This window comes from Candidatus Melainabacteria bacterium (assembly GCA_003963305.1).
GTDB lineage: Bacteria > Cyanobacteriota > Vampirovibrionia > Obscuribacterales > Obscuribacteraceae > PALSA-1081.
Genome location: RXJR01000008.1, coordinates 173,015 through 230,685 on the forward strand (window position 1 = coordinate 173,015; position 57,671 = coordinate 230,685).

Genomic DNA, 57,671 nt, shown 5'->3' on the forward strand with positions numbered 1-57,671 from the left:
GTCGACTGACAGTTCAGAAGCAACTGGCATTTGGCGGGCTGAGCGCTATTTATCTTGTTCAACGTAACGAAAATGAATTGTTTGTTCTCAAGGAAGCGGTCGTCCCTGCTGATGCTGACCCGGAAATGCGACGGTTGGCTGAAAAGCATTTGTCGCGTGAGGCTAAAATTCTGGCTTCGGTTTCGCATCCGAACATCGCCAGAGTTGTTGATTATTTTGTCGAGGAGGGACGCAATTATTTGTTGCTTGAATACGTCAATGGTCAAGATTTACGCCAGTTCGTTCGACAAAATGGATTGCAGCCGCCCTCAAAGGTAATCGACTGGGCGTTACAGTTGGCGGATTCATTGCGGTATTTGCATGGGCAAGATCCGCCTGTTGTGCATCGGGATGTTAGTCCCGACAACATAGTCTTGAATAACAATGGGTCCTTGATTCTCATTGATTTTGGCGCTTCTAACGAGTTCATTGGCACCGCTACCGGTACCTTGATTGGCAAGCAGGCTTATATGGCACCAGAGCAATTACGTGGTAAAGCCACCACCAGCAGTGATGTTTATGCGTTTGGTGCCTGCCTTTTCTTCCTCTTGACGGGGCGGGATCCGATGCCGCTTTCCGCCTGCCATCCCAGAACTGTGGTGCCTGACCTGCCCGAAGATTTGGACGAGTTGATCGCGGCAATGACAGAGCCCGAGCAAAGCGATCGAATCAGTGATTTCTCGCAAGTAATTGTTCGTTTGCAATCTCTAAGTTCTTCGCTTACTGTCGCGCGTGAGGCATAGACTTGGACAAACGGATTGATGAGCTTGAAGAGATCAATTTGAAAGTAGTTGATGACGTCGATGGTGCGGTCAGCGTGCCTGATTCTGCAACTCCCGACGCCGCTGAACTCGACGTCACCGTGCCTTCACCTGTCCCTGATCTTCAGGCGAATTTGCAGAACATCTCCGAAGGAACTGATCCGACGGGAGGCGGGGAAGGGCTCGAGAGTAAGAGCAGGTCTGCTCGCTTTTCAAAAACGACAATTCGGAAAACGTTTCTGGTTGTGGTTCTAGGGGCTCTTGCCGTATGCGCAAATAATGGGCTTAAGTCCTTCTGGAGTTCCCCGATTAGCTCGCAGTCAATTGTATTCTTAGGACCATCGATATTTTCTGCCTGGTGTGGAGAACTCGATTCAGCCAATGCTTTGCAGGCTTTGCCAACCATGGCAGTTGAAGTCAGTTCCACCGGAGCCGCTTTGCCGCCACAGCGTCGAGCTGCTGTGGTAGCCAGTTTGGAGCGTTTTGTAGGAAGTGCGCCGGTTGAGAAGCGCCTCATGTCTACTCTCGTAGATGCAGTTATGCTGGCGGTAAACGGAAAATCAGATCGGGCAGCAGTGCTCCTTCGAGAGCTAGACTCGAACAGCCCGCTTGTTAGCGGATTTCACGCTGCGGTGCAGACGATGATCGGTCAGTATCCCGCCGCCCTGGAAACCTGTGATCGCGGGATTCGCGTGCTTGAAACCAGTAGTGGTTCATTTGCGCCGTCCACCTACGATGCACTTTGGTCTGTCAAAGCGGAAATCTTGATTGCAATGGGGCGGCCTGAAGATGCTCTCAGGGTTCTCGAGTTGCCTGGATTCCCAGAGAAATACAAGGAAGATGCGCTTAAGCGTGACAACATTCTTGAGGCTAAAGCAGCAGCCTATTTGCGTTCCAATCAACCTGATCAGGCAATTAAAGTTGCCTGTCAAATGCGTCAATTGAATCACATGATTCTTTCAACCGCTTATCTCATGGAAGGCGATATCGCTGAAGCCGAGCAACATGCGGGAAAATCATATCTGGCATTATCCAAAATCTACAGCAAGACGGGGCGTCTCGAGGAAGCTCTAAAATACGCAAAATTGGCTGACCAGGCTAATCTTGGCGTTGCCGGACGCGAGCAGCATGTGTTCGTATTGAATCAGATGGGGCGTTTTCGTGAGGCGATCGCTCTTTCCACCGACTTGGCTGCTTTACCGAAAGTGCCATTTCTGCTCGAGTCTATGCATAATATGCCGGAATTGCATGCGGACCTGGCCTGGGCTTACGCCAAACTTGGAGAAATCAGACAGGCTCGTGAGCATGCTAATTGGGCCCTTAATGTGGACCCTAACTGTCGTCAGGCGCTGGAAGCGGAGCGGCTGGTAAGCCAAATTACTGGTGATAATGAGAAGTACGAGGCGTATGATTCCCGCTTGAAAAATTTGCAGGCAGACCTCTACGATCGACCGGTATTGTTCACGAATAAAAACACTAGATATTAGAGGAAGACTCTGCCTGTGGAATTGAAATCTAAACAAGACGAAATTCACCTCAAGGCGGCGCAATCTTCGTCTGATCAAAAGCACTCCATATTGATACCGCATCCGGTTGCAAAGCCCGATTCTAAAGTGAATGAGTCCGGTAAGAATTCACTTAAGCCCTATCGTCCAAGCTGGTCTCTGTGCTTGATTCAAAGTTTCGCTGATCTGGTAATTGTCAGTGGTATTGGCGGACTGATCACGTTTTTGATGATTTTTACAGCACTTGGCTGTGTCGCCGGTTCGACTGTAAACATAATCGCCGTTGCCGAAACCAGCATGTTCATCGGTATGGTGGCATCTGGTATGTGGTTGATGTGTTGTGCGTTTCCAGTCTGGTTGGGTTTTAGCCTGCTGACCCTGCAGGCGGCGGCTGGTGGTTTTGTGGGCGCATTCGTTTTCGACGCAGCGTGCACGGCGCTGCAGCTCGATCCGCTTGCTGCTGGTGCCCTCGGCAGTGTATTTTCGGTGGCATTGACCTTGATGCTTACTGTTATTCCCGCTCTCGCCATGCCGTTTTACCTGGCAATTTGCAACAGCTCTCCGCTTCGCAAGACTTTAGGTGCCGGTTTTGCCGATTTCTATACTGCCGATCTGCGAGGCAATCGTCTCACGTTCAGGCAGGCCTGGAAGCGCGGCATTCTGTTTGCCCTTGAGTCTTTCTTGTATCCACTGTCGGTGGCGACCGGCAAAAATTATCCGGACCGTCGAACCTGGCTTGAGCAGGCGAGCGGCACGATGTACGTAAAGCATCCGGATAAGCTCGAAGAAGAGGTCAATAAGTCTAAGGAAACAGTGGCGGTTCGCTATCGCGCTTTTCAGGAAATCGAAAGTGTTCTTGGTCAAGAACAAGATACCGTGCCCCGTGTCATGCGCAAGGTTGATCAGCCGTTCAGGCGGGCGCTGTACGGTGTGGCCGCACTTGCTATGGTGACGGTGGCGGTGGCATTGCCTGCCGGGATGCGGGCCCCAATGGTTCTGATGCGCAATATTCTCTTTGCCGGGGGGGAATTTGGATCCGGTCCCGGCAGTCATCTCTTGTACGGACTGCAAACGCTGGTCAACAATGGACTGAGTGTCTTCTTCGCTATGGTGGCGATCTTGGTGCTTTATTTTGCTGTGGCTATGTGCAGGCCGACCCATATTCAGTTATCGCGCAAGGGCATAAGGTTTACCTTTCAGATGATGCCCAGTTTCATGTGGGATGCGATTTGTCCCTGGGAAAAGGTCGAGCAGTTGAGACTCGAGCAGACTCCCGGAAAGGCTTCCATCGCCGATCATCGCCTGGTTTTCAAATTGAAAGACGGGAAAAAGATGCGCATGCGTCTGGGCAGCATCAGCTCGGTGGCCGGAAAAGAGGAAATATTGAGAGCCGTCGAACGTTGGGCGCCTGAGTTGCCTCGTTCAGCAGAAGTGATTTCAGCTTTGCAGCCGCCCTGTGATTTCAGCTACACGGAGCTCTGGATGGAGGCACTGACAGCGCCTCCGAAACGCGAGAAGCTGAAGCCGTTGATTGACGGTGCTGCATTGCGTGAGAACCAGTACACAGTGGCGAAGATGCTTGGTGTGGGAGGGCAGGGCACTGCATATCTGGCTGACGATGCTCTATCTGGACAGTCTGTCGTGCTGAAAGAGTTTCTTTTGCCGGTTTATGTTGATGTGAGCGCAAGACGTCGCGCCCTTGAAACTTTTGAGCACGAAGCTCGGCTTTTGAAAGAATTGAGTCACTCAAATGTCGTTAAACTTGTTGATTATTTTGTCGAGGACCATCGGGCTTATCTTGTTCTCGAGCACATTGACGGCAAATCGCTGCGCCAGATCGTGCAGCAGGAAGGCCGGCTGGACGAGGAGCAGGTTCGCAATCTGGCCAGGCAAATGTGCGAAATTCTCGCTTACTTGCATGCTCAGTCACCGCCTGTAGTGCATCGAGATTTTACTCCAGATAATTTGATTCTTCGTAAAGATGGCACGTTGAAGTTGATCGACTTCAACGTGGCAAGGCAAAGCGATGACGCAAGCGCTCTCAGCTCAGTAGTCGGTAAGCCCAATTACTTGTCGCCTGAACAGTTCCGCGGTGCGCCGGTGCCTGAAAGTGACCTCTATGCGTTTGGCGCCTGTCTTTACTTCTTGCTGACTGGCGAAGACCCAGTGGCGATAATCAGTTCCAACCCAGCTTCTGTGCGTGACGATGTCTCGGAGCAACTTTCCGCCATAGTGCAGAAAGCAACGCAGCCGGAGTTGAAGAATCGGTTTGCTAGCGCTGCAGAGATTTTGCTTCAGTTAGAGCAATAATCAGTTTGGCAATTTCGGTTGTATCTGCAACCTGAAACTGCGAGCAAGTGTTGCTGCTGCCCGAGCCCACTTTTACAGTCACTCCGCCGCGTTTATTCACCCAGTCGAAGGCTGGTTCGTCAGGCGGAGAATCACCGATGAAGACGTAAGCCCGTTCGCTTTCGGCAGGCACCATCTGGTCTAGTTGTGCCAGAGCGCGACCTTTGTCCCAATCTATTTTGGGAAGGAATTCGTAGCTAGTTGGTTGTGCGCGCAAGAGCAGGTCTTTGAACTGGTTGGAAATGCGCTCAATGTGATGGTGCAGAATTTCGCGTGCTTCCACTGCTACTGTGTGCCAGTGTACACACACCGAGTAGCCGTGGTCTTCCACTATGGCGTTGATCTCCGGTCTCGCCAGCGAGGCGAGCTTGTCGCGTACCTCTTTCATTGATTGTCCGACCGCTGCTGCCAGGTCGTTTACCACTGGTTCTTGCTTTGGCAGCGCTGTCTCGAGTCCGTAATTACCAGCCAGAAACAGTCTTTGATAATCAAACTCGCCACGCAATAGCGCCATGCTGCGGGCGCTGACAATGCCAGCCAGTACTCCCGGTTTGATGGACAGCTCGCGCAGACTTTCGTGAACATGCGGATCGAGCAAGGCATTTTCTGGACGGTCTGCATAAGGCACGATTGTTCCGTCTCTATCGAAGCCTATGAGAAGCTCTTTTCCTGCGGAAATTCTTTCGATTGCGTATGCTATTTCAGCACTGCTGGCAGCCTTTTTGTTTGTACAATTCTCGGTTTTCATACTAGCTCTCTATCACTACGCGTACTTTTCCTGACTTGTTCAGGACCTGACAGGCTCCCCTGCCGTTGTGATTTGTAAAACTCAGCCCGACTACTGCCGAACCTACTCTCAACCCTTGCACCGTGAATTTGTCGAGCCAGTCGGGCAGGCTTGGTTCGACGACGCGCAATAAATTGTGGCAAGCATCCGGATGAAAGTTGACGCATGTTTTGAGCAATTGAAAAATGGCTCCAGCTGCCCATGCCTGCGGTGAGCAAGAGACAGGATAATCGATTGGTCTGTATGCGCCGTCGCGTTCGAATCCGCAAAATAACTCAGGCAATCGGAAGTCTGGCTGGAACTGCGCCGCTTCGAGCAGACCCAGCATAATTTTGTGAGCATCGGCTACGCGTCCTATCTTGCGCATACCTTCTGCAATAATGGCGTTGTCGTGCGGCCATATAGATCCATTGTGGTAACTCATCGGGTTGTAAGCGATGGTGCTTCTGGAAAGAGTTCTGATGCCCCAGCCTGACTGCAGTTCGTTGGACATCAGTCTGTCTGCTACGTGATTAGCCTTTTCTTCATCGAGAATGTCCGTAAACAGTAAGTGACCGGGGTTTGATGAGATAACGCCGACTTGCTTGTTGTCAGCGTCAAGAGCGAGCGCAACGTAATTTTCGTCTTCCATCCAGAAATCGCGCTGAAATCTAGCCTTTAGCTGTGCAGCTTTGGTTGTTAGCGACTCGGATATCTCTTTGTGACCAAGCAGGCTTGCTGTGCGAGCCATCGTCGTCCAGGCTGCGTAAAGATAGCCCTGCACCTCGCACAAGGCGATCGGTGGATTCGCCAACTGACCGCTTGTGTGCATGACTGAATCGCCGGAATCTTTCCAGCCCTGGTTTTCCAGTCCTTTTTCACTTTCACGTTTATAGACTAGATAGCCTGTCTCGGTAAGAGTGTCATCGATCCATTGCAGCGCCGCTTTAGCTGATGTCCACATTTTAGTGGCGAAATCCAGATCTCCCGACCATTCCACATATTCACCGAGTACGAACAGCCATAACTGCGTCGCGTCGACTGTTCCGAAATACGGGCTGTGTGGAATCTGATTAGTGCGTGCCATTTCACCGATGCGCAGCTCATGCATGATGCGCCCAGGTGCTTCCGCTCTGTACTCGTCGACTACGGTTCCTTGATAGGCGCCTAGAACTTCGATGCACTCTCGAGCCAGATCCGGCAAAAATGGCAGCACCTGCCAGGCCGTTATGGCGCTGTCTCGGCCAAACAAGGCGCAGTACCAGGGCACTCCAGCCGAAAGACCGTTGCCTTTGGGTGTTGGCTGTCTGAGTATGTAGAGGTCGCGGAAGGCTCTGTCTACAGCCATGTCGAAGAGTTGATGTCCGGTGCGAATAATAGTTGAACGGTTGCACCACTCGCGGTATCGTTCGTCTGCGGCACGGCGGGCATCGCCATAGCCCGTCTTGCGCACATTGGGAGCTGAAGACTGCCCACCCCAGCGGGTTGAGACACAAATTTGAATTTCCTTGACTTGGTGAACCGGCAGTGTCAATTTGAAAGTTACTTCGCCTTCACCGTTTATTTCGTCTGGTTGAATGCCGTAAAATTCGATCACTGTCTCGAGCAGCTCGTTATCCAGCCCCCTGTAAGCAAGAAAGAGAGTGCGCCCGTTTTTCCCGGGGACGGGCATCATGCGTTGCCCGCGTTTTTCTACGTTCAAACCTCGCACTTCGAACATGTCGGCGAAGTCTGAACTGAACGCCATCTTGAGCTCAACGTCAAGAGGCGTGGCGTGAAAATTTTGCAGGGTCAAACGCTCCCACAGTAAGTCCCCCAATACGACCTCGCGTTGAATGGTGATTTTTTGCTGCGGAGTTTGTTCGGTGTGCGGATTGGTGTAGAGAAATTGTCCCGCGTAGCCTTCGTTGACTGAGCTGGAAAGCAGCGACAGAGGAGCGCCGTTCATTGTCAGTTCCCACTGGCTGATGTGGCGGGTATCGTACCGGTAGTAACCGTAACCAAGTGTGTTGCAACCAGGAATTAGCGCGCTTTGATCCATGACCAGAAAGTGACTGCCGTGCTTGAGTACGAAGCGCGGATGAGCTGCATCAGTGAGCACAAATGGCATGCCCTGGCACAAGGGGCGTGAGTCGAGTGTGTACTCTGGAAATGTTGTTGAGCTGGCACTATCGTCAGCAACGTCAGAAGAAATCGGCGTGTGGGTCATTTGTTTTTCCGAGGTGGCGGCTCAACTGACGGGATCTAATGAGTTCCAGGAGTTCTCGTTTGGACTTTATGAATTCTCCGCGGACCTTCTATTGATGAGACATGCTTTCACTTAGTTCCAATAGAATGTCGTTGTTGCGGGTTCTTACATTTTAAATTGAAACAAAGCGCCTTTTCATTGTAGCCAGAGATACTACATCTTGATGCTCAGTGTAAATCAAACTGAAAAGCGCCGTCTTAAACTGACACTCTTTCTAAAATCGGATGATTATCTCTTGAACTGTGTAGCTATTTCTTGAACTGCATAGCGTTGTAGACACAAAATCGACAGCATTCGCGCGATGTCAGCTAAGGTGAGTGCTCAATATTTTCTCTGGCGCGCTTGATTCGTGCTTTGCGATAACCTCACGCGAGCGAGTTGTCAGGCGGGTTTGTTGATGCGCCATTCTGATAAAGATCCAATATCCAAGTGCTCAGAAGTGGTTGAGTTGAGCATAGTGAAATCAATAGAGTTGAGTGTCTCCTTTTCCTTCTTCTTTCCATAAGCCCAATCCCCCGCAAAGCTCTGACCGTTTACATCTGCGTGTTTTTTCTTCCTGTTTAGCCGGGAAGAGCAGTGTGATGGTTTCGCATGTGTCGGTTTTGAGCCTGGAAAGAAGTTCCCTATGTCAACGCGTTTGCTACTTCAGCATCCGCCAACTACTGAGGACAAGACCATGAAGAACTCCGAAACCGCCCCCACCAACCCCGCCGCCGTCACCGAGTGCCTCGCTGCCGCCACCAAGTCCGCCACGACCGCTCTGGGCGCCGCCGACAACCGCAGCGTCACCGCCGCCGCCACCCTGAGCGTCGCGGTCACCGAAGCGGGCGTCACCAAGACCAACAAGGCGAACGCCAGCGTCACCGTCGGCTCCGAGACCTCCGAGGAAGCCGCCGCCTCCAAGTAACGCGTCGGCGCCGGCAAGCATGAACGAATGAAGGCATTTTTCGTTCTTGCTCAACCTGAATTCGCGAATCGAGCCTTCACGGTTCGCGAATTCACTTTCTTTCGCAATTAATTACCTCGGAGTAAGGCGCTGAGAAGGCACCGAGCCGTAAGAATGCCGCAGAGCAAGGCTTCGTGGTTCTGGGGCTGATCTTGTTTTAATCGTGGACGTGGTTGTGGCGCATGAACATTGGATTTTGGGAATCGAATCGATTGAATCGATTATGGGGATTACCTTTTAGGATTTTCGGACATTTAAAATTTACCCTAAAATACTATCGGCTGTAGCAGGTTCTGCGAAATGAGAAATGAGAGATCGATGGAGATCGACACGCATACGTAACTGCTATCCACTCTTGTTTGCTTTCACGGCTCAGGTCGTGCGATACACACGCTCAGGTTCATTCTGAGAGTTGCTTTGTCTCAGGCATGAACCAGAGAAAGAATGCCATGGCCGCGATGGAAATGCCTGCTAGGGTCAGGAAACCGGCGTTGTATCCCGCGAATTTGACGATAAAGCCAATCAGCAGATTGCTCAATCCTGCGCCGATGCCCAGTCCGGTAGCGATGATTCCCTGGACAACATTGAATCGTCCAGTGCCGCGTGTCAGATCGGCTGCTACGACGACGCCGAGAACGCCATAAATGCCCGCACCGATTCCATCAAGAATCTGAGCCGCGATCAGGGCGTAAGGGTTGCTGGTGGAAGCGAAGATAAGGGCGCGCAGAGGCAGTGATGCAAACGCAATCAGAAAAACAGGCTTGCGACCCCAGCTTGCCGCATATTTGCTGGCCAGTAGTGCTGCCGGGACCATACAAAATTGGGCTACGATGATGCAGGCTGACATGCAGACACCGGCATCCATGATCTTCGTCTCCGCCACCTTTTGCCCGGCTTGCGGCAGCATGGCAGCATTTGCGAAGTGAAACAGAATCGCACTCAAAGCAAATATGGCAATGCGTTTGTCTCGCAATGTATGCATGAGTCCTTCGGGGCGGTGATTCTCATTATCGGCAGTATGCTGGCTTCCTCGAGCAAGAGCATGGTCGATATCGCTTCTTTTGATAAACAACACGCTCAAGACGCTGCTTAGACCGAGCAGGGCTACGACGTTGAATATCGCCCCAATTGAGAATGCTTTGCTGACAGCTCCTGATAGCACTGCTGCTGTGACATTGCCGCTATGATTGAAAGCTTCGTTTCGTCCGATTCGCCGATCGAATCCATGTGGGCCGACAAGCCCCAGGCTTATTGCTGCCACTGCCGGCGGCAGAAAGGCGCTGGCCGAACCAATTAAGGCTTGTGCGGTAATGACACAGGCAAAGCATGGGAAAGCAACGAGGAGAAGGCACCCGGCTGCGATTATCAGTGCTGAAATTATAATCACAGCACGTTTGTGTTCGACTCGGTCGACAATCGCTCCAGCTGGAGTCTGGAACAGTACCGCGCAGACGCTCGCAGTTGCCATAGCCATTCCGATTGCTCCAGCGTCCCACCTCAACGTAGATTTCAGGTAAACAGCCAGATATGGACCAACTCCGCCCACGACATCGGCGAGAAAGAAGTTCAGTGCATCCAGGGCGATCAGGCTTCTCTTCGAAGTCGGGTTCTGTTCTCGTGATTGTAATACCGAATGTGATACCATGAAAAGACCGTGCGCTTTTTCGTTGACACGCTGATTGGTAAGTCCTGGCCTGAACTCGGACTGGATTGGTTTTTGTCTGTTGAAGCGCTACCCGTACGATTCTTTCTCAGAAACCTGACCGGTGAGTTACTGCTCTGACCGAACCGCTGCCCGGTAAGTTCCCGTTCTTGATTTGAACTAATGTTGCACTTCTCCGTTGTCAAAGTTCGATCTTATTTGAAAAGCTTCGAAAAGCTCGCTAGATTGTGTATCTGACCTCGCCTCGAAGGATTTGAAGTGGCACCAAAGACCGAAATTACTACAGTTTTTTGTGATGTAGGCGGCGTTTTACTGACAGATGGCTGGGGCCATGAATCCCGAAAGCTGGCTGCCAGGCACTTCAATTTTGATTATGAAGAGTTCGAAAAGCGACATCAGCCTCTCGCTGAAGACCTCGACTGCGGTTTTATCAATGTCCTGGATTATTTGAATCAGACTCTCTTTTATCGTCCTCGCGCCTTCAATCAATCGGAATTTATGGAATTCATGAGAGCGCAGTCCGAGCCATTCTCTGACCGCATCGAAGTGATCGCGGAAATCGCCTCGTCGAAGAAATTCTTGATGGCGACCATCAACAATGAGTCCCTGGAACTGAATTCTTACCGCATAGGTAAGTTCGAGCTATACAAATACTTCTCGCTTTTCTTTTCGTCCTGCTATATGCGTTCGAGCAAGCCGAAGGCGCCAATTTTCGACAATGCTCTTTGTATTACCCAGAAGTCCGCTCGGGAGTGCGTGTTCATCGACGATCGCGAGACCAATCTCGTCGTTCCAAAGCAGTTAGGAATGCGCACCATACTTTGCAAGGAAGCAGGTCAGTTGCGCAAAGAATTGATGGATCTCGGTGTATTCACGCAACGCCCACCACATCTGGTTTAGTTCGAGCTATTGCTTTAGTTCACTGAGGTTTTACTTGTCTCCGTCGCCAGGCGTTGAATCTGTTCTTCGTGGCGCTGAGCGAGTGAATTCGCTACGAATACCATGACCGTGCAGGTCGCAAGCAACGCTGCCACCAGTCCGTAAGCGACAAAAATACTGGAGCGGTCAGCAATGAATCCCAGTACCAGAGGCGCCACTAAAATCGACGAACCCGTGCCCAGTGACATGCGCGACGTGGCACTGGCGGCTCTGTCTGAGGCTACGGCAATTGCTGCCGAAAGAGTCATTGGATAGAAATTTGCGATGCCCAGTCCGGTGATAAACAGGCCAATCACACTGAGAATGGCGTTGTTGCCCAGCCAGTAGAGAGCAAATCCACTTAAGGCTGTGACAGCCGCTATCGGTAAGAGTGTGTGAATATCGAAATTGCGGGTCAGTCGACTGCCGCAGATTCTACCCAGCAACATCGCGGCCATAAACACTGATACGCAGGCTGAAGCATCGATTCTGGGCAGTTTTACCACCTTCTCCAGAAAATCGGCACTCCAGAAAATCAGCGACCATTCGCATCCTACGTTTAACAAAATGACGATCCAGTATGCCCAGTAAGCCTGAGGTAAGGCTGCTGCCGCTTTTGACTTTGTTTTTGGTTCCGAGCCCGGTACTTGTCTTTTTCTGAAAGTCAGGAACAAGATGCTCAGCGTCAGGAGCGGAACCGCTAACGCGAGGCGCCAATTTATGCCGTACCGCATTGACGTGCTGACGGCTAACGGCGCGAGAAAGCAACTGATGCTGCCAATAATATTGGCTTCAGTGATGGCGATTGCTCTTTGTGAGCCGAATCTGTCAGAGAGAATGGTATTGATCGTTTGACCCATCGTGCTGCCCGAGAATCCACCCAGCAGCGCACCGAATATGGTGAATATGGGATTTCTGCTCACAATAATCAAAAGAATACCAAGGCAGATTCCCGCACTGCCTGACCAGATTACCTTTTGGCGGCCGAATCTTTGCATGCTCTTGTCGCCGCTCAACCCGGCTAGAAGCACACCGATCGCCCAGGCGCTGAAGTGCAGCGCCCCGACCGTATAAGTCAGATGCAATTCTGAGCGTAAAAATGGCATAAATGGACCGAAACACGAAATCGTGTAGGTCGAGCTGCCAATCAACAAATAACCCAGCCAGGTGAAACCGTCCCTGACGAAGTTTTGTGTCGTGTCTTGATTTGGCACTTTATCGGGCAACCTTAGTGAACCCTATTCAACTCCTTTTCTTTGTATTCAGCAAGTGCCTGCTAAGACAAGTGAACCATTACATGGAATACTTGTAGGAAGATCCTTTTCGATTTTAGCCAGTGGAAGACTCTAATCAAATCAGTAGTGACGGACCCTCTTTCGGTCAGCTCTCCAATACGTATCGTTTCTTCGGAAAGATTGGTGCCGGAGGTATGGGCGCTATTTACAAAGCGCACCATACGATGCTCAAGAAAGATGTAGCAATCAAGATTCTGCATCAGGTTAATGAGTTTACGGTGCAGCGATTCCAGCGTGAGGCGCAAGCTGCTTACAACTTGCATCACGAAAATGTAGTCGCTGTGCATGAGTTCGGTGTCACAGAAGATGGGCAGCCGTACATGGTGATGGAATTTATCGAAGGCAAAACGCTCTCTGCCGTCATCGATGAGCGTGGTGCCTTACCACTCGATCTGTGCGTCAAGATATTCAAGCAGGTTTGCAGCGGCGTTGCGCATGCGCACTCCAGGGGAGTCTTGCATCGAGATTTGAAGCCCAGCAACATCATGTTGACTGAGCCTGACAGCTGGAATCCGCAGGTGCGAATTGTTGATTTCGGCATAGCAAAAGTTCTTGATTTGCCTGAAGACGATACCAGTACAGGAAAGCTGACGCGCACAGGTGATTTCGTTGGCAGCCCCCTCTACATGAGCCCAGAGCAATGCCTGGGGAAGAACATTGATTTGCGTTCAGATATCTATTCGATCGGTTGCATCATGTACGAGGCTCTGACGGGGAATTCTCCTTTTGCGGGCGGGACATCGATGGAAATTATGCTTCGCCAGATGAGCGATAAGGCTCCCACGCTCAGAGAAGGAGCTAATGGAATCACTTACCCGGCCTGGATAGAGAGGCTGGTAGCTCGTGCTCTGGCCAAGGATCCTGATCAGCGTTTCCAGAGTATCGAAGAGGTAAGAAAAGCTCTGGACGAGCGTCTGGTCGCAGAAGTAAGGACAAATAGGCGTGATGGTGGCTCGGCTTTCAGCGTTAATAAGGTGGTCATCGCCAGTGCCGCTGCTGCATCACTTGTGGTGGCAGCCGGCGGGTTCTATTTTTTCAATCAAAAGTCTGAGAAAGTTCATGAGAAGATGCCATCGGAGCTACTCGCCGATCAGTTTCCCGATTTGAAAATTGAAAAGAACAATAAATCCGGAACGAACGAATCGTATGACGATATCAGTAAAGATCCGACAGCTCTGACGGCGCCCATGCACGATGAGATCGTTGAAAGAAGTGTGGCAGACCGTTCGCAGACAGAGATCTCCTGTCAGGGACAGACTTTGTCAGACAGTGCTCTTAATGGGTTGAAAGACCGATTTGATATCAAAGGTCTGCTGCTCGCTGACTCCGGCATATCAGACAAAGCTTTGCAATATGCGCGCCATCTGCCGCTTGTTAAAGTCGATCTTGGCAATAATCCAAAAATTACAGATCGGGTGCTTGCTTACCTGAACCCCGGCACGTTAGAGGAACTGTATCTTTCCAGGACTGGTTTTAGAAGTTCCGGATTGGCTGCTCTTAGTAAGTTCAAGAATTTGCGCATGCTGGCGCTCGATTCAGACAGCATCTATGAAAAGGATTTGCCGGCGCTGCTTAATTGCAGCAATTTGATCAATCTCAGTCTCTCAGGCAATCTGGAGATTTATCAAACGGCGTGCCCGGTCATCTCGCGCTTGTCTCATCTGCGTTATTTGAATATTGGTCACACGCGCGTTGACGGTCGGGGAATGTCTCACTTGCGCGCTTTGAAGGAATTGAATGTACTGATATTGAACGGCACAAGGGTTGATGACGCAGGTGTGGCCGCTCTTCAAGGGTTGCCGCTCAGTACGCTTGAGTTGCAGTGGACTGCCATTACAGATGGTGCTACAAGGACTATCTCCAAAATGAAAACACTGCGCGAACTCGCTTTTCAGCATCTGCCTATGTCGCACGATGCGATTAAGTTGATAGCCGCCTTGCCCCTCAATAAGCTCGTTCTCTACAACTGCGATATAGACGATGTAGATCTGGAAATTCTCTCGCATTGCAAAACTTTGCGAGAGTTGCATCTAAGTGGCAACAGAAAAATTACCGCCGCCGGGTTGAAGTTGTTGTCCGGCCTGCCCCTTCAGGTTTTGGTTCTGGAAAAGGTAGATGTGAACAATCTTGATTTGCCCATTTTTGCAAGCTGGAAAAACCTGAGAACTATCGATTTGAGGAACTGCCCGGGCGTCACAACAGTCGGAGCCGATCGCCTCAAAAAGGCTATCGGACATGACCTCTCGGTTCTGCCTTTCGACGAACCAAGCATCAAAAATATCAACTTCGGGTCGCCTTTCTAAATTCGAAGAGCTACTTCTGTTCGCTCATAACGAAGTCCAGCGTTGCGCGAGCGCCTTTGTCGTAGAGCATGTTGACGAGTAACTCCAGCTCTTTGACGAAGCGATCGTCTTTGCCCAGGTCTCCGAAGATATCGGTCAGCTCGAGCAATGCTTTTGGATCGCGGGTCTTCTTGGTTACGCCGGTGAGCCGGTCGGCTTGTGGATCCTGTATTGGAATGTCGGCTCCCTGCTCGTCTTTCCCGTTCAAGAAGCGCATCCAGCTTGCCACACACAGCGTCAGTTTGCGAATCGGTCCCTTTCTTTCAAGCTGTTCGACAATTGAAGGAAGGATGAACTTGGGCAATTTAGAAGAACCGTCAAGACAGATTCTCAAAGCCTGGTCTTTGATTGTTTCGTTGGCAAAGCGCTCCATCAGGCTCTTTTTGTACTCGCTGAGGTTGACGCCAGGAATCTCGCCGACCAGGGGGGTCACTTCTTCGTTCATCATGCCCTGGATGTAAGGAATGAATTCCTGCGCCTGAGCGATTTCGTAGATGTAGCGATAGCCGCAAAGATAGCCAAGATAGCCCATCGCAGAGTGAGAAGCGTTCAAAAGTCTGATCTTCATCTTCTCGTAAGGGGCCACGTCTGAGGTGAATTGAACACCGACTTTTTCCAGTGGTGGTCGTCCGTTGCAGAAAGAATCTTCGATTACCCACTGCTTGAACGGCTCGGCGACTACTGGAAATGCATCTTCCAGTCCATAAGTGTCACGCACGAACTCCCGCTCTGCATCAGTTGTTGCAGGCGTAATGCGATCAACCATGCAATTGGGGAAGCTGACATTTTTGTCGATCCACTTTGCTAATTCCGGGTCGCGTTTCTGGCAGAAGGCGAGCAGCGTTGATTTGGCGACGTGTCCATTGCCTTGCAGGTTGTCGCACGATAGTACCGTAAATGGTGTCACTCCCGCTTTGCGTCTGCGGTCCAACCCTTCCGCCAGATAACCGAAGATAGTCTGAGGCTTGCCTGGATTCTTCAAGTCGTTCTGGATGCCTTTGTTGTCGAAATCAAGTTCGCCAGTGCCCTGGTTGAAACAGTAACCACCTTCAGTCGCAGTCAGAGAGACGATTTTGATGCTTGGGTGAGCCATTTTTTCAAATACTTGTTCAGGATTTTCGTGTCCGAAGATATAGCTCTTCAATGCCCCGATCACACGCGCATTGCTTTTCTTGCCGCTGCGCTCCACCAGCGTATAGAGGCAGTCTTGCTCGTTTAGAGCTTTGTTCATCGCGGCATCTTGAGGCATAATGCCTACGCCGCAGATCGCCCAATCTTTGAGCCCGTGTGACTGAAACAGCTCGTCCAGGTAAAGCGCCTGGTGAGAGCGATGGAATCCACCAACACCGATGTGCACAATGCCCTCGGTCACGTTTTCGCGATCGTATGTGGGGCAAACCACATCTTTGGGCGCATTTTTGAGCAGATCTTTGGACACTGGCGTAGATGTTTTATTCGTCATAATTTAACTGCTTTGTTTGAGGTTGCGTAATGAGGAGTTGCCAACTGCCTGCTCCCAATGCTTAAAGTTGCCGAGCAACTTTCGGCATCTCGCCTTTTTCGTTCCTGTCAGGTTCGAAAAAGCCGAATTTGTCTGGCATTGCGAATACTCAGTTGTCGAGCGTGCTTGTTATAATATCAAAACAGTCGCACCCGGTACAATTCATGACTAGCAATTCGAATCCCTCCCCCGATGAGCAGCAAGCCGACATCGACCGCCAGATAGCAGAGTTGTTGGCAAAAGGCTATAAACGCGAAGATCTGTGGATTTCAGGATCTGGCCGAGTCATGGTCGATCCTGACGCCAAAGACCTCGAATCTCACAACAAAGTTTTTCATCCGGACAAGAAATAATTAGCCAACCTGGCTGTTAGCGCGCCGTCGCTTGTTGTCCAGTTAGTGATTTTCGAATCCCGGTTCCCAGGGTTTGGGCATCTCAGGATGGCTGGCACGAACGACGGGGAATTTTTCGCCTTTCGGTACCTCGCCGTTGTAGTGCATATACTGGTCCAGATAACCGGATCTTCCGATCAGTTCTTCAAAGACCTTCGCAACATTGTCGTTGACGCGGCGCAATGCCCACTCAGGGTCGATTACCTGTCTGACACCTTTCTCGTTCGGCTCTGCCATAGAGCGCGAGTAGACCCGCTGTGCAGAGGTTTCAGGTGGTACTTCAACATAGTGCACCGCGATTTTTGTGTAGCCCGCTTGTCTGGCATCGCTGATGATCTGCTCCATCAACTGCAGTTTTTGTCCCAGGAACGGCAGCACGACGTTGTCTTTGCGGTCGAATGCTCGCTTGAGATTCATTGCTCTGATTTCGCCAGAAACTCCACCTACTGCCACTTGTCCCAGACCGTTCTCGTATCCGGGAATGTGCGGATTGATCTCGTCTCCATCAATTACTGTGGCACCGCGTTTCTCGGCCAGCGGCTCAACTACGTTTGTGGTTTTGCCCGCTCCGGGCGGACCAACGACAATATCGAGAACGCCTCCCTGCACTTTTGCCGGCACGAATGTTTTGTCGGAAATGGCCTGTTTCTCTGCTTCAGTGATAACAGGTTGTCTTCCTGCCACCTCTTGATGGAGGGCCTGAATTTTGTTGATGTTTGCGATCTGCTCCGCTGTGAAAACATCACTGAGCGGATGCAAAACCGTTACGTCTGCTCGCGGCTTTCCATCAGCCGTGTAGAAACCATCAGGCTTGAGGATTTTGTCTGTTTGATTGACATACTCAATGGTGCCTTTGCTCTGCGGTGAAATCGTCAAAGTGGGCTCACCGCCTTTGTAGACGACACGTAGAGTCTGACCTTCGGGAACTTCGAAGCTGAAGATGCCGTTGCCCTTTACGTCAACTGTGCCCGAGCCACGCACCAGTTCTGCTCCATCTCTAAGCACCGGACGCTCGCTCAGCTTCTCAGTCGGTACAACCGAGCGCACCGTGATGTTTTCAAGGAAATTCGCTCGTTTGCCACCGTCTGCCGCCACATGTTGCTCTGCAACGATGTGAGTGTTAGCCGTTTCGACCGGTGAAGTCATACGGGCGCTGGTGTTCGGTTCGATTGCAGTTAAGCCGATCGCCGCCGCCAGTGTGGCTTTTTTCGTCAGGTCGTCTGCCGATTCCACTGCCTCTGAGATTGTTTCTTTGATTTCAGCCTTCTTATCGGCAATCGCCTCTTTCAGACTGCTGCCGTTGCCGTTTGGTTTGGCTTCTGCAAGTGGCGTGTTTCTGGCGCCATAAAACGCACCCGGTGCCGATGCGATTCCATCAACGATTCCCTGATAGGCTCCGCGTTTCAGTATTTCCCCCCAATCATATGGGCCGCCGCGCTGAGATTGGGCCATAAGCTCGCCAGTGGCGCCGCCTGTCACACCAAATGTGGTGCCCATGGCGATGTTGCGCAGCGCCTGGCTTCGATCGAGAAGCCCGCCCGATAACTTATTCAGTCCCGAGGTGGCACCGTGAGCGGCACCGAAAATGGCCACATCCAGAGCCAGCGATTTGGGATCGAAGGCTGTTGAAAGTGTGCGTCCAAGAGCTTGTGAGGCATCGAAGTTGCCCTGCGGGTTGAGCCAGTTCTGCGGAGTCAAGCCGACGTCGATTGCTCTACCGGAGACGCCAAGGACAACGCCTTTAGCCGGTACGCTCCACAATCCACTGCTCATCACATTAGAATTGCCGACCCGGTCGAAAAGCGCTTTCGTTGCTGCCCCTTTGGCTGCACCCATACCAAATTCGGTCAGTTGCATCTCCAGGCTGTCGCCGACGCGTACTTCATTTGCGGCGCCCAGCGCCATACTCGCTGCGAAGGCATATTTGCCTGGTGTGAAAAGTGCGGCTGTCTGGAGGAAACTTGGTGCGTAGCGGCTGATTTCTTTGCCGACGCTGCTGTTTGAGCCAATCGTGGCATCAAGTACCGAGTCGACCCCAGTCTGCAAGTAGCTTTTGTGCTGCGGCTGTTGTACTTCCTTCAGCATCGCGTGCGATGAATCTGGAAGTTGACCGTTGGGTATCAGCGCTGATTCGGGTCTGTCTGGCATGGATCTTTTGTACAGGACAAATGTTGCTTAAAAATTACTAACCGCTGAACACACATAATAACTATTCCCAATAGGACCTTTTTTGGACACTGTTCGGCTAATTTTTTGGCTTAAATGCAAACCGCCAGGAGAGAGGTTCTTCAGTGTGAAATGAGTGAGTCGCGTTTTCACTGTTGTACTGTATGATTTAGTAGTAAAAAATAAAAGAAAATGCCCTCAGGTTGCCCGAGGACATCTTCTTCCGTTGCTGTGGTTCAGTAGTCGCCGCGCGCGGCGTTACGGGCTTGCTGACGAGCGCTGCGCCGGTCGGCACGGTTCTCGCCCTTCTTGCCCTTCCAGTGCGCGCCGGTGCCGACGGGACGCAGAACGCCGCTGGCGATGCGGTCGGCGCGTTCGCCGGCCTTTCGCATGCGACGCTGGTCTTCGGCGGTGATGGTGCCGCAGTGGAAGGGGTCGACCTTCTTCTTCTGCTGCACCGGTTGCGAGCCTTTGCGTGACATTTTCGTTCTCCTGTGAATGTGATGATGAACAAACAGTTGCTGGCGAAGTGGCTTATTCAGCCACTCCGCGCAACGACGAAAAACGAAAAGCGGTCAGCCCTGGCTAACCCGCCTTCCGTCGATTTCCTACTTGTGCTGCGTGGCCGCGTAGAGCTGCAGCAGGTGCAGGAAGAAGTTGAGGAAGTCGAGGTAGATCGACATCGTCAACTGGATCGCCTTCTCCCACGTGTTCTCGGTGTGGCCGAGGCGGAAGAAGTCGAAGATGAAGTAGCCCGAGAAGATGAGCATCCCGAGCAGGTGGTAGACGATGTTCGTCGTCCGCGACATGCGCACGAAGATGCCGATCACGCCGAAGATGATCAGCCCGAAGAGCGCGAAGAGCAGGTAGGTGCCCATGCCCGAGAAGTCGATGCCCGAGAAGAGCCCGATCATGCCGCAGATGGCCATCGCGCCCGCTGTCGAAGCGAAGATGCCGCCGACGGTCTTCCAGCCGAACTCTTCCGAGAACTGCCCGACCACCGGTCCGATGAACAGCCCGGAGATGAAGGTCCAGACGCCCAGAGCGACGATGCCGATGCCGGCGCTGGCGTGCGCCGCCATGAAGACGCCGATGGTGCCGAGGATGAAGACGATGCCGAGACCGATGCAGGCACCGACCGACTGGATCTTGCGACCGCACCAGGTGCCGGCCGCGCCGAGCAGCATGCTCATCGAGAGCAGCAGCGCCACTTTGACGAAGATAGATTCCATGTGTTTCTCCAATTGAGGCGTGTATAGGCCTCGGTTTTCGAAGGCCCATCCTGCAGCGAAGCAGGCGGGCGGGAGTTGGAACGAGCTTGCGCTCGCCCCGGGATGAGGGAGCGGACCACGAAGAGTCCGCTCCCTCGAAAGTCAGCTCTCAGCTGTTGCGACGGTCAGACCGAGGCGCCGAAGCGCTTCACGGCCAGACGCGTCACGGCAGCCTCGAACTGGCTCCAGTCGGTGATGAACACCTTGACGCCGATGGCGCGCATGGCCTTGCGGATGTGCGCCTGCTCGTGCTTCGGGTAGGCACCGAGGTAGCCGAGCACGGTGATGCCCGCCGAGATGGCCGCCTGGGCACCGGTCTTGGAGTCCTCGATGGCCAGGCAGTTGTGGGCTTCGAGACCCATTCCCGCCAGCGCCTCGAGGTAGACCCGCGGCTCGGGCTTGCTCGACTTGTAGTTCGCCGCCGAGTAGATGCGGTCGGTCTGGAAGTAGCCCTCCTGACCGGCGCCCTTCAGGCAGGCGCGAACGCGGCGCTCGGCGCTGCTCGACACAACCGACTTCTCGAGGTCGGTGATGCGAGCGAGCAGGTCGAGCACGCCGTCGGTGGCCTCGATGTCGGTCGCCAGCTTGGCGATGACAGCCACTTCCTCCTTCTTGACGAGGATCTCGAGCTCGGGGCGGTAGTCTTCGCCCTCGATGTGCTCGACCTTGCCGGCGTCGAAGGTGAAGCCGTGCTCGGCCGAGAGCTCGACGATCATCTTGCGGAACGAGTAGCCGACGAAGCGCTTCATCAGCGACTCGGGCGTGAACAGGTGCTGTTCGGCCACACCCTTCTCGGTCAGGGTGGCGTTGATGACGCCGCAGCACGCCTCGAAAGCCGGCTTCTCCGTCTTGCCCAGCGTGTTGTCGTAGTCGAACATGAAGTGGAACTTCCGCATCAGCTCACGCTTCTGTTCGGCGGTGAGGCGCTTGCGGCGAGCGTTGTTGTTGTTGGTCGTCATAGTCATATCTTCCTTTCGAAGTTGATCCTGGCCTCTTTGAGGCAGGCTTGTGGTTAAAAAACCTGCTTGGGTTACCCCTTGCAGAGGTCCAGGACAATCCTGGAAAAAACGAGCTCGCAAGACCGATGATGAGCCGGTCTTGCGAGCATTCGAGTGAAGAGTCACCTTGGCCAATCGCCAGGCACGCAGACGAATCTGTTTGCCCGACGACTGGCGGTATGCCTCAGCTCTCGACCCGCTTGCGCAGGTTGTTGATGGCCGACTTGGTGTTGCCCGACGTGAGCTCGTTGAGAGCCCAGGCGAGTTCCGCGAGGAAGCCCGACTTGCCCGCCATCGTGACGAACCGGTCATCGCGAACGATTTCACCGATTTGACGCAGATGGTGAGCCAGACCGTGCAGGTCGCGGTTCTCCGAGCGGGTCCAGGCGAGCACTTCCTGATGGACCCCGACCAGCTTGGGCTGCTCGACGTCCGACTGGCTGAAGGTGTTGCCGAGCTCGTCCGTGTTGCCGAGGTTGAGCAGCCAGCATGCGAAGACGAACGTCGGCGCCTTGAGCACCTTCTCGCCTTCGGTGATGGTGAGAGCCCGCTCGACCGCGTACGCGATGCGCTCGGACGCCTTGCTCGTGCCCCGCGCGCCGACACGGAGAATCGTGTCCATCGGCGCGCTGTCCTTGAACCGCTTCTGGATCTTGGGCCCGTAGACGCTCATCAGGTCGTCTCCGAGAATCACGCCCAGTTCGCGGTGGAACTCCTCGAGCAGCCAGCCCAGCTCGGGGATGAGAACAGCCTCGTGAATGTACGTCGCGCCCAGACGCGGACCGACCATGGCCGGCACCTGGTGCGCCGCGTTCAGTCCGAGGAACTTCAGCTCCCAGTAGGAACCGATGTTCTCGACCACCTCGACCCCGACCGACTCCCAGGCAGGCATCTGGAAGCGACCGCGTTCCACCACGAGCTGGCGGAACTTCTCCGTGCCGATCACGACGCCGGCGTCGAAGCCGAGGTACTCCGCCATGTCCTTGCGGAACTGGGCGTTGACCTCGGGGGTGATGCGGTCGACGAGCGTGGTGAGGAAGTCCACGTTCTCGTCGATCCACTGCACCAGGGCATCGCTGTCGTCAGACGACGCCTCGACGTAGTGGATGAACGCCGCCTTGAGCGAACGGCTGTTCTGCGGGACGTTGTCCAGCGACAGCACCGTCAGCGGGCGGGCGACACCGCTTGCCAGGGCTTCCTGCATGCGCTTCTCGATACCCGCCTTCAGGTACCAGTGAACGGTGCGGGGCGCATCGCCATCGGCGCCGCCCTCGACGGTGAAGTCGAGGTCGTGCACGATGTCGTGGTGCGAGGCGTCCAGCGTGCCGTAGGCATCGGTGCAGTAGTAGCCCTTGTTGGTGATCGTCATGGAGACGATCTTGATGTCGCCGTCAGCGATGGCATCGACCAGCGCCATCGGGTTCTCCGGGGCGAAGATCGACTCCACGACCGGGGCGATGACGCTGGCCTGGCGTTCCTGTTCCTCGCGCTCGACGAGCACGAAGCGATGACCCGAAGCGCGCAGGGCGTTGATGGTGCCCGGCGAGCGCAGGCTGGCCACGACGAAGCCCCAGCTCAGGTCGCCGGACTTGGCCATGTAGTCGTGGACGTAGGCGGCCATGTGGGCAGACCAGAAGCCGCCCGGACCGACGTGGACGATGCCACGCTTGACCTTCGCACGGTCGTAGCCGGCGGCGGCGACGTGCGACGGAAGGTTGTCGTACCCGAGGGTGCCGACGAGGTTTTGACTTGCGTTCATATAAGAGTTCCCTTTCTTTTAGGCCGTAGCCCGGTGATAAAAAAACGGGGACCCCAAGTGGTCCCGCGCGAAGACAGCCAGCTCAATTGCCCTGCAGAGCGCATGAAGCTGGTGGCGGCACTCACGGGTGAGTGCCGACCGGATGGTGGTCAGTCGATCCGCGACTGACCTGGTTGTGGTTGTGGTGGTGAGCTAGTTGCCGCCGATCCGTTGCTGGAACGAGTGCATCCGGCTCGCGTCACCGAAGTTGCTGAGGACGAGGCAGGCGTCGCGTTCGGGGCTGTCGGCTCCGGACGAACGGCACAGACTGGCGAGAGGACCTTCGCCGTAAGCGAAGATGACGCCGCCGCTCTTAGCCACTTGCGCGGCCAGTGCGACGTCGCAGTGCGAATCACCGGCGAAGCCGACGAATTCGTTGCCGTCAGCGACTGCGGCGCGGATGGCGGCGGAATCACTGAACTGGCTGGCGGGGACGACGACGACGCCACAGCTCCGAATGGTCTCGAAGAACTGAGCGGCGCCGGGGAGGTGGGTCGGGTTGGACCCCAAGTCAACTACCAACAGTTTGCTCATGGGCAATCTCCTGGATGATGGTTCACAGACTCTGTTGTCGAACGAACTGACTTCTCCTCCAGTCCGAAACACAGAACTAACCACCACAAGCGTCAAAAACTGCCAGGCAAAACCACATTCCTCCGCGGGTGCGGAAAGGAGATTTGTCGTGGTTCGGCACTGGCAGAGATTTCTGGGTGCGGTGGTTGGTGCTCTATGCTTTTTAGAACTGAAAAGATAATTTGAACGTACAGATCAGGTTCTAACTAAAGCAAGACGATATATTCATGTGGCGCGGCTTGTGCCGCATGCGTCTTGGGCGCTTGGCAGCCTCGCGCAGTTAAGTTATATTGCCCACTGTGCCCGCCCGGGCACATGGTTCGTACTAACCTGTCACAACCCTGACAGGGTCAGCGATTTGATTAAATCTGTCTCGCTTGACATCTAGCGAGGTTGTGAGAGCGGGCTTATTTTTCATTTATAACTTATAGTAGTACATTTAAAGACAAAAAATTCAGAAAAAGCGCATGAGCACTATCTTTCAGAGCAAAACGTATGAAATTGTCCGGTGCTGGTAAGAGATGCTCGCTTTTTTCCGGACCTGGCTATCTGAATTTTTGGTTTTTAGCCCAGAGGCATATCGATCAGATAACTTGTTACTAATTACTAAAAGCCTGAATCAGTCACAGCAGGCTTATACTTAGCAGAGCCGGCAAGCCTTAAGCAAATTTCGCTTGCCTGCACTTGAAAAATGTGCCCGCCAATTATTGCGTCTGGAAAATTCGACGCTTGGCAATTTCATTGTTCGTTCTTTCGCATTGGCTAAAAGTCGGTCTGGTTGGGTAAAAAACCACTTCGTTACAATTAGGCGAGGCCTCCTAGCGGGCAAAGATTAGAGACTCTGGCAGGCGTGCTAGCCGTCAAGTGTTTTATTTGAAACAGGCAAGTTTCGGGCGAATGACGCATTTACCAACTGCCTTTTCTTTGACAATCACTGCTCCGACACTCGCGCTCCTTACAGAGCACATGTCAATTACGTCATAAGTAACTCTTTAAAAGCTTGTGTTAGGAAGTCCAATAACAGTACGTTGATCTTACATTCCCCTCCAGTTCGTTATTTTCAGGCAAAAGCTCCCCAACAGTAGTGCCGCCAGCCTTTCAGCCAAACATCACAACTTCCGGTTGTGCGGTTGAGATTCGCGGTTCTGCTTAGAAGGGCGTAAATCACCTGAGGATTTCGGATCTGCGGCTTGGAATGCTTGGTTAGTTGCTTGCTCTTCGGTTCGGCTCCGGCTTGACTGAATGGCAGGCGACGTCGTTTGAGAGGGTGTTTCGACGCCTTCCCTTTCTCGCGGCATGACACCACTTGTGGTGGCGTGTTTTCGAGTACGACGCGCTGCCGCAATGCTCACGCGTTGTGTCAGCTCGTGTTTCGCCAGCACGCATTGTCCAGTTCGTCCATCACATTCCGTGGTGAGGCGCTCATTTACCAACAGTTCGCCGCGAGGGCTTTGCATCGCGACGGACGCTACCGGTCCGCCAGGACCAAGAAGGAGTCTCTGTTATGAAGAAGAACCAGAAGAACATCACCGGCATCAACGCGCCCAAGTGGACGTCTCTGACGCCCAAGCAGGTCGCTCGCCTCAACGCCGTCAACGCCGAGTACAACCGGGAGCTGGCCGAGAACCTGCCCCAGTACCCGGACACCGACGAGTCGACCCTGACCGACATCCTCCTCGGCGCCACCAGCCCGCTCGCCGCCCTCGGCGGTCACGAGGCGATCAAGGCGCTGGGCTGGTCCGACCACCAGCTCGACATCACCCTCGACGACCTCGAGGACTACCGCGGCGGCCGCCGGCGCAACCGTGGCAACCGTGGCGGCAACCAGCAGCGCAGCCGTGGCGGCAACCGTGGCGGTGGCAACAAGGGTGGCGGTCGTCCCGGCGGCGGCACGCTGCTCAACCCGGCTCTCGTCCTGGCCTCGGTCAAGGCGAAGGTCGCCTCGCTCGGTCTCAAGCCGGTCGGCATGACCGGTAAGGTCATCCACGGCGCCCAGAACTTCGAGATGCTGACCCTGAACAAGGCGAAGTGGTTCATGGACTCCTACAAGGAGTACATCCCCCTCGCCCACGCCTGGATCTGCGTCGAGATCGGCAAGGACGGGCTCGAGGAGGTCGCGCGCCAGACCGGCTACACCGCCTACTGCTCGTCTGACAACAGCCGTGGCAACCAGGCGGTCGGCATCCTCGTGCACCCGCGTCTGAAGGTGCTCGGCACGCGCACCATCGATGAGGTGGCGAACGTGCAGGGCGTCAACGACCTGCGCCCGGTGCTCGTCGTCGATGTCGAGGACACCTCCCCCGACGCCGACCCCAACGACAAGCGCTTCTCCATCGCGGCCGTGCACCTCAAGTCGATGCGCGGTGGCGTGCAGACGACGGCTGCGGTGCGGTATCAGCAGTGCCAGATCATCGCCAACAAGCTGACCGGCAAGGTCATCATCGGCGGCGACTGGAACATGATCCTGCCCAACGTCAACGACTACGCGCCGCTCAAGCAGGCCGGCTACCTGCTGGTCGACCCGGGCGACAGCCGCAACACCCACATCATGGGCTCGCGGCTGGACGCCTTCTTCACGCTGGCGTTCGCGTCGGTGCTGAAGGGGGTCAAGCTCATGGACTGGTTCTCGGACCCGGCCATCGGGCGCGGTCTCACCGACCACGCGGCCATCGCCGTCTGACCGTCCGAGAGCTCAGGCTCTCGCTCCGGTCATCACCCGGCGACTCAGGCTGAGTTGCCGGAACACTGTTCGGCACTCTGGCGCCACGCAAGTGGCGTCAGAGTCTGCCGGGCAGTTTTTCCCTCGAGGAAAGCTAAGACCTTTCCCGTTTTGTTTGACCAATTTCAAAAACAGTTCAGCCAAGGCTGAGCTACTGGAGAAAATTACTATGTCTGCAGATCGCATTACCTACGACAAGAAGGGCAAGTTCTTCGTTTTCAACGGGCAGTACGGTTACGACGGCTCGGTCGTCGTCGACCGCGGAGTGGCCTTCGTTCAGGAGCCCTTCGATTCCAAGGCCAAGTACCACCGGCTCACGGCCAGGGTGGTCGGGCAGGTCATCGCCGCTGCCCTCATGGGTGGCACGACCAGGGTGCAGTTCGACAGCGTCACGCTCAGCGTCAATTACCTGACGCAGATGCTCGGCTTCGTCGGCAAGCACGGCTGGTTCAGCGACCTGCTCTCGTCGACCGAAGACCACGCCTTCGACCCGAACCACCCCACCCCGGGAGGGTTCGTCGGCGAAGCCCAGCGCCTCCAGAAGGAAGCCGCTTCGCTCGAGCAGTACGCTCGTCAGGCACGCATCGCTCATCGCGACGACGAGGCTAAGCAAGCCGAGTCGCAGGCGGCTGAGCTCCGTGCCACGGCGCGTCGTCTGCTCACCCAGCAGTAAAAGCGGGCGGCTTTCGAACCGCCAGCACCACCGCTAACGTGAACCGTTCAGCGGCGTCTCCGGACGGAGAGTCAGGCTTGCTTAGCAAACAAGCCTGGCTGTCCGCCTTTCTCTTCTCTGAGCGGCGATGGTCGTCGCTCTAACACAAGGGCTTCAGGTTGGCGTTTCGCCTGCCTGATTTTCAGCGGTAAGACCGCAGGAAAAGGACTTTATGACAGCTCAATTTCGTGCCGTTCTGGTTGGTGATCTGAAGAATCTTCGTGCCATGGTCGAGCCCCAGTTCGGTGCCGACGACATCAGGCTCATTCACGTGCTTCGTCCCCTGGCGGCGCTGCTCGTGCAAGACAACGCCCTCGACGAGGCCGTGGTTTTGCAGCGGCGCATCTACAACCTCTGCCTCAAGTTCAAGGGCAACCCCAACTTGCCCAGCCTGAGCGAAGCCAGGAAGTCTCTCGCGGCCTCGCTTCAGTCGCTCGGGCGGTACGACGAGGCGCTGCCTCTGTTGCAGTTGTGCATCGCTGAAGATGGTGACGAGAGTGCGACCAGCACACTCGTGGACTGCCTGCAGGGTCTCGGTCGCTTCCAGGAAGCGATTTCCCTCTGCGAGCAGAAGGTGTCGCAAGCCGCACAGCTGGACGCAAGCAAGTCCGGCACGGCTCAGCTCAGCTGGCTGCTCAATCTGAGCCGCTGCTACAGCCGCCAGGATGACTACGCCAGGGCAGCCGAGGTGATCGAGCGCACGATTCCGCTCATGGCCGCGCGCGCTGAGGTGTTGTGCATTCCGCAACTGGACATGCTTGCCGAGCTGTATCGCAAGGCGGGCAATCTGGCCGAACACGACCGCGTGCGCGCCAAGCGTCGCGAGATCGCCGATCGCTGCAACTACTAACGACCGACCGTTCCTAGCACCGTGAATGGTGCGGCAGGGCTAGCGCCCTGCTTTTTTAGACTGTAAATACTATAACGTATCATAAAAAGAAAACGGCTAAAGTTTAGGATGCAGACCATATTGCTACAACCGAAATCACGTCGAGCAGCTATGATCATAATGGCGCTCGATTATTGCTTTCTTTGCCCGAAGGCATCGGCAGGTGATCATGACCAAACAGGATTTGGAATCCCGAGGCCCAGGGCCAGTGCCTTCGCACGCTAATCAGTTCGACAATCTGCGCAAAATCATCCACCACCACTTCGAGCTCTATTCGAGAGAGGGTAAACTTTGCGACGAAGAACTGCTGTCGGTGTTGAACGTGAAAGCAGCCGAGATGATGGCCAGCCGTGAAGTTTTGTCCACTGAACAATATGCAGATATGCTCTACAGCCTGGCTTTGCTCAACTACGAATCTGCTAACTACGAACACGCAGCTCGGCTGGCAGATGGCGCCTTGAAAATTCGCGAGGAAGCACGCGGTCCCAACTCCGATTTGCTCCTCGACTTCGAACTGCTGGTTCTTTCTTACAATAATCGCGGTCGCTTCGGTGAAGCAGAAAGCGCGGCCGATAGCTGGCTGCGCCTGGCAGAAGATGAGTTTGGCGTAGATAACCCCTATATCGGAAAAGTGACTTTCTGCCTGGCGCAGATTTATCGCAAACAGGGACGTAAGCTCGAAGCTGAACAAATGTTCCTGCGCTCCCTGGCAATTTATGCAAAGACAAACACGCTGGACAGTGCCGATGCATCAGTGACTCGCACTGCTTACGGCGACTTTCTCCGGCTGACAGGCCGAGCAGAAGAAGCAAAGCAGATCGAAAAAAATTACTGAGTTGAGACCAATCGTTGTCAAATCGCCCACTGCCAATTCCAGTGGGTTACTATTTGATCTGCCCTTAACGATGGATGTTTTTATGCGGAAAACCCAGGTGCTGTTGAGCACTCTTCTGACCATGTCTGTGACCTGTGCAGCTTCTTACTCGAAGGTAGAGGCAACACAACCGCCTGTGGCCGTCAAACTTTTCGATAATCTCAGTCGCACTGATTTCGGCACAGATATGCATGGCGAGAAAATTGATCTGTTTACCCTGACCAACGCCAACGGCATGGTCGCTAAAGTTATGACTTATGGTGCCACGTTGACTGAGCTGCGCGTTCCCGATAAACGCCGCAAATCAGTCGACATAGTTCTCGGCTTTGACTCACTGCGCCCGTACGAAGAACAATCATCCTATTTCGGCGCCACAATAGGACGTTATGCAAACCGTATTTCTGGAGCGAAATTCGCTATCGACGGCAAAGACTATTTTCTTGCTCCTAATAGTTCACATAATACCTTACATGGTGGCATTCGCGGATTCGACAAACGCCTGTGGCAGGCTGAGCCTTTGCACGAAAATGGCATCGCTGCTGTTAAATTCACGTATGTGAGCAAAGATATGGAAGAGGGTTTTCCAGGAAACTTAACTGCAACAGTTACTTATTCGCTTAATAACGAGAATGAATTGAAGATTGTTTATACAGCTTCTACGGACAAGCCCACACCGATTAATCTCACTAATCATGCTTATTTTGACCTGGCCGGCGCCGGTTTTGAATCGGTGTTGAAACATCAGTTGCGCATAAATGCCGACTCGTACACACCCGTGAACAAAGAACTTATCCCTACAGGCACCATTGAACCTGTAAAAGGCACACCGTTTGATTTTACAGAGCCCAGAGAAATCGGCAAAGACATAGAAAAAGTTTCCGGCGGCTACGACCACAACTTTGTCTTGCGGGGGCAGAAAGGAGAGCTGAGAGAAGCGGCAGTCGTCGTCGAGCCCATTAGCGGACGCACCTTAACGATGCTCACGACAGAACCGGGAGTGCAGTTCTATTCTGGAAATTTTTTGGATGGCACCATACGCGGTATAGGTGGTGTTTATTCAAAACACTGGGGCTTTACTCTGGAAGCCCAACACTACCCTGATTCAGTACATCACAGCGATTGGCCAAACACAATTTTGCAACCTGGTCAGTCGTACACTCAAACCACTGTCTACAGATTTAGCCAGGGTGTCAGCCACGCAAATTGGCTTCATAATTGAACCGGATAATTCACCCAAATTGGCTTCACAACTAACGGATCGCCCCGCATTGATTGCACTAAACTGAACGGGAATTCGGGCCCGAGACTGGGGTGTACCTCTCTCAAATTCATTTACTCATTTCATGTTAAGCAAAAAACGCAGACTTCGCATGTTCTGGAAAGCCTTTGTTGATGCGTGTTTCCAGTGATCGGTAAGTCTGGAAAGGCTGATGTAATAGAACTTTACTTAACATTAGGTCTGGGCGTTGGTAGCTTTACCCTCGCCGGCAGTTTTGGCGCAGATCTCTTGAAGTTCGCATCAGCACACGCTAGCCAATAATAATTTCTTCGTTTTTTTGGCCATCGCGGCCACTCTCCAGCATCATGCGCGATACCACTCAGCGATCAGGGCGAAGAAATTTAGTACCGTTTTGCGCCAGACCATTGAATCAATAGGCCTGGCGCAACTCTGCTCAGGTCCGCTAGGAATCAGGGTTTCCTCAATGTTTCCTTTATTATTCCAGTCAAAGATCGGCGGCGTATATTCCTTGTGTATATAAGAACGTTGAGTAGCGCGAGCCGCGCCAGAAAATGATTTGAGGCTGTGGTCGGGGTTTGGGCCAAATGTCATTAGTTATTAGAGAGTAGATCACTATTGGCTCTTGAGTTTCGTGCTTGAGAACCAATAGCTTTTTCATGTTCTCTGTTTTCCAGTTCCAAGCAAACCTCCCTTATTGCTCTAATCAGTAGTTTTTCAACGTTCCACACCCCACCGCACATCGGTGAGAGTGAGCACGTCTTCTGCCTTTGTGCGCTTGTTGTGCTGCCGCATGAACACTGGCTCACATGAAGAGCAACTTTTTTCCGGACTGCGCTGCACAGTCTCGCAGTCTCTGCCAGGAGTTACAAAATGACACGGACAAAAACGATTCGCAACAATCGTGGACGGAAGAAGTTGCGCATCGGACTCTCGATGGGCACCTTCAATCCCATTCATCTCTGGCACATGCAGGTCGCGCAATGTGCCTGGGATCAGTTTGACCTCGACTTCGTTTACTTCATCCCCAACGGTGACCCGCCGCATAAAAGCGACGTCGCTCCCAAGGAGATTCGCTTCCGCATGGTTCGGGCTGCATGCCAGGGCGTCAAGCACTTCGTGCCCAGTCGCATCGAGATCGACCGGCCCGGCAAGTCTTATACGGTCGACACGCTGCGTGCGCTTCGGGCGCTGCATGGCGATGACGTCGAATTCTTCCTGATCATCGGGCTCGACAACGTCGAACCGATTAATCACTGGATGGAAGTCGACGAAATCTTCAAGCTCTGCCAGCTTCTCGTGGCGCCGCGCGACGCTGCCATTGCAGACCGCGACATCGTCGCTCGGGTGCTGCCTGCCGGGGCTCGCTTCGGCATTATTGACTGCCCGGGCGGCGGCATCTCAAGCACGATCATCCGCAACTGGATCAAGGCTGGTCGCGCTCGTTCAGCCGACTACCTTTTCCCCAACGTCAAAGTCCGCAACATCGCCGTGCGGCACAGGCTCTATCGCTGACCCTGACTGCGCACCACCAGTGGTGTGCAAGAAAGATGAGGACCAATCTATGACACAGCCAAAGAAAAGTGGTGTCGCTGCATCTCAGATGAGAAAGCGCCGCCGCAAGCTCTCTTCCGCTCCGCGCTCCATCCTCGACAACGACCTCTACAAGTTCTCGATGGGCAATGCGGTGCTGCAACGTTATCCGAACATTCGGGTGGCCTACAAGTTCACCGACCGACGCTGCAAGGGCAACTGGACGCCCGAAGCCCTCGCGGTGCTGCAGCGCCGCATCAACGAAATGGCCAGGCTGAAGCTGACCGCCGAAGAGCGTGCTTACTGCGTGGTGGCGCTGCCCTGGATCAACCGCGCCTTCTGGGATTTCCTCGCCAACTACCGCTACGATCCATCCGAGGTGTCGGTTTCGCTCGATGCGAGCAACAACCTCAAGCTCGACATTCGCGGGCTCTGGTGCCGCACCATTTTCTGGGAAGTGCCTCTCCTGGCGCTGATCTCAGAGGTCTACTACGAATACATCGACACGAACTGGAGCGAGGACGGCCAGGTCGAGAAGATGGAAGGCAAGGCGCAACGCCTCTTCGACGCCGGCGTCGCCTGGGGCGACTTCGGCACCCGCCGCCGCCGTCACTTCGCTGCGCAGGAGCGCGTCGTCGCTATCGGCAAGAAGTACGCCAACTTCACGGGCACAAGCAACGTCTACCTGGCCATGAAGCACGGCGTCAAGGCGCTGGGCACCATGGCTCATGAGTGGGTGATGGGTCACGCTGCCCTGGTTTCGCTCAAGCACGCCAATCGGGCTGCACTCGTTGCCTGGAAAGAGGTCTACGGAGGCAACCTGGGCACCGCGCTGCCCGATACTTACGGCACCGACGCCTTCCTGCGTGACTTCGACGGCGAGCTGGCCAGGCTCTATGACTCGGTGCGCCATGACTCGGGCGACCCCTACGCCTGGTACGAGAAGCTCGTCGCTCACTACATTTCGCTCAGCGTCGACTGGAGAACCAAGCCGGCCGGATTCACCGACGGCAACACCGATACCAGCGCCATCGAGATCAACGGCTACGTCAGGGGCCGCGGCGGCAAATGCTGGTTCGGTATCGGCACGTCGATGAGCAACGACTACGGTGATGAGAGCCCGGCTGTCGCGATCGTGATCAAGCTCTACGAGGTGATCGACCAGCACGGCATCGTCACGAAGGTCGTGAAGATCTCCGACAACCCCGAGAAGGCAGGTGGCGACCACGATGCCTTGCGTGTTGCCAAATACACGCATCTGGGCATTCCGCTCGACGCCGCAGCCTGAGCGCACTTCTCGACCATGTTGCCTGAGGCACAGCGTCTCAGGCAGCTAACACGAAGCCCGGAGCAACGCCAGTTACTCCAGGCAACCGATTCGCAGCCTCTGTTCTGAACTTCTCAGGACAGACTTGTTCTAACGCCAACTTACCTTGGCACGGGAGACCTTGATATGCAAAAAGTGATCATCTTGACCTCGGGCGGCTCTGTCGCAGTCGCTGCCCGACTTCTGGCCAAAGCCGGCACCGTCAGTGGTGAGGTGAAGGCGGAAGCGTTTCCCGATGGAGAAATCCATCATCAACTCGAAACCGCAGTCGACAACAGCGAAGTCGTCGTCTGCGGCAACTTCGATTTCACCGAGCCTGACCAGACCATGGAGCTCTTCGATGTCGGCTCCCTGGCGGCAGATGAAGGCGCCATCGGGCTGACTTTGATTACGCCCGAAGACCGCCGCAACGACAAGCACACGCGCTTCTTCAGGCGGGTGCAGGCGCGCATGCTCTCCGCAATCCCCGAGACACCACTCGGGAACCGAGTCTTGCCTGTCGACGAGCAGACCATGTCCATGCCCGTCTATCGCAAGCCGGCTCTGCGCCGCCGCCCCAACAAGCGCGCTGCTTCCGGGGCCGCCATCGACCTCTTCGAGTATCGTGGCGCCCCCGTACTCTTCGCCACGAAGAGCTACGGCTATATGCTCGCCGATTTCCTCAAGTTGCACGATTTCCAGCCTGGCGACTGCCATCGCGAGGCTGGAACCGGTCTCGTTACAGGCGTCAGCGGCGTCGCCGGTCGTGATGTCGTCATCGTGGGCGGTACCATCGATCACGCCGAAACGATCGAACTCTACTTGCTGGCCAATGCCGTCTACGAGGCGGGCGCCGTCAGCATGACCATCGTCATTCCCTACTTCGGTTATTCGACGATGGAGCGCGGCAAGCCCGAGCTGCACGAGGCCGTCAAGGCCGCTTACCGGGCGCGCCTGATTTCCTCAATTCCCGCCTGCCCGCTCGGCAATCGGGTGGTCATGACCGACCTGCACTCCGAGGGCATCCCGCACTACTTCCATGGCGTGCGCACCACTCACGTCTACGCCATCAAGCGCATCATCATGGAGGCGCTGGGTGAACGACTGGGCGGACGCATCTGCACCACCGATGCCGGGCGCGGCAAGTGGGCTGAGTCGCTCGTCAAGGACATCAACAGGCTCCTCAAGGGGCGCGGCATCGCAGTCGACCAGTTCTGGCAGGCCGCCTTCGCTCTCAAGGACCGCAAGAGCGGCTCCGACACCGAATTGCTCGGTGTGCTCGGCGATGTCGCCGGGCTCGACATCGACCTCTTCGACGACATGATCCGCCGCGGCTCTACCGCCATCGAAGCCGGGGTCGGTTACCGCAGCGGCATTCCCGGCAAGGAAGGTACGGGCTGCCGCAAGATTCGCTTCTTTTCCTCGCACGGCGTGCTCCCCGGCAACGCCCTCGACCGTTTGCGCGGCGCAGTTGACCTGCAAGGCGAGCCTCTCTTCGACGAGGTGATCGTCACCGACAGCCATCCCAGCGCCGTGCGCCAGGCTGGTGATTTCCTCAAGGTGAAGTCCATCTCGTACATCCTTGTCGAGGAGGTGCTTCGCCTGCTTCGTCCCGGCGCCTGATCGCTGTTGCGACAGGTGCGTGTGATAAACCGGGCTCATCTGCCGTCACCGCATCTGGTGGCGGCAGGGGGCTCCTTCTCTGCTTCAGGAGAGTCATATGAAACTAATAAAGATGGCTGGGGCTGCCCTCAACCAGATTCCATTCGGCTGGGCAAACAACCAGCTCAATATCGAAAATGCCCTGGCCGACGCCAGAGCCGTGGGCGTCACCATTCTCGGTCTGCCCGAGCTGTGCATCACAGGCTACGGCTGTGAAGACGATTTCTTCCGCCCCGACTTGCGTGAGCGCGCCTGGCAGATGCTGCAAGCGCTCCTGCCGCTGACGCGGGGTATGGTCGTCTCGTTCGGGCTGCCCATCCTCCACAAGAACAAGATCTACAACTGCGTCGCTGTCGTGGTCGACGGCGCGATCGCCGGTTTCGTGGCCAAGAAAGCTCTGGCCAACGACGGCATCCATTACGAGGCGCGTCAGTTCGAAGCCTGGCCGGCCAACCTCGTCGAGCAGTTCGAGAAGGACGGCAAGGTCTACCAGATAGGCGACCTCTACTTCCGCATCGGCGACGTCGTGCTCGGCTTCGAGATCTGCGAAGGCGCCTGGACCGGCAAGCGTGACGGCGTCAACCTGGTCGGCAAGGCGGTCGATATCATCATCAACCCTTCGGCCAGTCACTTCAGCTTCGGCAAGGTGAAGACGCGTCAGCGCCTGGTTCTGGAAGGCTCCCGAGCCTTCGGCTGCACCTATCTTTTCGTCAACCTGCTCGGCAACGAGGCCGGTCGCGCCATCTATGACGGTGACGTGATTATCGCTCAGGCCGGTCAGCTTACCGCCTCCGGACCACGCTTCTCTTATCGAAACCATGTGCTCACCACGTCGGTTGTCGATATCGAGCACACGCGCATGATGCAGTCGCGCACCTGCAGCTTCAAGCCCGAAATCACGGGCGCTCAGGACAACCGCTGCATCGAAGTGCCCTTCGTCTTCCCCGAGCGCACGCCCGAGGCCAGGGTGGCGGTCGTTTTCGAACCCTGGGAGACCGGTGTTCGCGTCAAGGAAGAAGAGTTCTCGCGGGTGATTCCGCTTGGTCTCTTCGACTATCTGCGCAAGAGCATGTCCAACGGTTTCATGCTCTCACTGAGCGGTGGTGCCGATTCCACTGCTGTCGCCTGCCAGGTCAAGCTGATGGTCGACTTCGGCGTAGCCGACCTCGGTATGGACGGCTTCAAGGCGAAACTGGCTCACATCAAGGGTCTCGATAAGTGTGCGACCAGAAAGGAGCTGGTCAATCGCCTCATCGTCTGCGCTTATCAGGCCACCAAACAGAGCTCGCGCACGACCAGGACCGCTGCTCGCAAGGTGGCTGAAGCGGTCGGCGCGCGCTTCTTCTCGCTCAACATCGAGCCCATCGTGCGGCTCTACATCAAGCTCGCCGAGAAGGTGATTGGGCGACCGATGACCTGGGAGCAAGATGACATTCCGCTCCAGAACGTGCAGGCGCGCGTGCGTGCTCCGATGATCTGGCTGCTGGCCAACATCTTCGGCATGCTGCTTCTGTCGACCAGCAATCGCTCGGAAGGCGCGGTCGGTTATTGCACCATGGACGGTGACACCGCCGGTGGTCTCTCGCCTGTTGCCGGCATTGACAAGCTTTTCCTCAAGTGGTGGCTGCTCTGGCTGCAGAACGAGGGACCGGCCGCTGTTGGTCCTCTACCCGAGCTTATCTACGTCACCAAGCAGCAACCGACTGCTGAACTGCGTCCGCTCGAGCAGGCGCAGACCGACGAGAAAGACTTGATGCCCTACGACGTGCTCAATTCAATCGAAGAGGAGGCAATCGAAAACAACCGCTCGCCGCTCGAGTGCTACCAGATCATTCGGGTCGGCTACGCGCAGCACACGCCCCTGCAAATCAGCGACTGGGTGCAGAAGTTCTTCAGCAAGTGGAGCATCAACCAGTGGAAGCGCGAGCGTCTGGCGCCTGCGCTGCACTGCGACACTCGCAACCTCGACCCTCGCACCTGGCGCCGGTCGCCGATCCTCTCGGGTGGTTACCGCGATGAGCTGGTCAGCATGCGTGAGTATGCTCTCGCTGACCACGAGGCGCAGTCGCTGGCGTAACGCGAAGAATGCGCCGCAACTCGCGGGAACGTGTCAGAACGCGTCAGCAGGTGCGGGAAGACAATCCAGCGAATACAGATATACGTTTCGTTCTAGTTGAGTGTGCTCTCTGCCTGACGGCAGACGGCATATTCGGCTGTTCATCAACAGCTGCGTGGTTGCTCGAACCGCGCAGTTTCCGTCGGGACCTGGTCCCGCAAGAGGAGTTCCATATATGAGCAAGATCGTCAATCAGCACAAGCTGCAGCCCGGCAAGACTGCGCTTTTCAATGTGGACGGCACCAACGATTTCGCCGACTACAAGCGCACGCGCGCTCGCAACTTCAGCCGTCTGGCCGTGCCCGGTGGTCGGCGCATCGGCCCTGTGGTCGGTCGCATCCAGCGCTGGGGCAAGCGGTCGGGGAAGATCGATCTGCAGATCGGCATCCGCGACTCGCACAAGCCGAACATGTTCAACTTCGCCGAGCAGAACCCCGACAAGCGTCCGTACCTCGACAAGGTGGCAGACCGCGACGGCAGCTTCGTCTCGGTCTATCCCACTCACATGATCGAGGGCACCTGGGGCTGGGACTGGATCCGCGGCACGGAAGCAGCGCTCTTCGACGCCACCTTCCGCAAGGGCACGGAGGAGAACCGTGACGAGTTCTCCGGCGCCACCCAGGAGGTGATCGACTGGCTGCGCGCCAACGGCGTCACGCGCGTCGTGCTGGTCGGTCTGGTCAAGCGCATCTGCGTCGGTCTCACTGCCAACGCGCTCGCTCGCGCCGGCTTCGAGGTGGTGCTCGTCGAGGACGCCACCTGTGACCTGCCCATCCCTGACTGGCAGTCGGTGATCGACGACTTCCAGCAGACCGGCGTCATCACCGTCACCGAGAAGGAGCTCTACAAGACCCTGTAAGCGATCCCCTCGTCCTCTAAGAGCAGACCTCGATGGAACACACCATCCCCGGTGCATGGAGCGTACCCGTCCCGGGTGCCTCGCTCCATTCAGTCTGCTCAATCAAAATCAGCTGGGATAACGCGCCAGTTCTCTTGCGAAGAAAGCACTGGCGCCGTCCCCAGCAACGTCGGAAAACCCACCTCTGCCTGAGGTGGCGCAAGCACCAGATAAGGTGCGCAAAGGAGCATTAACATATGAACACGAATCACAAGATCGAATCGACCCTGACCGGCAAGTTCAGCGACATCATCGATTTCCTGACTGCAGAAGGGGCTGATGAGGCTGACCAGCTCGCACGGCGCGCTGTCGGCGTCATCATCTCTACCGACCGCCCCCAGACCGGTGAAGAGTCCGATACCGATCCGTTCGTCGCCAACATGCTCGCCTCCGCGGCTCTCGTTTCGATCAGCGAGAACCTCAAGCACTACCCGTTCGTCAGCAACTCGGCTGACTTCGACCAGTCCGCTCTGCTCAACCCGGGCGGCCTCGATGTGATCGAGTCTGCCCGCGAGCTTGTCGAGCGCGCCGAGACTCTGCTCGGCATGCAGCCGGAGCTGCCTGCTCGCGAGGCTTCCATCTCCGGTCTCGATACCGTTCCTGCCGCGCTCGTGGCAGTCGTCGACGACGTCATCTGCCGCCTCTTCGAGGAGACCGGGCAGCTTCCCGCTGCGGTTTTCGTGGTGGTCGTCGATGACGGAGCGCTTCTCGCTGCTGCCACCGGCGGCGATGCCGATACGACCGATGCCCGGGCTGATGTCGAGCCTGCCGCTACTTCGGCGGTGGCCGGCTAGGCGGGTTCTCATCCTTTCAGAGAAGGACCGCTGTCGCCATCTGGCGCGCGGTTCTTTTCAATTTGGAGTTGTCTCATGAAACTCAAGTATTCACTACTGGTGGTGTCACCACCCTCTCAAGGTGCCTCAGGTGATTTCAGCGTTGTCGCATGCAAAGACTTGATTGCCCTGTGCGAAAGCAAGGGCGTCCATGTCTCTGTGGGCAACGGACGGAAGCGTCTGCCGGCGCTCGGACGTGGTGGACCGCGTATCGTTTTCATCGCCGGTGCAGTTTCGCCGGGGCGCCTCCTCGACATCGTCGAGCGTCTGCACGCTCGGGGCATCAAGCCCATTGTCGTGGTCGATGCGCTTCAGGTCGATTCGCTCGACTGGCTGCACGTAGAGCTTTCGGTGCTGAACGAGAAATCGTTCCAACTCGCCCACGCCGGGGAGATTCCTTCCTTGCTCGGGCGCAACTGGAACGATTTGCACATGCACCGTTTCGCCAAAGCCGACAACACCTCGTCGGTGGCGGTTTTCCTCCAGGGCGGCAAGAAGATTCTCGCCATCAAGCGCAAACACAACCCTGACGCAGGCAAGTGGGCGCTTCCGGGCGGTTTTCTCAACTGCCAGCTGGAAACCCTGGAGGAATGCGGTGCACGCGAGGTCGGTGAAGAAACGAAAGTGCCGGTTTCGCCGGCCGAGTTGATTCTCGTCGACGTTCGCTCCAGCCCGCGCCGTGACTCGCGACAACACGTCGTCGATCACGGCTATGCCTGGTTCGTTCCGCCCGATCGTGAAGCTGAAGTCTATGCCAAGATGGAGGCTTCCGATGACGCAGAAGGTCTCGAGGTGCTGGATACCGACTGGCTTCTCGCGCAAGACATCGCCTTCGATCATCGCCTGATCATCGAACGCGCACTGGCGCTGTGTCATTGCGCGTAGTCTGATTCTCTCAGTCAGTGGGCGGTCCGGGCTAAGGCCGCTCACTGACTCAATCTTTGATTAGCTCGACTGACCGAGATAGAACAATGATCAAATTGGCTATCATCCTCATTATTGCCGCGGCGGCTCTGAGCTGCGCGGTCTTCGGACTCGTCGCTTACTCCGTCGTCATGGCTTGCATTGCCTGTTTCATGGCAGGCTTGACTGCGACGATCATCGGCGTGCTCGTCCTCACGAACAAGTTCCAGATGAACTATGAAGTGGCTGGGGTTCGCAGTTTCTGGAGCGGCATCGCTCTTATGGCTGTGGTCATCGGCGGCTGGACTGCCGGTCTCAATCTTTCCGACGGCGGATTATCTTCGAACTTCGTCGGCAACCTCTGGGACGTCTCGCTTCGCTGTGCTGTCGCCAGCTTTGTTGTCGCTGCCGCCACGCTGGCTGGCTGGGGCGTTCTCATCCTTCGCGCTCGCCGATCCCGGGGCTGATGCCCTTCTACGTTTGTTGCTATCGCATCGAACGCTAACCAGGAGCAACTAGAAAGCAAATGACCCAGAAAGTCACAACAGCAGACTGCAAGAAGGCACTGGCACAAGCATGGCCCACGGTCTTCGGCACTGACCTGCCCGACCAGGCCTCCAGGTGGAAGCGCATCTCCAAGCGCGGCAAGAAAGGCGAGCCGGTCGAGCGCGTCTTCTTCCACGAGACGCTGCCCGTGCAGGCGCTCGTCGTCGAGAAAGACGGCGTTATCGTCGACACGATCCTCCGCGGCTTCGCACGCTTCGACGCCCCGGAAGATTCGGCGACCGAGGCTGAGTTCGCCATGGCCGAACGCGCGGAAACCAATGCCGGCTTTGAGTTCCTCGGCAAGTATCCGCTCTTCCGCCCGTCTGACTTCCTCTTCAAGATGTGTTCGGAGGAAGAGGCGGCGCGTGACGGGCACACCTGGTACGAACTCTTCCCGACCACCGATTTCGGCCGGGGCGAGACGCACAACGATGAACAGATCGACTACCTGATCATGAGCCATCTGCCCGAGGGCGATGGCGAGGTCATGGAGGGCACCTTCGCCAGCCAGGGCACCGTCAGCGAATGCGAAGCGGCGCTGCGGGCGAAGGGTTTCATCTGTGCCGACGAATGGACGCCGACCTCGAAGAAGGGCGCCGGCGCCGAGACTGACGACTGAGAGGCAGGTAGCAGACTGGGCAACACCTTTCTGAGGCGTTGCTCAGCCCTGCCGCAACACAGAAGGAAAAGTCTAATGAGCTCTACATGGTCTTCGGTTTGACCGCGTGGGCGACCGGCACACGCTGAGTTCCGAAGCTCCGGGCTGTTTGCCGGGGTGCATTCATTCATAGAATGCGCCTCGGTAACCGGCTCGAAGTTTTGATGTTGAATTCTGCAAAGGTCTTATTGCTCTCCGCGATTATCAAAAAGACTGTTATTACTATTTGATATAGCACATGGTCGTGCAGTTCCACCTTTAGGATGACGGTGCTAGCGCCTTCGAAAATAATCAATCGGAGGGCCGATTGTCTCTGCTGGCCCGAAATTACTAGGTTGAAGACATCTTTCATTTCCTTTCCATTTTTTCGAGCCCAACCGTCGCGTCTACCCTTTCCAGTGCTTGTTTTAGCTGTTTTGAGCAACTTGTCAGAAGACAAGCGCTGGGTTTCGCTGTCCAATCTCTCAAGCAAACGAAGGAGAAAACCATGACTCTTCAATGCGATCGCTGCGCATACGTGCGCGAGCAACCTCAGACGACCTTCACGGTCGAGACTGCTTTCGGTCGTAAGGCCAATGCCTTGCAACCGCTCTTTTCCGTCGAACTGCTGGTGCTGACCAAGCAACAGCACACCATCTCCGCAGGTCCGTTCAGCCGCATGGACAAGGCGCTCGGAGGCGCCCTGACCGCGGCCATGGACAGGGAGGACTTCGGCGGCGCCCTCGGTGAGCATCTGCTCGTCGAGGTGCATGTGCCCGATCAGCCTCTCAAGCGCGTCTTGATTGTCGGTATGGGCAATCCCGGGGAGGGCATCCGACCCAATTTCTGCGGCATGTACCGTCTCGCCATCGACGTCGCCAATCAGCTCGGCTTCAAGAACCTCGGCATTCCCGTCTGGCCGGGGCGTCTGACCGCCGACTTCATGAACATCAAGGGCATGCTGGCTGTGCTTCACTGCCGCGCGGCGGAGCGCCTGCGCAGCACTGCCGAGCCGACCCTCAAGGAGATCAAGGTCTTCTGCACCGCCCAGGCTCGTCGGCATGTCGAGCAGGGGCTCGCGGTCGATCATCAGCTCTGCGTCGTCTGCCGCGACCCGCGCATCTGCTCCTGATCCGATTTCTTTCCAATCAGTCTTCCGGTTGATTAGCGCTGCTTGCAGATCAGCCGGAAGTCTGACTTCAACTCGAAAGAAGGTAACAAGTAAAGAGGAATAACGGTCATGACCGATACCACTCAAAATCAAGCAACGAAGCTTGTCGAGCAGAGGCAAGCTTTGCGCGAACAGCTTCAGGCGATTATTTCTCAGAGCCGTGTGCTGGCTGCATCCACTGCTTCTGAGGACCAGACCGGCATCGTCAGTCTGGTTCAAGACGTGCGCGATCTTGTCGCCGGTGTTGAGAGCATTTTCGACCAGTCGGGCACTTTCGATGCTGCTGAAAAGGCTCGTCGCACTCGGGCCGAAATGCGTCTCTCTGAGGAGATCTGTCAGCGGGTACTTTCGCTGAAGAGCAAACAGTGTGTGATTCCGGGCAACGGCGCAGATGAAGATCTGCACGTGGTCACAATCGCGCAGAAAGCTCGTGTGCAGGCTGCCGAGAACGCTCTGGCGCGAAACGTCTGCAGAATCAGCCGCGGTCAGCCCATCGACTCGGGCGACGAAGCCGATGCCGAGACGCTGAGGACGATGCTCATCTCCTACGCGCCGAACCAGGGCATTCTCAACATCGCCATCGACACCGGCGCCAGGACAACTGGTTGCAAGTGCGACACGGAAGCTCAGACCCGGCAGACTCTGACTTTTGCCATGCAGGTGGAGACCATCTGTCGCATGGTGGTTGACCTGCTCAACGCTGCTGGTTACTGAGTTGTTTGTTCCCCAGGGAGGCACTACTTGTGGTGCCTCCCTGGTGGGACTATTTGCAGTGATCTGGGTCAGCATGAATCGAAATGATGGAAAGTCTTTTTTTATCCACAACTATTCATGCATATAGTAGTAAATCGTTTTTTTAGTTGGACTGAGGCGGAAATTGTCTGGAGATAAGCTTTACCAGCCAACCTCTCTTTTCTTTTAAGTTCCCGTAAAGCCCAGCTGGCGAGGTGCTCGCGCTCTTTTAACGCGAAGATGACCGGCTGCTAATAGAAGCTCATGACTACGGCGGTAAAATCACTGCTGTTCAACCGGGACCATTGATTTGCAGCACCCGAGTCCGACTCGCCGATCTAAATTGAGCCTCTTCTTCGTTGCAGTGGCTGGCTTTGCTGTGATTAACGGACTCGTTGTTTGTGCTATGGGGCAGACTTCGATCAAGCTCACACGGGATGCAATATCGCAGCAGACTCAGCTGTGCCCGCTTTTCGGTAGCTGGACCTGGTGGATGGCAAAAGGTTTTCTTGATCAGAAGGTGCCACCAGATATAGTGCTTCTGGGCAGTTCCCAGATGAATTCAGCGGCCCGCGCTGGTGACGCTAAACTTTTGAATCATGCCGTTGACTGCGTGTCTCATCACGAAGTGTTCAGCCTGGAAACTGCTTTGGAGAAGGCTGGATTGCCGCGTAATAGCGTCGTTAACTGTTCTTTGGACGGTGCCATGGCGTCTGATTACTGGATGACCGCAAGAGCACTTCTGACCGACGAACACCGTCCTAAGATCGTCATCATTGGTGTTTCCCCTCGGGACTTTATAGACAATAAGCTGGTTTCAGCCAGCTCGACTGAACCGTTCCGTTTTTTCTCACGCTATGTGGATAGCGGTAAGCTCAGTCAACTTGCTTACCCTGATCCGATCGCGCGTGCCAATGCACAGTTGGAATGGGCGCTCAATTCACTGCCCACTCGTGCACTGCACTCTTCGATTGAGAGTTTGTTGAGTTCGAACCAGTGGCGCGGCAATAAGCCTCAAACGCAAGAAGTGTTAGGAATTGTCAGAGATTCTCAGATGATGGTCAAACCGGGCGAATTTATGGAGCCTGCAAAAACTGAAGGCGTTTGGGTCGACAATAGCCATGAATATATCAACAGATACAAGAACTCTTCGCCGCCTTGCTACCCGATCCAAATTTCCTTCTTCAAAGAATTTCTTGGTTTGATGCGCGATCAAAATGTCAGAGTGCTTGTTCTGGGAATGCCGACACTGGCTCAGAATCGCAATCTTCTCAGTGCTGATTTCTGGAGTTCATACCGAACTCAGATTTCTTCTATCTGTCGTGATTACAATGCTTCCTGGCTTGACGTCAGTGACAGTCCCGATTTCAATGTCAGTGATTTTATTGATACGGTGCACGTGAACAGCAAAGGTGGCGCAAAACTTTTCGCCATTATGGCTGAAAAACTGGGATCCGACGCCAATCTGTATAAGGCACTGGCGGCAAAAACTAATGCTGACCTGGCATATACCAGCAAATCCAAACTGCCGCAGTAACAACCAGGTTGAGCACGATAAGCGAAAGAAGGAGCGCCTTTCCGACTTTCAATCGGCTCAGACCGGCAATTATGAGCGCCAGAATGCAAAGTTCCGAAGGAAACAGATAGCGGCCATGAGGACCTGTGACATTGGTAATTGTTGCAGCCAGATTGGCCAGCAGGTTGCAGGATGGAAAAGCAGCAACCAGGAGCCAGACTAACCTGGTCTTTTTTCTGTCGAGCAGAGAATCAGTGCTCCCTTCCTCTGCGCCCCTTGATTCCGTGTCTTTCGCTCTAAAATTGCACCATCCTGCAAAAGCCGTGACCAGGTAGCCCAGGTAGACAAAGTAGATCGGTCGCCATAAGTAGCGATCCATGTAACCGAACAGCCCGACGTAATCGAAGAAAACATAGCGCCACCAGCCGATCTGGCTTGCTTTCGGCCAGGGGTGGACAACCTGTCCATTCTGACGCGGCAGGATGGTGATCCAGCTTTCGTACATCGTCTTCGTGCCCAGTACGTCGCCTTTGAACTCAAAGTAATTGTGGATGAAGAACCATCCACAAGCTGTCAGGAATGCGAACGCGAAAGCCGCAATTTGACTGAGAATTTGTGAGATCGTCAGGGTGTTCGCATAACCGGCCATAGCTATGCCGGTCAGCACCGCCGGTGCTACCGAGAGTCCGGTGTGTTTGCTCAGCCCTAGTATGCCGAAGAGCGCACCGATAAATGCCGCTCTGCCTGTGGAGAGTCCGTTCTTTATGCCTTTGACGAGCATGTAGATGATCACTGAGGCTAGAGCTGTGGCCATGGAGTCGTTGTTCGTGTAGCTGTTGACGAAGACCAGCTGAGGATGGAACACAACCAGCAAAGGCAGTGCCAGCGCCAGTTCTTGTCGGCGAGTAAATAATTCTTTGCCCAGCAATACCGCTACCCAGGGCACTACGGCTCCAACAAGGAGACTGCCAAGACGGGAGAATACCGGGGCCAGATTGTCCGGTACAAGGGCTGTTAGAAGTATTTGCGGGATGTATCCGAGCGGAGGCAGGGCACCGTATTCGGCGGCAGGTCCTGTGCTGTGCACTATGTCAAAAGTGGGCAAGCTCATGTGTCTTGCGATGTAGTGGACAACCCAGAAGTGGTTCGGCTCATCAGGCGCTTGTGTTATCGGCAGCGTCATCAGCCACGGTAGTCGCACAACAAAGTACATCAACAGGGAAAAGCAAACTGCTTGCGTCAGTTTGATGTCGAGAATCGGTTTGGTGCGCCCTGGGCTGGTGGTCGGCGCGCTTGTCATTGCCAGGGAGTCCTTGCTGCTTGGGCTGTTTTGATTGTCTGGATTATTCCATATTGGAGATGCGTTAGTCCCGGCTGCACTGAAATGTCAAAAGGACCCATGAAAGTGCTAAGGATCATGGAGCGCAGCCGTCCCGGCTGCACTGAAATGTCAAAAGGACCCATGAAAGTGCGAAGGATCATGGAGCGCAGCCGTCCCGGCTGCACCGAAATGTCAAAAGGACCCATGAAAGTGCGAAGGATCATGGAGCGCAGCCGTCCTGGCTGCACCGAAATGAAAAAAACACTCCAGAAATGACAAAAAAGAAAGTGAAATGTCAAAAAGAGGCGGAAAGTAGTTTCAGTCGAACTGTCCGGAAGAACGCAACCATGCGTCTTCCGGACGGGATTGTCACTGGATGCGACTCCTCGTCATCCATGTTATGCCTCGCCTATGCGCGTGTGTGTCAGCGCCACGCGCGTGCGTCGGTCAGCAGGCTTCGCGCCGCTGCTCTTGCAACTCGTCGATCTGCTCCACCAGCTGCAGCTGCTCCAGCCGCTTGCGCCGGGCGCGCCGCTCCTGCACGGTGCCGGAACCGTAGCCGCCCTTCTTGCCGGACTCGCCGCCGAAGCGGTTGCCGGTCTTCTTGATGCGCTTCTCGACGATGCCGTCGACGCCGCGGATGCTCTGACCGAGTTGCACGAAGAACGCCATGACCTTCTCTCCGAAATTGTGGATGGAACTACAAATTGACACTAGACCCTGTTTGCTGCCAGCTTAAGCGCCGAATGTCACTTGCCGGGTGTGAGGACCTCCCTCACAGGCAAATCGAAATCGTCGCCCGAGCTGAGCACCGAGATGACGACGTTGTGCACGCTGGACAGGGTGTTTTTGCCGCGTGCTTCAACGTTAGAGCGAAAGCCTTCGCCGCGCTTGAACAAGCGCACGTTGCCCTCGCCATAAACCTTTGCTTTGCCGTCGTGGATGTAGACTGCCGTGTCCTCATCCAGTCCGATGCCCAGATCTGCTGTCTCGATCAGCACGAGCGCAGCCATCAGTCTCGTGTCTCGCGATCGTTCGCCCACGTGCGTATCGATGACGACGTTGGGAACGAAGTTGAGACCGTCGATGATGTTGAGAGACTGGGCTTTGACGACATGTTCGTCCATGCCGCCGGCAATCATGCGTGGGGCTGCAATCATTGCGCCCGCGCTGCTGCCACCAATCAGCCCGTCGAAAGTGAGAAGCTGGCTCAGCATAGGCTCCTCCAGCAATCTCTTCAGGCGGGTCTGAGCGCCACCGCAGATATAGACTGCGGTAGTATCCTTCGGTAAGCCAGTCTTAGTGCCTGGCAGAATTACCGTCGTGTTTTTGACGCCCAATTCATTGAATGCGTTTTGCAGCTCGTCGCCCATCTTCGCGGGTTCCTCGGCGGCATGCGTGATGATGGCGATGTTGGCTTTGTCACCACCCGCCAGCTGCACGAAGTCGGCCAGCGTCGTTTTGGCGTTGCCGCCAATCAGAAAGAATGCCGCTTTGGGCGCGTTGCTCTGGTTCACCGCGGCTCGCGAATCTTGTCCGAAGACCGGAATGACGAGGGTTGCCGCAAGAACGAGAATCAACGGATGTAGTTTAGGCGACGACATGATGCTCTCCTTAGGTTGAGCTAGTGTAAAGGAAAAGAGAACAGAGCGCCGAGCGCTCAGTGCGAGGAACGGCGCGGAGTGCGCCACTTCCTCTTGATCACGGGAGCGACGTAGACTTTCGTCTTCCGTGAGTGTACGTTCTTGTACTTGTCGGTCTGTGACCAGGTGCGTTTGGCTTTGGTTTTCCGGCGCTTCGCATTTTGCGCTTGCGGAACGTCCGGCAGCTTGATTCCGTTCTTGCAGACATAACGGATTCCGCCGATCAGAAGGGCGAGAAGCAGAAGCGTAATCGTCACGAGCATCGTGCGTCCTGGGTACGAGGAACTTTGGCAGACTTCCTCACAACAACTTCGTTGTTCGGAGGTGTGCCGGAAATTGGAGAAAGAGTTTGCTTGTGGGCGATTTGAACGAGTCGGAAACGGTGGAAAGAGACGCCCTGAAGTTACTTTGCTACTAGTCAAGAAACAAGCGTGTTTTTAGAAATTGCAATGAAATCGTGCTAGCGCAGCGAGCATCGCCAGGCACAATTTAGACACAATTGGCTTCCACTCTGGTTCTCGGAGTTAGCGCAAAGGCGCTCGGTTGGTACTATAGGCGGTGCGCGGCACAGCACCAACTGTTGAGCTTGTAAAGATAAAATCCCGCGGTCAGGACTGTTGTAAAGCGCGTGTGCATTGACGATGAGAGTAGAATGTCTCCAAGAGCACTGAGACCCGCTACTAGTGATTGGAGAAATTTTGTGAAGCTAAATGTTCCTGCCTTTCTAGGTCTTGTCCTCATCAATGTGGCTTTCTCGAGCGCCGCCAGTGCATCTCAGCTCCGCTTGCCTGAGGAAATCGGTCGGGTCGAGGGACCTCGTGACCTGAATATATTCCAGGTCGAACCAACAATCATCAACGAAAGGTACTACACGAGCGGTCGTTCCGAGCGGCATCAGTTTGTCGGAAATGTGTTGCCTGCCGGAGCCGATATCCCGGATAACGATGCACCAATAGCCGCTGGCGTTCAACAAAAGCCGGCATCGACACCGGCTAAGACTGAATCAGTCAAAGAGACAAAATAGAGTCTTTCAATCAGTAAAGGCGTTTATCGAAATTTGCTGGCCTTTGCGAAATCCTCCGCGGGAACGATTTAGCGGCTGGTGATTGCCTGACCGCGTTTGATGCCGCGTCACTGTCGCCCGGCTACTAAATCGCTTCTGTGCACCGCATTGGCTGGAACTGAATCAGCATTTACCTTTCGTCTGTGTGGGAATAATTGATTCGGCGCTCGTTTCAAGAAACGGGAGCTCAGAACTTGCCATCGATGTGGAGTAAAAATGTCTGAGACCATGCACAACGCCAGAGAAATTCAAAAAGATCTCGTTGCAATGCGCCGTCATCTGCACGCACATCCGGAGTTGAATTTCGTCGAGTATGAAACCTCTCGATACGCAAGCGAAAAGTTGGAGAATTTGGGATTCGTTGTGCGTGCTGCGGGCGGTAAGACCGGAATAGTTGCTGATCTTGGTCAAGGCAATAAAACAGTAGCAATTCGTTGTGATATGGATGCACTGCCCATCTCTGAATTGAATCGCTCCGTATACGCCTCCAAAAACGCCGGTGTCATGCATGCTTGCGGCCATGATGCTCATCTTGCTGTTGCGCTGGGAGTGGCGCAGATTCTGTCCAACTGTGATTTGCCCGGGCGGTTGCGTATTATTGTGCAACCCGGTGATAGTCCTGCTGGGCGACCAGGCGCTGCCACTATGATCGAAGCGGGGGCGCTGGAAGGCGTTACAGCGGTACTGGGCTTACATGTGGATGGAACAGTACCGACTGGCAAGGTTGGTATTGTAGCGAGCCTTGCGCAAGCGTTTGAAGAGCATTTTGTCGTTGAATTTAAAGACGATGGAGAGTCGCAAGAATTTGCCGATACCAGCCTGACTACGGCAAATCTTGTGCGAGCACTGTACGGTGTTCCTGCCCTGGTTGGTTCAGGCTCTGATGAGAGCTCGCTTTCGGTGAACAGCATGCAGTGTGAAAACGACCTTTCGCATGCGGGAGGCCGGCACGCCAGGTTAGAGGGGCGAATAAAAACGTCTGGCGATGAAATGCGCCAGCGCACGCACAGCGAAATTGAAAAGATCGCCGCCAGTGTGCGTAATCAGGCTCGTGTGATTTTCAGCGATTCTAAGCAGAAATTTGTCGATAGTTCCGCTGTAACTGCCACCATGCACAGTACAGCGGTAGATTTGCTGGGCGCGAGCAATGTTCTTTCCATAAAACGAAAATCCTGGAACTGGCAATTTTCTCTCTTAACCGAGCATGTCCCGGGCGCAATGATATACCTGGGCGCGGAAATTGCCAGCAGCCGTCGCAGTCATCAGAGCGCGACATTTGATATTGATGAAAATTGCCTGCCGATTGGCGTGGCAGTGCTTGCGGAAGCCGCGATAAGGTTGCTTAGGGCATAAGCAATCAAATGCGGTGCCCTTGGCAACTGCGCTAGCCATTAATGAGTTAATGTTGCCTTGAGGCATGCTCGCGCAGGTTGTGCGACTTGTCAAGCGTGAAGTTTAATGTTTTTGTGCGCCCTCGTGCCGGTAGTGCGAGGCGCGCTATGCCGTGTCCAGTCGGTGTGACGCCCGTCCTGGGCAGCATGACGGGTCCCCGCGCGTCTATCCGGACGCTGGGAGGCTGAGTGGCAGTGGTTTGGAAATTGGCAGGTCGCAGGCGTAGGTTCAATTTACAACTTTCTTTCCCTTCAACAATCCCGGCAGCAAACTACCCGCACCTTTCTCGCACCAACTCCAACCGTATGACCTTCGCTTCGGCGTTGGCATCTTGGACCGAGGTCGGCGCGCAGTAGTTTTTTGTCCACGAAAGGAGAACTCCTGGTGAGACGCTAGAACAGTTTGCGCAAGTCACGAGAGCAGCCCGCCTCGCCTCATGCGCAGTCGTCCGTCGTTTCGACATCAGTTCAAAGTCCATCCAGTCTCGCAGCCGCCTGTAACGACCGCAGTTCTGGAGAGTTGTGCCGCGTCTCGGTGCGACTCGAAGTCCAAGCACGTGATGGGTGTACCACCGCGCGCTTTTGTTTCAAGCAGCCTCATCCGAGAGCTGCTCAATCTCAACAGCGAACGGCATTACATGCCGCTCTATCAAACCGAAGGAGCAATTGTTATGACTACCGACACCAACAACAGCAGCAGCATCGGCACCGTCGACTCGCGTCGCGAGGTGACCGTTTCCTGGTCCGAGGAAGAGAAGGCGTTCCGCGCGTTCCTCGACGACAACATGTCCGGTCAGGACGACGTCAAGGACAGCCTCGTCGAGATCCTCGCCGCCATCCGCAACCCGCTGCGCGACCCCAACGCGCCCATCTTCTCCGTGCTCATGTGCGGTCCGTCCACCTCCGGCAAGACGCTCGGCTTCAAGCTGCTCGTCCAGTGGGTGCACGGCGCGCGCGACAAGATGCTGTTCGTCTCGGGCAGCGACTACGAGGAGCGCCACCAGATCCAGAAGCTGATCGGTGCCCCTCCGGGATACACCGGCTACGTCGACGTCAAGGACCCGAAGTACAAGGCGCCGCAGCCCGGTGAGTTCGACGAGTCGGCTGTGCTCTCGCAGCACAACCTGAACAACACCAAGCTGGGCTGCAAGGAGGATGTCATCTTCATCCTCTTCGACGAGTGGGAGAAGTTCCACTTCGCCTTCAACCGCTTCATGCTGCGTCCGCTGCGTGAGGGCACCGGTGAGCTGAACAACAACCAGCCGGTGAACTTCCGCAACGTGGTCATCGGCTTCACCTCCAACATCGGCTCGGAAGAACTCGAGAAGATGCAGAAGCCGATGGGCTTCACGGTGCGCGAGGCCAAGGTGACCACGAAGGACGACGTCCGCCAGGTGGTGGTGCGCGAGCTGGTCAAGGGCTACCCGCCCGAGTTCCGCAACCGCATCAACAAGGTGCTGTTCTTCGCCGGTCTGCAGAACGAGCAGATGCTGCGGGTCGTCGACATCGAGCTGAAGACCCTCTCCGAGCGCATCATCAACGCGCTCGGCGGTAAGGCCTTCATCCTGTCGCTCGATGACAGCGCCAAGGCGTGGCTGCTCGAGAAGGACGGCACGTCCGACGAGAAGTCCGCGCTGCCCGGCATGCAGCAGAAGATGGCGCAGCATCTGGTCCAGCCTCTGGGCCGGCTCGTCAAGGCGGGTACCATCCACGCCGGTGACCGCGTCGAGGTGTCGCATCGGGAAGGCGAGGAGAAGCTGAGCTTCTTCATCACCGCCGACCCGCTCGCCCACCTGGCTCGGCCCGCCGACGTCGCCGACGAGCCCACGATGGAGCGTCGGACTGCCGATGACGGTGCCACCGGCACCGTTACCGGCACTGCCGGCGACCGCGGCGAGTCCAAGACGACTGCGCTGGCGCTGCTCCCGGGCAGCGGCAGCCGCACCGACGCGCCTTCCACCGAGGGCGTCGAGGTGCGCCACCTGCAGCCGTTCCAGCTCGTCATGCGCTGCGAGAAGGACCAGCTCGAGCGGGTCAGCGCTGCTGTCCGCGAGGCTGCCAACGCCATGCCGCACACGGTGGTGGTCGAATACACCAACCGCATCAACGGCGTGGGCACCGCTGACGTGCACTCGACGCTCGAAGAGATGGTGGCGCTCCGTGACCGGTTCCCCGGTCTGCGCGTCATCATCGTCGGCGGCGAGCTCGGCAGCAACTGACGCCCGCATCCGGGCACTGCACCGCTCTGGAAGGTGGCGTGACAGAACACGTCGCCGACCGGGGCGGTGCATGTTTTTTTTCAACCGACCGGGAGACCGGTCAAACTTGAAGGAGATCATCATGTCCAACGTCAAGACCGAAGTCGTCCTCGAACTGGACGGTCGCAAGCTCGTCTCGGGCACCCGCGACGATTTCATCCTCGACCCGTCGCGTGGCAGCCAGTACTTCTACGAGGGCAACCTCTACGAGGTGACGCTCGCCATCGAGACCATCGGCGACGCCACGTCGCCGCAGGGCAGCATGCTCATCGACCTGCTCAACGTGCTGTTCCCCGACCCGGCGCAGGCCTCGTCGCTGTTCGGCAACATGGCGCGCATCAGCCCCGAGCCGAAGCCCGCCGGTCTGCTCACCACGAGCCTCGACCTCGTCATGGTGGCGCAGAAGGAGCGGCTGCTCTACCTGCGTCTCCACTGCACGCAGCGCGGCGTCCAGCAGAAGAACTTCATCACGCAGCTGGTCGACAGCGCCCTCGCATCGGGCAAAGGCCCCAACGCGCACGTCTCCTGAGAGCAAAGGATGCGGCTAGCCGCAATCCAGAGCTCCTGACACGTGCAGCAACGGTTGCGACGAACAGCTGCCTGTGAGCAATCACGGGCACGCTGTTCGTCTCAGCTGGATTCGTTATTCACCGGAGCGCCAGGAGGTGCTCCGTTTCTATCAACTTCAGCGAAAGGAAAACAACCACTATGAACAAAGCAAACTTCGTGACGCTCGCCGTCACCGGTGCCCTGCGCTCTTTCAACGAGATGCACGAGGGCGAACAGAAGGTCGTCAAGCTCGTCCATGAGCTGCGCGACGCCTCCGAGATGATCGGTGCCGAGCCCGTCTGCGGTGCCATCGTCTTCACCCGCGACGGCAGCAAGTACGGCGCCGCCGGCAACACCGACAGCCACGCTGTCATCACCGCGCTCGAAGATGCACGCTCCGCCGGTGCCAACAGCATCGCGTCGGTGGTCATCTCCGTGCCCGACAACCGCGTGCACGCTCCTCTGCCCGAGGACGCGCTGGCGGCTCTGGCCGAGTTCGGCGAGGTGACCGTGCTGCTCGTCGGCGACGACCGCTCGGTTCTGATCGGCACCGTCAAGGCCAGCGCCGTCGCCTGACGCACGCTGAGCTGTGACTCAAGGAAAACTCGGGGCGGGCGAAGAGGTTAAACTCTTCGCCCGCTTGCGGGCTTTTTCTTGATCCGTGTACAACTATACTGTATCGTATTAAATTATTGCTGCACCAAATATGGTATCGTCTAGCCGGGATGAAATACAGAAAGCGCACTTCAAAGATAAAGTACGAACACGGTATGATCGCCGGGTTGCAAGATCTGCTCGAGCGCATTGAGCCCTGGGAAGAGATAGTCTCAGTCATCCCAGGTGAAATTAAACCGGCAAAAGGACGCGGTTCAGGCATTCGTCTGGAAGTGAAATATCCTACAAGCTCAGGACTGAAAGCACTGGCAAAAAATACAGAAGCGGTGCAGGAGGTTTTTTTCGTCACCAAGCAGCCTGAGCAGTTGCAGGAACGACTTAAATCTTTGAGCAAGTCTGATTAGTATTGCCGTGTATTACTTGCCGGTGAGCCGATATTCGAAGTTTTCGCTGTCCCAGGTGTAGTCTGCGCCGATCGGCTGATACAAAACTGTCTTCAGGGGCGGGCACTTATCGACGCAATCAAATAATTGAAAAGCGTGAAAGTTGCTGAAGTCTCGCATGAAGTGCCGATCTTCGTCGCCTTTTAGAATCAGCCAGCCGCTGTAGATTTCTTCTGCCGGCGGAATGCGCATGACGCGACCCGGCCACGAATTTTCTTCAAACATGTGACTGCTCACCATGGCATATTTTTGATCGTCGAACCAGCGATAGTCGCCTTCGTCGATGAAAACTTCAGATACGTTGTCGGCTGAGAATTCTACGCGAAACCCTTCGTTGAGATTGGCTATGCCGGGTGGTGTCTCCAGAAGCACGCCGATGTAGCGTCCATCGCCGCGCACAAGTTCAACGCGCACCCATATTCGAGTCGCTTCTGCTCCACTGGCTGGTGCCGGCAAAAATCCCACCCGCACTGCTTCACCCTGTACCAGATTCAACCGCTGTTCCAGACGTGGGATCGTCATCGTGCGATAGTTGGGTCGGTAGATCGTTTCAATGTTTTCTAGTACGTAAGACATTTGCGAAACCCGATCTGAACTTTAGCCTGCACAGTATATTCAACTGCCATGCAGTTTCCAACTCTTTGCAGACTAGTTAATTTCCACTTTCATGATCGTTATGTCATCGTTGTGCATCCTCGGGCGCCCGTCGTCTCCTGGCAGTGCCCGTTGCTCAGCTGCCAGCTTTGATAACTGCTCGTTGTTTTCAAGCGAGAGAAGATCTGTCACACCGTTTTCAAAGTCATGCAAGAGCCATCGAGCTATGGCGTCGGTGAGAAGCAAGAATTTATCACCATTTTGCCAGTCGCCCGTTAATCGAATCGTTTCAATTTCGGTGCTCGCTGCTTCGATGCTGCAAGTGAGAGAAGGCCGGTTGTTGAATTCTTCTGCGCTTTTGAGTGGAAAAGACAGCAGCAGTTTTTCTTCTCTTACGTGGAACAGACAACTGTCTCCTACCGCTTCGCAAATCCATGATTGATCTGAGTTTAACGACAATCCAACCAGTGCTGCAAATGCGCCTGCCTGCGCTTTTTCTTCCACATACCAGGGCTGGTCCGAAGAGGGGATTTTTTCCTGCCACTTTTTTCGGCTCTCGCTCAACGATTCTTTCTCGACAAAGCCCTGCACCAGAAGATCTGCCCAGAGTCCTGAGAAACTGGTTTCGGTAGCACCATCTGCGACGGCACAACGAAACTCGTCCTCTTCTGTGACTTCGATCAAGCCGGTCGGATGCGCTGCATCTTCGTATTCACCAGGTGCGTTGCCATGCTTTTGCAGCCATAAAGTTGTGCATTTGACGTGCATAAGTTAAGTGGTCTAACGCAGGTTGCTCGGTCGAGTGCCGATGTCGAGGAAGCGAATCACTGAGACCAGATCTGCGTTGAAGACGAAGCCACGAGTGTTGAAAGAAACATCGATACCTTCGTTGCCGATGATTCTGCGCATGTACTCGGGCAGGTGGCTCGACATGTTGAACAGTAACTTGGCGTGATCGTCGGGCAAATTTGCGTCAGTGTCTGGAAATTCGACCGGAGCATGGTTTGATGAGGAAATGTGCAAGTTGAAGAGCAGCACTTCGCCGTCTGTACTGGTCAGAGACATCAAGTCTGAAGCCAGCTGATAGGGATCTCCGTCTGTTGATTCGCCGTCTGAAATATTGATGACGATAGGCGGAAAGCAGTTGGGATGCGTAGTCAGCCACTTTACGAGAATATTGGTGCCTTTGTTGAGCGCTTCGCACATGGGCGTGCCGCCCTCAGCAAGTGGGTCGAACCAGATCGGAAATTTTACCGATTGCTCGATAATGCCACCCATACCGTCTTCCATTTTCTTGCTGCGTTGTTCGACTCGTGCCGGATTGTTTCCGATTTCGCTGATTGGTACCAATTCCCGACCGTTGAGCGCACCGCTGAAAGCCGGAGCTACTCCTTTGCCGCCATATCCGATTACCCCTACGTAGTAGTAATCGCGAATGCCTTCCGATTTGGCGCATTTGATGACCAGGTTTTGCAACAAACGATTGATTGCGTCGGCAACGCCATTAGCCTTGTTTTTGTTTGTCGCGGAGGCACCGAATGGATCTCGCATGGACCCGGACTGGTCGATTAGAAAGAGGAAGCAAGAAGGATTTGATCTGCTTATTTCCGCAACGTATGGCATACTTTTTTCGCTCTGGTAAGTCGAGTTACAAGCCTGTGCAGTTTGGTCAGCTTGCTCTCGAGGATGAACTGAATCATTATCGTACATTGCATGATGAAACTTGTTTACTTGACAAGCCGCCTGTCTTCAAACCTGATTCTTGCCCCTTCGCCTGAAGCAAAGACGTTTTTGCGAGTCTGCACAAAATGACAACCTGGCCAACGCCACAAGACTATAACGAAGCTATTCAGATGCCGGCGTTTAGTTTTGCTGACGAAGAGCTGCGCATCGGTCAGCCTGATTTAAGTCCGCTCGGATTGCCAAGACCGATTTCCGGCGCTTTTGCCAGTGTCTACCGGGTGCGCAGCCATTCTCGCGATCTGGCAGTGCGGTGCTTTTTGCGCGATGTCTCAGATCAACATCAGCGCTATCAGACTCTGAGCCGGTATCTGCCCGTGGGCGGGAGCCACTATACAGCCGGCTTTCAGTACATCCCTCAGGGAATTAAATTGTCGTCTGGTTGGTTTCCCATTCTCAAAATGGAATGGTTGGAAGGAAAGAGTCTCGATCAATTTGTTGCTGAGTATTTGAACAATCCCAATACCATGCAGCTTCTGGCGGAACGATTCAAGCAACTTGTGACCACGCTCAATCGCAAAGGCATAGCGCATGGCGATTTGCAGCATGGAAACATTATTGTCGTGCCGACCGGCATCAAAATCGTTGATTACGACGGAATGTACGTTCCCGACTTCAAAGGACGAGCTGCCACTGAACTGGGACATCCGAATTATCAGCATCCACTCAGATCAGCCGAACATTTCGGTGATTATCTGGATAATTTTTCTGCCTGGGTAATTTATTGCTCCATCCTCATGCTTTCAATCGATAAAGGACTCTGGAAGCAGCTGGTTGGTGGTGATGAGTGTTTACTTTTCAGGCAAGCTGATTTTGCCAACCCCTATCGTTCTTATGCATTTTCTGTGCTCGAACATCACGAAAACAGGCAAATTCAGCAGATGACCCGTGTTCTGCGCAGTTTGCTTCAGTGCAAGCCTGAGGCAGTGCCATTGCTTACGGCCGAGGTGCAAGCGATCGCAGACATGCCCAACTTGCCTGATCCCAGTTCATTGCTATCGACTCGGATAATGTCCGCGGAGTGGACCGATTCTGAGTCGCCTGAGCGCGCTCGCAACATCTGGCCTAAACCGGAGTATTTCGAGCAAGCAGTTAAGACACCGAATATGGTGTTTAAAGACCGAGAGTTGAGGCGCGCGACTAATACGTTCGAGCATGCTACAGGGAAGTTCGGAACGGTTTTCCATCTGAAAGGGCAACGACAAATTGCTGTCAAATGTTTCCTGCGCGATGTGCCTGACCGGGAGATTCGCTACTTCGAGTTGAAGAAGGCTAATCTGGGTGACGCCAAGCCTTACTTTGTAGACTTTGATTATCAGCGCGAAGGCATCACTGATGGAAAAGGTCACTGGTTCCCAATTCTCAAAATGGATTGGCTGACTGGTCCGACTCTTGATGTTTGGGTGTTGGAGAAGTTGAAACAGGGTGACAAAACTGCGCCCGATGCTCTGCTCTTTAAGTTCAGAACGATGATGAGGGCTCTCTTTCAGAGTGGTATCGCTCTTGGTGACTTGAACGCAAAGAATATCATCGTTACTCAGGCTGGTTTAAAACTGGTCGATTACGATAATGTCTATGTTCCGGCTCTGGCAAACATTCACAGCAGTGAGTTCGGTGACCCGCTTTACCAGCATCCGGCGCGCAACTTGCGTCACTTCGGACCCTACATCGATAACTATCCAGCCTGGGTGATCGACAATGCTCTTACGTTCCTTGCCTGCTATCCCGACTCCTTCCACTGGGGATGGGATTATATTGTCGAGCTGGTCCGTGATGATCAGTTGTTGTACTACACTCAGGTGACTAATCAACTGGTGGAACCTGTACTTGTTTTCAATATCACGGCAGATGTGAAAAGGCGGGCCAAGCTGATGCACATGTTGATGCAATTTCCGCTTGAACAGGTGCCGCCTATAGTCGACGACTTCGGCTCTAACTTGCTTAAGCGAGAAGCACTGATGCAATCTATCAACCGTGTGCTGGGCAAGTATTCGCCATGAGTTTCAACGTCTTGCTTAACCTGAAGTTGTAGCTGCATCGCGTCTTTCTGGTCATACCAATTTTTGCTTCTTGGACCAGTCCAAGATCATCGGCACGATGGGTGAAGAGGCAGACCAACAAGGAAGAACGCCGGCAGTCCAATCCCAACCCAGCTAATCAGGGTGGTGCTACTTGTGGCATCTCAGGCAGCAGTCGGCGACTCAATATTCTGGGCGGAAACGGTTGGCCCGGCCTTGCC

48 protein-coding genes and 1 pseudogene (1 of these 49 cut by a window edge) are annotated in these 57,671 nt (G+C 55.0%); 31 read left to right on the forward strand and 18 right to left on the reverse strand.

Features of this window, described 5'->3' with window-relative positions:
* The 3 genes in view from EKK48_09825 to EKK48_09835 are tightly spaced (at most 15 nt apart) and all read left to right on the forward strand, a layout consistent with a single transcriptional unit that may run on beyond the window.
* On the forward strand, positions 1-782 hold the 3' portion of the coding sequence (locus tag EKK48_09825) for a serine/threonine protein kinase (protein ID RTL43182.1). Its footprint begins 655 nt before the window's first position; only the last 782 of its 1,437 coding nucleotides appear in the window; its start codon lies off the left edge, out of view; it ends in the stop codon at positions 780-782.
* A gap of 2 nt (positions 783-784) precedes the next feature.
* Positions 785-2,287, forward strand: a complete 1,503-nt coding sequence (locus EKK48_09830) for a tetratricopeptide repeat protein (protein ID RTL43183.1) — start codon at positions 785-787, stop codon at positions 2,285-2,287.
* Between the two features lie 15 nt (positions 2,288-2,302).
* Positions 2,303-4,615, forward strand: coding sequence for a serine/threonine protein kinase (locus tag EKK48_09835; protein ID RTL43184.1), 2,313 nt, complete (start codon positions 2,303-2,305; stop codon positions 4,613-4,615).
* On the opposite strand, the gene otsB is transcribed toward EKK48_09835, so the two are convergent.
* Both otsB and EKK48_09845 read right to left on the reverse strand, forming a co-directional pair.
* Positions 4,578-5,402, reverse strand: a complete 825-nt coding sequence (gene otsB, locus EKK48_09840) for a trehalose-phosphatase (GenBank protein RTL43185.1) — start codon at positions 5,400-5,402, stop codon at positions 4,578-4,580. The genes EKK48_09835 and otsB overlap by 38 nt on opposite strands.
* A 1-nt stretch (position 5,403) precedes the next feature.
* Positions 5,404-7,629 carry an amylo-alpha-1,6-glucosidase gene (locus EKK48_09845; protein ID RTL43186.1) on the reverse strand — a complete coding sequence of 742 codons (2,226 nt, stop codon included), beginning with the start codon at positions 7,627-7,629 and terminating at the stop codon, positions 5,404-5,406.
* A 715-nt stretch (positions 7,630-8,344) separates the two neighbouring features.
* Between EKK48_09845 and EKK48_09850 the strand changes: the two genes are divergently transcribed.
* Entirely contained in the window at positions 8,345-8,575 is a 231-nt protein-coding gene (locus tag EKK48_09850) for a hypothetical protein (GenBank protein ID RTL43187.1), read from the forward strand.
* 439 nt (positions 8,576-9,014) lie between these two features.
* Here EKK48_09850 and EKK48_09855 read toward each other — a convergent pair whose 3' ends face one another.
* Positions 9,015-10,259 carry an MFS transporter gene (locus tag EKK48_09855; GenBank protein ID RTL43188.1) on the reverse strand — a complete coding sequence of 415 codons (1,245 nt, stop codon included), beginning with the start codon at positions 10,257-10,259 and terminating at the stop codon, positions 9,015-9,017.
* Positions 10,260-10,535: 276 nt separating this feature from the next.
* Here EKK48_09855 and EKK48_09860 point away from each other — a divergent pair, with 276 nt between their 5' ends.
* Positions 10,536-11,177, forward strand: a complete 642-nt coding sequence (locus EKK48_09860; GenBank protein RTL43189.1) for an HAD family phosphatase — start codon at positions 10,536-10,538, stop codon at positions 11,175-11,177.
* Positions 11,178-11,191: 14 nt separating this feature from the next.
* Here the strand turns inward: EKK48_09860 and EKK48_09865 are convergent, their stop codons facing one another.
* Entirely contained in the window at positions 11,192-12,409 is a 1,218-nt protein-coding gene (locus tag EKK48_09865; GenBank protein ID RTL43190.1) for an MFS transporter, read from the reverse strand.
* Positions 12,410-12,531: 122 nt separating this feature from the next.
* Here EKK48_09865 and EKK48_09870 point away from each other — a divergent pair, with 122 nt between their 5' ends.
* On the forward strand, positions 12,532-14,793 hold the full coding sequence (locus tag EKK48_09870) for a hypothetical protein (GenBank protein RTL43191.1): 2,262 nt from the start codon (positions 12,532-12,534) through the stop codon (positions 14,791-14,793).
* 10 nt (positions 14,794-14,803) lie between these two features.
* Here EKK48_09870 and EKK48_09875 read toward each other — a convergent pair whose 3' ends face one another.
* Entirely contained in the window at positions 14,804-16,294 is a 1,491-nt protein-coding gene (locus EKK48_09875) for a mannitol dehydrogenase family protein (GenBank protein ID RTL43192.1), read from the reverse strand.
* Between the two features lie 203 nt (positions 16,295-16,497).
* Here EKK48_09875 and EKK48_09880 point away from each other — a divergent pair, with 203 nt between their 5' ends.
* Complete coding sequence (locus EKK48_09880; protein RTL43193.1) at positions 16,498-16,686, forward strand: hypothetical protein; 189 nt, start codon at positions 16,498-16,500, stop codon at positions 16,684-16,686.
* Between the two features lie 42 nt (positions 16,687-16,728).
* Here EKK48_09880 and EKK48_09885 read toward each other — a convergent pair whose 3' ends face one another.
* The 6 genes from EKK48_09885 to EKK48_09910 all read right to left on the reverse strand — a co-directional run bounded on the left by EKK48_09885 (position 16,729) and on the right by EKK48_09910 (position 23,492).
* Positions 16,729-18,873 (reverse strand): hypothetical protein, encoded by a 2,145-nt coding sequence (locus EKK48_09885; protein RTL43194.1) that lies wholly within the window; start codon positions 18,871-18,873, stop codon positions 16,729-16,731.
* Positions 18,874-19,127: 254 nt separating this feature from the next.
* Positions 19,128-19,373, reverse strand: a complete 246-nt coding sequence (locus EKK48_09890; protein ID RTL43195.1) for a hypothetical protein — start codon at positions 19,371-19,373, stop codon at positions 19,128-19,130.
* A 126-nt stretch (positions 19,374-19,499) separates the two neighbouring features.
* Positions 19,500-20,123, reverse strand: coding sequence for a hypothetical protein (locus EKK48_09895; GenBank protein ID RTL43196.1), 624 nt, complete (start codon positions 20,121-20,123; stop codon positions 19,500-19,502).
* Positions 20,124-20,287: 164 nt separating this feature from the next.
* Positions 20,288-21,472: an HAD family phosphatase gene (locus EKK48_09900; GenBank protein RTL43197.1), complete on the reverse strand. Its 1,185-nt coding sequence runs from the start codon at positions 21,470-21,472 to the stop codon at positions 20,288-20,290.
* On the reverse strand, positions 21,345-22,919 hold the full coding sequence (locus tag EKK48_09905; GenBank protein ID RTL43198.1) for a mannitol dehydrogenase family protein: 1,575 nt from the start codon (positions 22,917-22,919) through the stop codon (positions 21,345-21,347). The genes EKK48_09900 and EKK48_09905 overlap by 128 nt, the downstream gene beginning before the upstream one ends.
* A 192-nt stretch (positions 22,920-23,111) precedes the next feature.
* Positions 23,112-23,492 carry a hypothetical protein gene (locus tag EKK48_09910; GenBank protein RTL43199.1) on the reverse strand — a complete coding sequence of 127 codons (381 nt, stop codon included), beginning with the start codon at positions 23,490-23,492 and terminating at the stop codon, positions 23,112-23,114.
* A 1,816-nt stretch (positions 23,493-25,308) separates the two neighbouring features.
* On the opposite strand from EKK48_09910, the pseudogene EKK48_09915 reads away from it, so the two are divergent.
* From EKK48_09915 to EKK48_09995, 17 genes and pseudogenes are all read left to right on the forward strand, one after another.
* Positions 25,309-25,407 (forward strand): annotated as a pseudogene (locus EKK48_09915) (30S ribosomal protein S3).
* Between the two features lie 1,012 nt (positions 25,408-26,419).
* Positions 26,420-26,923: a hypothetical protein gene (locus EKK48_09920; protein ID RTL43200.1), complete on the forward strand. Its 504-nt coding sequence runs from the start codon at positions 26,420-26,422 to the stop codon at positions 26,921-26,923.
* A 211-nt stretch (positions 26,924-27,134) separates the two neighbouring features.
* Positions 27,135-27,812 (forward strand): tetratricopeptide repeat protein, encoded by a 678-nt coding sequence (locus EKK48_09925; GenBank protein ID RTL43201.1) that lies wholly within the window; start codon positions 27,135-27,137, stop codon positions 27,810-27,812.
* Positions 27,813-28,020: 208 nt separating this feature from the next.
* Entirely contained in the window at positions 28,021-28,686 is a 666-nt protein-coding gene (locus tag EKK48_09930) for a tetratricopeptide repeat protein (GenBank protein ID RTL43202.1), read from the forward strand.
* A 70-nt stretch (positions 28,687-28,756) separates the two neighbouring features.
* Complete coding sequence (locus EKK48_09935; protein ID RTL43242.1) at positions 28,757-29,944, forward strand: galactose mutarotase; 1,188 nt, start codon at positions 28,757-28,759, stop codon at positions 29,942-29,944.
* An 891-nt stretch (positions 29,945-30,835) separates the two neighbouring features.
* A complete protein-coding gene (gene nadD / locus EKK48_09940; protein RTL43203.1) occupies positions 30,836-31,477 on the forward strand; it encodes a nicotinate (nicotinamide) nucleotide adenylyltransferase in 642 nt (213 codons plus the stop codon).
* A gap of 49 nt (positions 31,478-31,526) precedes the next feature.
* Complete coding sequence (pncB, locus tag EKK48_09945; protein ID RTL43204.1) at positions 31,527-32,783, forward strand: nicotinate phosphoribosyltransferase; 1,257 nt, start codon at positions 31,527-31,529, stop codon at positions 32,781-32,783.
* A 165-nt stretch (positions 32,784-32,948) separates the two neighbouring features.
* Complete coding sequence (locus EKK48_09950; protein ID RTL43205.1) at positions 32,949-34,424, forward strand: hypothetical protein; 1,476 nt, start codon at positions 32,949-32,951, stop codon at positions 34,422-34,424.
* A gap of 97 nt (positions 34,425-34,521) precedes the next feature.
* On the forward strand, positions 34,522-36,540 hold the full coding sequence (nadE, locus tag EKK48_09955) for an NAD(+) synthase (GenBank protein RTL43206.1): 2,019 nt from the start codon (positions 34,522-34,524) through the stop codon (positions 36,538-36,540).
* A 214-nt stretch (positions 36,541-36,754) separates the two neighbouring features.
* On the forward strand, positions 36,755-37,438 hold the full coding sequence (locus EKK48_09960) for an isochorismatase family protein (protein RTL43207.1): 684 nt from the start codon (positions 36,755-36,757) through the stop codon (positions 37,436-37,438).
* Between the two features lie 236 nt (positions 37,439-37,674).
* Positions 37,675-38,271: a hypothetical protein gene (locus tag EKK48_09965; GenBank protein RTL43208.1), complete on the forward strand. Its 597-nt coding sequence runs from the start codon at positions 37,675-37,677 to the stop codon at positions 38,269-38,271.
* A 75-nt stretch (positions 38,272-38,346) separates the two neighbouring features.
* Positions 38,347-39,195 (forward strand): NUDIX hydrolase, encoded by an 849-nt coding sequence (locus EKK48_09970; protein RTL43209.1) that lies wholly within the window; start codon positions 38,347-38,349, stop codon positions 39,193-39,195.
* Positions 39,196-39,281: 86 nt separating this feature from the next.
* Positions 39,282-39,680 carry a hypothetical protein gene (locus EKK48_09975; GenBank protein ID RTL43210.1) on the forward strand — a complete coding sequence of 133 codons (399 nt, stop codon included), beginning with the start codon at positions 39,282-39,284 and terminating at the stop codon, positions 39,678-39,680.
* 59 nt (positions 39,681-39,739) lie between these two features.
* Entirely contained in the window at positions 39,740-40,378 is a 639-nt protein-coding gene (locus EKK48_09980) for a hypothetical protein (GenBank protein RTL43211.1), read from the forward strand.
* A 526-nt stretch (positions 40,379-40,904) separates the two neighbouring features.
* Complete coding sequence (locus EKK48_09985) at positions 40,905-41,528, forward strand: hypothetical protein (protein ID RTL43212.1); 624 nt, start codon at positions 40,905-40,907, stop codon at positions 41,526-41,528.
* Between the two features lie 108 nt (positions 41,529-41,636).
* Positions 41,637-42,281, forward strand: coding sequence for a hypothetical protein (locus EKK48_09990; protein RTL43213.1), 645 nt, complete (start codon positions 41,637-41,639; stop codon positions 42,279-42,281).
* 328 nt (positions 42,282-42,609) lie between these two features.
* On the forward strand, positions 42,610-43,836 hold the full coding sequence (locus tag EKK48_09995; protein RTL43214.1) for a DUF1574 domain-containing protein: 1,227 nt from the start codon (positions 42,610-42,612) through the stop codon (positions 43,834-43,836).
* Here the strand turns inward: EKK48_09995 and EKK48_10000 are convergent.
* From EKK48_10000 to EKK48_10015, 4 genes are all read right to left on the reverse strand, one after another.
* Entirely contained in the window at positions 43,790-45,115 is a 1,326-nt protein-coding gene (locus EKK48_10000; GenBank protein ID RTL43215.1) for a hypothetical protein, read from the reverse strand. The genes EKK48_09995 and EKK48_10000 overlap by 47 nt on opposite strands.
* A gap of 468 nt (positions 45,116-45,583) precedes the next feature.
* Positions 45,584-45,808, reverse strand: a complete 225-nt coding sequence (locus EKK48_10005; protein RTL43216.1) for a hypothetical protein — start codon at positions 45,806-45,808, stop codon at positions 45,584-45,586.
* A 77-nt stretch (positions 45,809-45,885) separates the two neighbouring features.
* Entirely contained in the window at positions 45,886-46,740 is an 855-nt protein-coding gene (locus EKK48_10010) for a cyanophycinase (protein ID RTL43217.1), read from the reverse strand.
* Positions 46,741-46,796: 56 nt separating this feature from the next.
* The gene (locus EKK48_10015) at positions 46,797-47,042 is read right to left on the reverse strand and encodes a hypothetical protein (protein RTL43218.1); all 246 of its coding nucleotides are present in this window, start codon (positions 47,040-47,042) and stop codon (positions 46,797-46,799) included.
* 437 nt (positions 47,043-47,479) lie between these two features.
* On the opposite strand from EKK48_10015, the gene EKK48_10020 reads away from it, so the two are divergent.
* The 6 genes from EKK48_10020 to EKK48_10045 all read left to right on the forward strand — a co-directional run bounded on the left by EKK48_10020 (position 47,480) and on the right by EKK48_10045 (position 53,059).
* Positions 47,480-47,803 carry a hypothetical protein gene (locus tag EKK48_10020; GenBank protein RTL43219.1) on the forward strand — a complete coding sequence of 108 codons (324 nt, stop codon included), beginning with the start codon at positions 47,480-47,482 and terminating at the stop codon, positions 47,801-47,803.
* A 255-nt stretch (positions 47,804-48,058) separates the two neighbouring features.
* Positions 48,059-49,195: an amidohydrolase gene (locus tag EKK48_10025; GenBank protein RTL43220.1), complete on the forward strand. Its 1,137-nt coding sequence runs from the start codon at positions 48,059-48,061 to the stop codon at positions 49,193-49,195.
* A 475-nt stretch (positions 49,196-49,670) separates the two neighbouring features.
* Positions 49,671-51,452, forward strand: coding sequence for an ATP-dependent Clp protease ATP-binding subunit (locus tag EKK48_10030; protein RTL43221.1), 1,782 nt, complete (start codon positions 49,671-49,673; stop codon positions 51,450-51,452).
* A gap of 121 nt (positions 51,453-51,573) precedes the next feature.
* Complete coding sequence (locus tag EKK48_10035; GenBank protein RTL43222.1) at positions 51,574-52,020, forward strand: hypothetical protein; 447 nt, start codon at positions 51,574-51,576, stop codon at positions 52,018-52,020.
* A gap of 179 nt (positions 52,021-52,199) precedes the next feature.
* Positions 52,200-52,616 carry a hypothetical protein gene (locus EKK48_10040; protein RTL43223.1) on the forward strand — a complete coding sequence of 139 codons (417 nt, stop codon included), beginning with the start codon at positions 52,200-52,202 and terminating at the stop codon, positions 52,614-52,616.
* Between the two features lie 149 nt (positions 52,617-52,765).
* Positions 52,766-53,059: a metal-binding protein gene (locus EKK48_10045; protein ID RTL43224.1), complete on the forward strand. Its 294-nt coding sequence runs from the start codon at positions 52,766-52,768 to the stop codon at positions 53,057-53,059.
* 12 nt (positions 53,060-53,071) lie between these two features.
* On the opposite strand, the gene EKK48_10050 is transcribed toward EKK48_10045, so the two are convergent.
* The 3 genes from EKK48_10050 to EKK48_10060 all read right to left on the reverse strand — a co-directional run bounded on the left by EKK48_10050 (position 53,072) and on the right by EKK48_10060 (position 55,315).
* Positions 53,072-53,674, reverse strand: a complete 603-nt coding sequence (locus EKK48_10050) for a DUF2185 domain-containing protein (GenBank protein RTL43225.1) — start codon at positions 53,672-53,674, stop codon at positions 53,072-53,074.
* Between the two features lie 72 nt (positions 53,675-53,746).
* A complete protein-coding gene (locus tag EKK48_10055) occupies positions 53,747-54,460 on the reverse strand; it encodes a hypothetical protein (GenBank protein RTL43226.1) in 714 nt (237 codons plus the stop codon).
* A gap of 12 nt (positions 54,461-54,472) precedes the next feature.
* A complete protein-coding gene (locus EKK48_10060; GenBank protein RTL43227.1) occupies positions 54,473-55,315 on the reverse strand; it encodes a VWA domain-containing protein in 843 nt (280 codons plus the stop codon).
* A 185-nt stretch (positions 55,316-55,500) separates the two neighbouring features.
* Here EKK48_10060 and EKK48_10065 point away from each other — a divergent pair, with 185 nt between their 5' ends.
* Entirely contained in the window at positions 55,501-57,432 is a 1,932-nt protein-coding gene (locus tag EKK48_10065; GenBank protein ID RTL43228.1) for a hypothetical protein, read from the forward strand.
* Positions 57,433-57,671 lie beyond the last annotated feature (239 nt).

Excerpts from the sequence above, each read along its gene's own strand:
- EKK48_09920 (RTL43200.1), top strand. The coding sequence starts at position 26,420 with ATGTCTGCAGATCGCATTACCTACGACAAGAAGGGCAAGTTCTTCGTT.
- EKK48_09910 (RTL43199.1), bottom strand. The coding sequence starts at position 23,492 with ATGAGCAAACTGTTGGTAGTTGACTTGGGGTCCAACCCGACCCACCTC.
- EKK48_09890 (RTL43195.1), bottom strand. The coding sequence starts at position 19,373 with ATGTCACGCAAAGGCTCGCAACCGGTGCAGCAGAAGAAGAAGGTCGAC.
- EKK48_09985 (RTL43212.1), top strand. The coding sequence starts at position 40,905 with ATGACTCTTCAATGCGATCGCTGCGCATACGTGCGCGAGCAACCTCAG.
- EKK48_10055 (RTL43226.1), bottom strand. The coding sequence starts at position 54,460 with ATGCACGTCAAATGCACAACTTTATGGCTGCAAAAGCATGGCAACGCA.
- EKK48_10035 (RTL43222.1), top strand. The coding sequence starts at position 51,574 with ATGTCCAACGTCAAGACCGAAGTCGTCCTCGAACTGGACGGTCGCAAG.
- EKK48_09925 (RTL43201.1), top strand. The coding sequence starts at position 27,135 with ATGACAGCTCAATTTCGTGCCGTTCTGGTTGGTGATCTGAAGAATCTT.
- EKK48_09875 (RTL43192.1), bottom strand. The coding sequence starts at position 16,294 with ATGACGAATAAAACATCTACGCCAGTGTCCAAAGATCTGCTCAAAAAT.
- EKK48_09975 (RTL43210.1), top strand. The coding sequence starts at position 39,282 with ATGATCAAATTGGCTATCATCCTCATTATTGCCGCGGCGGCTCTGAGC.
- EKK48_10065 (RTL43228.1), top strand. The coding sequence starts at position 55,501 with ATGACAACCTGGCCAACGCCACAAGACTATAACGAAGCTATTCAGATG.
- EKK48_10060 (RTL43227.1), bottom strand. The coding sequence starts at position 55,315 with ATGCCATACGTTGCGGAAATAAGCAGATCAAATCCTTCTTGCTTCCTC.
- EKK48_09845 (RTL43186.1), bottom strand. The coding sequence starts at position 7,629 with ATGACCCACACGCCGATTTCTTCTGACGTTGCTGACGATAGTGCCAGC.
- EKK48_10040 (RTL43223.1), top strand. The coding sequence starts at position 52,200 with ATGAACAAAGCAAACTTCGTGACGCTCGCCGTCACCGGTGCCCTGCGC.
- EKK48_09970 (RTL43209.1), top strand. The coding sequence starts at position 38,347 with ATGAAACTCAAGTATTCACTACTGGTGGTGTCACCACCCTCTCAAGGT.
- EKK48_09950 (RTL43205.1), top strand. The coding sequence starts at position 32,949 with ATGCAAAAAGTGATCATCTTGACCTCGGGCGGCTCTGTCGCAGTCGCT.
- EKK48_10000 (RTL43215.1), bottom strand. The coding sequence starts at position 45,115 with ATGACAAGCGCGCCGACCACCAGCCCAGGGCGCACCAAACCGATTCTC.
- EKK48_09965 (RTL43208.1), top strand. The coding sequence starts at position 37,675 with ATGAACACGAATCACAAGATCGAATCGACCCTGACCGGCAAGTTCAGC.
- EKK48_09885 (RTL43194.1), bottom strand. The coding sequence starts at position 18,873 with ATGCCAGACAGACCCGAATCAGCGCTGATACCCAACGGTCAACTTCCA.
- otsB (RTL43185.1), bottom strand. The coding sequence starts at position 5,402 with ATGAAAACCGAGAATTGTACAAACAAAAAGGCTGCCAGCAGTGCTGAA.
- EKK48_09900 (RTL43197.1), bottom strand. The coding sequence starts at position 21,472 with ATGACCGGTTCGTCACGATGGCGGGCAAGTCGGGCTTCCTCGCGGAAC.
- EKK48_09960 (RTL43207.1), top strand. The coding sequence starts at position 36,755 with ATGAGCAAGATCGTCAATCAGCACAAGCTGCAGCCCGGCAAGACTGCG.
- EKK48_10005 (RTL43216.1), bottom strand. The coding sequence starts at position 45,808 with ATGGCGTTCTTCGTGCAACTCGGTCAGAGCATCCGCGGCGTCGACGGC.
- pncB (RTL43204.1), top strand. The coding sequence starts at position 31,527 with ATGACACAGCCAAAGAAAAGTGGTGTCGCTGCATCTCAGATGAGAAAG.
- EKK48_09980 (RTL43211.1), top strand. The coding sequence starts at position 39,740 with ATGACCCAGAAAGTCACAACAGCAGACTGCAAGAAGGCACTGGCACAA.
- EKK48_10050 (RTL43225.1), bottom strand. The coding sequence starts at position 53,674 with ATGTCTTACGTACTAGAAAACATTGAAACGATCTACCGACCCAACTAT.
- EKK48_10015 (RTL43218.1), bottom strand. The coding sequence starts at position 47,042 with ATGCTCGTGACGATTACGCTTCTGCTTCTCGCCCTTCTGATCGGCGGA.
- EKK48_09880 (RTL43193.1), top strand. The coding sequence starts at position 16,498 with ATGACTAGCAATTCGAATCCCTCCCCCGATGAGCAGCAAGCCGACATC.
- nadE (RTL43206.1), top strand. The coding sequence starts at position 34,522 with ATGAAACTAATAAAGATGGCTGGGGCTGCCCTCAACCAGATTCCATTC.
- EKK48_10010 (RTL43217.1), bottom strand. The coding sequence starts at position 46,740 with ATGTCGTCGCCTAAACTACATCCGTTGATTCTCGTTCTTGCGGCAACC.
- nadD (RTL43203.1), top strand. The coding sequence starts at position 30,836 with ATGACACGGACAAAAACGATTCGCAACAATCGTGGACGGAAGAAGTTG.
- EKK48_09850 (RTL43187.1), top strand. The coding sequence starts at position 8,345 with ATGAAGAACTCCGAAACCGCCCCCACCAACCCCGCCGCCGTCACCGAG.
- EKK48_09935 (RTL43242.1), top strand. The coding sequence starts at position 28,757 with ATGGATGTTTTTATGCGGAAAACCCAGGTGCTGTTGAGCACTCTTCTG.
- EKK48_09930 (RTL43202.1), top strand. The coding sequence starts at position 28,021 with ATGACCAAACAGGATTTGGAATCCCGAGGCCCAGGGCCAGTGCCTTCG.
- EKK48_09990 (RTL43213.1), top strand. The coding sequence starts at position 41,637 with ATGACCGATACCACTCAAAATCAAGCAACGAAGCTTGTCGAGCAGAGG.
- EKK48_10025 (RTL43220.1), top strand. The coding sequence starts at position 48,059 with ATGTCTGAGACCATGCACAACGCCAGAGAAATTCAAAAAGATCTCGTT.
- EKK48_09855 (RTL43188.1), bottom strand. The coding sequence starts at position 10,259 with ATGGTATCACATTCGGTATTACAATCACGAGAACAGAACCCGACTTCG.
- EKK48_09905 (RTL43198.1), bottom strand. The coding sequence starts at position 22,919 with ATGAACGCAAGTCAAAACCTCGTCGGCACCCTCGGGTACGACAACCTT.
- EKK48_10030 (RTL43221.1), top strand. The coding sequence starts at position 49,671 with ATGCGCAGTCGTCCGTCGTTTCGACATCAGTTCAAAGTCCATCCAGTC.
- EKK48_09895 (RTL43196.1), bottom strand. The coding sequence starts at position 20,123 with ATGGAATCTATCTTCGTCAAAGTGGCGCTGCTGCTCTCGATGAGCATG.
- EKK48_10045 (RTL43224.1), top strand. The coding sequence starts at position 52,766 with ATGAAATACAGAAAGCGCACTTCAAAGATAAAGTACGAACACGGTATG.